This window comes from Microbacterium sp. M28 (assembly GCF_025836995.1).
Lineage (GTDB): Bacteria > Actinomycetota > Actinomycetes > Actinomycetales > Microbacteriaceae > Microbacterium.
This window is the reverse complement of record NZ_CP107546.1, coordinates 2,716,031-2,773,701: the sequence shown is the minus strand read 5'-3', so window position 1 is coordinate 2,773,701 and position 57,671 is coordinate 2,716,031. Positions and strand designations below refer to the sequence as shown.

The following is a 57,671-nucleotide window of genomic DNA, read 5'->3' as shown; positions in this document are numbered from 1 at the left end:
GCCGCCCTTGCCGTGCAGGCAGTAGTCGAATGCCGCGACCATCTCGTCCTCGCGGTCGAGGCCGGGGTAGACGTCGACGAGCGCGCGCATGCGGTCCAGGCGGAGAACCGCGAGGCCCGACTCCTTCAGCGTGCCCAGGTCGCCGCCCGACCCCTTCACCCACAGCAGCTCGACCGGCTGGCCGGTCACGGGATCGGTCTCGGTACCCTTGGCCGACGTGTTGCCACCGGCGTAGTTCGTGTTCTTCGGGTCGGCGCCCAGACGGTTCGAGCGGGCGATGAGGGCTGCAGCGGTGGGGTTGGTCATGAGGGTCCTTCTTTCAGGCGAGAAGTGCGGAGATCCGAGCGGCCATGCGCTCGATGGAACGGGAGGCCGGTGCTTCATCAGGGCGGTTGAGATGGCCGTGATGCGTGCCGGGTTCGGTGAGGACCTCGACGTCGCGCCCTGCGGCGGCGAGCGTGGAAGCGAAGTGCTCTCCCGAGACGCGCAGTTCGTCGGCGTCGCCGTTCAGGATGAGCGTCGGCGGGTAGTCGCCGAGGTCGGATGCGGTGGCGTTGCCGGGGATCGCGGCCAGCGGCGCATCGTCCACGGTGCCGCCGAGGTAGCGCTCGTACATCGCCAGCACGGATGCCGGCGGGAACCGGTCCGCACTCGGATCGGCATCCAGCGCGGCGCGAAGCTCGGCGTCCGGGGCGGGCTGGACCGCCATGAGCGTCGGGTACGCGAGGAGCACGAGGGCGGGGGCCTCATCCGTGCCGGCCAGCCGGAGCCCGGCACCCGCGGCGAGGTTCCCGCCGGCGCTCGTGCCGCCGATCGCCAGCAGACGCACGCCGAACGCTTCCGCGTTGGCACGCGCCCACTGCCAGGCCGTGAGCATGTCGTCCGATGCGGCCGGGAAGGGGTGCTCAGGCGCGAGCCGATAGTCGACCGAGACGACGGTCGTGCCCCGGGCGGCGAGCTGGCGCGCCACCCAGTCGGACTCCGGCATGTCCAGGTCGCCGTGGCTGAACCCGCCGCCATGCGCCCAGACGAGCCCGGTGCCGTTCGGCGTGGTCGCGGGGTAGACGCGGACGAGTCCGTCCAGCTCCTCGTACGGTGCGGTCATGTTCGCGATCCTCCTCGGATCAGAGGTTCCCAGGGATCTCGGTCGACATCGGCACCCGGCCGCCGTACCGCTCGGCCTCGATCTCGTCGAGCGACTTGCCCTCGGTCTTCGGCGCCCAGATCGTGCCGATCAGCAGCGCGGCGACGAGCAGACCGAGGATGATGACGCCCACGCCCGGCAGGCCGAGGTCGGTGAGCAGGAGCGGGAACACGAGGCTGAGCAGGCCGACCATGACGCGGGCGAGCATGAACAGGACGCCCTGCGCGCTGGCACGGTAGCGGGTGGCGAAGAGCTCAGCGGTCCACAGCCCGTAGAAGGCCTGGGCTCCGAGGCCGGCCGAGATACCCCAGGAGACCGCGAAGAACAGCAGGGAGAAAAGCCCTGGCGGAGCGTAGATGAGCACGGCCCATCCGACGATGCCGAGTGCGGCTCCGCCGAAGTAGAGCCAGCGGCGGCTGACGCGGTCGCCGTAGCGCATGAAGCCGAAGTAGGTGCCGAGGGCCGTGAGGGTCCACACGAGCACCTGCAGCAGGTTCTGCTGCATGGGGTCGTGCAGGCCGGCCGCGTCGTACACGCGCGGCTGGAAGATCCCGGCCTGACCGGCGACCGTGTTCCACAGGCCGTACACGCCCAGCAGGAAGGCGAGCGCACCCCAGTTCTTCGGCTCTTTGAGCAGGCCGGCGATTCCGGAGAAGAAGGACGGTCGATTGCCCGCGGCGATCTCCGCTGCGCGGTCGGCCTTCCACCGGGTGGATTCGGGCAGGCCGCGGCGGACCCACCACGTGATCGCCGCGATCACGAACAGGTGCAGGAAGATCAGGCGCGCCCCGAAGACGCCGAGCGGGGCGACGAGGACGGCGAGGAGGAAGCCGACGGCCGGGCCGATCGACCAGGCGAGCTGGGCCGTGCCGACGTGGGCGGCGCGGTGCTCACTGGGGGCCTCCTCGGCGATGTAGGTCCAGGATGCCGGCACGCCGGCGCCGACCGCGATGCCCATGAGGATGACGCCGGCCAGCAGCATGATGAGGCCGGACGAGAACGTCACGAGCAGCGCGCCGACCATGAACACGATGAGGTCGTACGTGTAGATGAACTTGCGGCCGAGACGGTCGCAGAGCGGACCACCGATCGCCGCGCCGATGGCAGCCCCGAAGGCGTTGGCCGACAGCGCGGCGATCACCCCCACCATGCCGTCCTCGAAGCCGAACGCCCCCTGCCAGAGCGTCAGACTGGTGGCGAGGGCGATGATGGCGCCCGCCTCGATGTAGTTCGACATCGCCACGGCGATCGTGGCCTTCCATGCCGTGAGGGTCCGCTTCTGCGCGGTCATATCTTCTGGTCCTTCGTGGGGATGTGATGGGTGCTGCGGTGGAGCGGGGGGATCGGCATCCCGCGCTCCACCGGGTCGGAGGAGGGGCGCTCAGGCGCCCCAGCCGGCCTGGACGCCGCCGACGCGGTCGGCCGCGATGGTGGCCAGGTAGCCGGACTCGGCGAACGCCTTCATCGGGTCGGCGGCCAGACCGCGGCTCTCGCGCCATTCGGCCAGGGCCGGGCGCACGTCCGTGTAGAACGCGTCCATGAAGATCGCGTTCGCGGCCAGCACGTCGCCGGAGCGCTGTGCGGCGGTCAGCGCGTCGCGGTCGACGAGCAGTGCCCTGGCCGTCATCTCCTGCACGTTGAGCACGCTGCGGATCTGGCCGGGGATCTTGTCCTCGACGTTGTGGCACTGGTCGAGCATGAACGCGACGTCCGGGTTGTTCAGGCCGCCGCCGCGGATGACCTCGAACAGGATGCGGAACAGCTGGAACGGGTCCGCCGCGCCGACGATGAGATCGTCATCCGCGTAGAAACGCGAGTTGAAGTCGAACGAACCGAGCTTGCCCAGGCGCAGCAGCTGCATGACGATGAACTCGATGTTCGTGCCCGGTGCGTGGTGGCCGGTGTCCAGGCACACCATCGCCTTATCGCCGAGGGCGCTCACCTGGGCGTAGGACGTGCCCCAGTCCGGAACGTCGGTGTGGTAGAACGCCGGCTCGAAGAACTTGTACTCCAGCACGAGGCGCTGCTCGTCGCCGAGGCGCGCGTAGATCTGCTCGAGCGAGTCGTGCAGTCGGTCCTGGCGTCCGCGCATGTCCGCCTGGCCGGGGTAGTTCGAGCCCTCGGCGAGCCAGATCTTGAGGTCGCGCGAACCGGTCTCGTGCATGACGTCGATGCACGCCAGGTGGTGGTCGATCGCCTTGCGGCGCACTGCGGCATCCTCATGCGTGAGCGCGCCGAACTTGTAGTCGTCGTCCTGGAACGTGTTGGAGTTGATCGTGCCGAGCCTCACGCCGAGATCCTCGGCATGCTTGCGCAGATCGGCGAAGTCGCACATGTCCCACGGGATGTGCAGGGCGACCGAGGGGGCGAGGGCGGTGTAGGCGTTCACCTGCGCGGCATCCGCGATCTTCTCGAAGGGATCCCTCGGAGTGCCCGGCGTGCCGAACACCTTGAAACGGGTGCCGGAGTTGCCGAAGGCCCAGCTGGGGAGTTCGATCGCCTGCTGCTCGAGCGAGGAGAGGTTCTCGGCGGAGAGGACGGACATGGTCACTCGCTTTCTGCGGTTTCGGTTGATGCGGCGGAAAGCTGATCCGCCAGGTTGAAGACTTCGGTCAGCGGCGTCGCCGCCTGGTCGGGGCGGCCGTCGAGGCCGACGAAGAAGCGTGCCATCTCGGATTCCCAGCGGCCGGCGACTTCGGACGCGGCCAGGTACGCCTGCGCCGCTTCGTCGTCGTCGGTCTCGTAGTAGCCGACGAGTGTGCCCCCGTCGCCGAGGAACAGCGAATAGTTGCGTCGGCCGGATGCCGCGATCTCGGCGAGCATCTCCGGCCAGACCGGCGAGTGCCTGGCGAGATACTCGTCCAGCATTTCGGGACGGACCTGCAGCTGAAAGCAGACCCTGGTGGGCGAGGTCATCGTCGACGTGCTCCTCGATTAATGGATGAATCGTTTCAAGGGTAAGGCGTGAATGCGGTTCCTGCAACATCGGCGACTTCACCGCGGCGCCACCTCCGGTTCATCCGTCGTTCGCTGCCGAGGCCTGATCGGTTCAGGCGCTCGCGATTCGCTGATCCCTCGTGACCCACCCCGCTTTCGCCCGCTTCCGTGTCGCCCTCGCCGGAGCCGCCGCACTCGCCGTCACCGTGACCGGAATCGGTGTCGCGGCGCCCGCAGCAGCCGCCGCCGAGGCGCTCCCCGAGCTCGTGATCACCGAGATCATGCCCGACAACGCGGGCACGCCTTCTGACCAGGACCACTTCGAGTTCTTCGAGGTCACCAACACCACCGACGCGCCGATCGACTTCGCGGACCACATGCTGCGCTACAACGCGTCGTCGTGGCTTTCCGTCGTCGACCCCGGGACGGAGAACGCGCTCGCCGACGTCACGATCCCCGCTCAGGGCTCCGCCGTGTTCTGGCTGCGATATGCGGTCGGCACCGGGGACGCCGCCGTCGAGCAGTGGAAGCTCACCCAGGCGGACTTCCGTGCGCACTACGGGGACGCCTCGTCGACGTATCCGCTGTTCCACGTGATCGGTCAGGGCGGGTTCGCCAACACGGGTGCGCGTGAGTTCCGACTGTTCCAGGGCGACCGGTCGACGCTCGTCTCGGGTGTCGACTACGACCGCGTCTCCGGCAAGGGGATGTCCGAGCAGTACACGGTTCCCGCGTCCGGTGCCGTGTCCGTCGATCGCGTGATGAGCACGCCGACTCCGGGCGTCGTCGACCCGTCGCAGCTGGTCCGCCCTGGTGGATCGGAGGAGCCGGACCCCACGGATCCGGTGGGTCCCGACCCGGATCGACCGACCGACCCCGAACTTGCGGCGCCGCTGCTGCAGATCACCGAACTGGCTCCTGATACGGCGAACGTCGAGGGGGCGGATGCCTACGAGTTCGTCGAGGTGTTCAACGCCTCGGACGCGCCCGTCGATTTCAGCGACTACACGCTCAGCTACCTCTACACCGACAACGCGCTCACGTCGCCCGTCACGCTCAACGCGACCCTGTGGCCTGCCACCCCGGACGACGTCGTGATCCCGGCAGGGGGCACGCTCGTCGCCTGGATCGTGAACCCCGTCGGGGTCACGAACGGACTCACCGCGGCGGACTTCAACGAGGCGTTCGGCACCGATCTCGTGCTGGGCGAAGACCTCGTGCAGCTGTTCAACGGCGGCATGGCCAACGCCGGCTCCCGCGGCATCCAGGTCGCCACCGACACCGGCCACGATGTGAGCCGCGCGTACTATTTCGACGACGATCAGACCACCGCCGACACGGCGATCCAGTACGGCTGGAACCCGGGCGATGGTGCACACCTGTGGACGCCCGAGGCGCCGGCCGGGACGACGCAGACCATGATGGCGCTCGCGGCTCCCACTCCCGGCTTCGTCAGTGCCGGTCAGGTCCCGGCGTCCTTCGTCGCGGCCCCGACGGCAGGCACCGCACCCGCCATCGAAGACCTCACCGGTGGCTCGGATGTGCCCGACACGTCGGCGCTCGACCTCGGATTCGCGATCACGGACGACGTGCTCGTCCGCTCCGTCACCCTCGAGCTGGCCGACAACCTCGGAGCGACCCAGGCCCGCAACCTCACCGTCGAGGCGGCGAACCGCTTCCACTACTCCGTTCCGGCCGCCGACCTGTTCGGGAAGCGCTGGATCGAGTACACGGTCACGGCGAGCGACGGGCTGCAGCAGAGCACGCTCGGGCCGGTGCGGGTGGATCTCGTCGACGGCGAACCGGACCCTGTGCGGCTGAACCTGACGGACGGGCAGTTCGTGTCGGCGCAGACCCGCGTCTCGGCGACGGGTGTCGACGTCGCGCTCGAGATCGACGGTGCGGCCATCGAGGACGCGGTGCCGTCTCTCGAGACCGGGCCGGTGTTCGCCTTCGAGGCGACGAACACCGACGCGTTCTTCCGCAACGGTGTCAAGCTCGGCGACGAGGTGCTGCGCGTCTTCGACGAGGGTTACTACGCCCGCATCGTCACGGTGGATGCGACCGTCCCCGTCGAGCGCGTCGCGCCCGGGGAGCAGGTCACCCTGTCGATCACCGCGGGGACCAAAGCGTGGCCGAACGCCGACGTCAACGAGAACAACGACGACTTCGCCGCCCAGAACCCGCGACTCGCGCTCCCAGACGGACGTGTGCTGTACGCGGACCACTGCGCGACGACCAGGGAGGAGAACGGACAGGTCACCGCGCCCGCGTTCGTCGACTGCCCGGATCCGGCCGAGCGGATCGCCTTCAGCGATGCCTCCCTCGTCTCCTTCCTCGCGACGTTCACGATTCCGGAGGATGCCTTCACGTCCGTGTCGACCGTCTGGGACACGACGGCCGCGGAGGACGGCGAGCACGCCGTGACCGCACGCTCCGGCGCGGACGCTGTGACCAGGACCGTCGTCGTCGACAACACGGCGCCCGCCATCGAGCCGACGGTCGTCGAAGGCGAGCGGTACCGCGGGCACCTCGTCGTGGACGCCGCGGCGACCGACGGTGGAGCGGGAGTCGCGGAGATCACCGGTGTGCTCGACGGCAAGCCGATCGCGCTCCCGCTCGCGACGTCGTCCCTCGCGCTCGCGCCGGGTGCGCACGTCGCCGAGTTCACCGCGACGGATGCCGTCGGCAACGCCGCCACGACGACGGTGTCCTTCGAGACGGCCGACGAGCAGCCGGCGATCCAGCTCGACGGTCCGACCGACGGGGAGATCATCGAGGGCGACACGGCCGAGCTCGCCGCCACCCCGACATCCGCCGAGGGCGACGCGCTCGATGTGAGCTTCCGTGCCGGGTACGGGTACGCGCCGGGCGACGAAGGCCTCGTCGCCCTGCGAGGCACCGTCGCCGACTCGCAGGCAGCGGATCGCAGTGCCGGCGAAGTGCTCGGCGAGGCGGACCTGGCGGCGCTGCTCGGTACGGACGGCGTGAACGTCGAGACGACGAGCGCGACCGGCCTGCCCTACCAGCTCTACACGATCGCGGTCGACGCCGAGGTCGGTGCCGGCGCGCTGGCGCGGGTGGATTGGCGCGGCAGCGCGAACGCCGGGGCGAAGGTCATCCTGTACGTGCGGACGGTCGATGGCGCGTGGGAGCAGGTCGTCGAGCACCTGACGACGGCTGAGGAGACCGCCTTCACGCTCGAGGCGCTCGTTCCGGTCGACGGGCACGTCGTCGACGGGGCACTCACCGTCCTGGTGCAGCACTCGGACGGGTTCTCCGCGGACGACCTGTCCAGCAGGACGAGCGAGGTGGCGCCGTATCACCCCGAGGCGACAGCCCGCAGCGCGTACGACTTCACGATCGCGATCGAGAGTGACACGCAGTACTACAACGAGACCGATGACTACTACCCGCACCAGCTCGCGATCCACGAGTTCCTGCTGGAGCAGCGCGAGAACCTCAATCTGCAGTACATGATCCACAACGGCGACATCGTGAACGTCCACACCGACGCGCACCAGTGGGAGAACGCGGACGCGGCGTACACGATGCTCGACCAGGCCGGACTGCCGTACGGAGTCCTCGCGGGCAACCACGACGTCGGCGGCCACGCGGCGGATTACACGCAGTACTCCGAGCACTTCGGTGAAGAGCGCTACGCCGGCAACCCCTGGTACGGCGAGTCGTACAAGGACAACCGCGGACACTACGACCTCGTCTCGGCCGGCGGCATCGACTTCCTCATGATCTACATGGGGTGGCCGACCCCGAACGACGTGACCGCCAACAGCGAGGACATCGCCTGGTTGAACGAGGTGATCCAGCGCTATCCGGAGCGGAAGGTGTGGATCAACCTGCACGAGTACATGCTCACGACCGGCGGTCTCGGGCCGTTCCCGCAGCGCGTGTTCGACGAGGTCGTCACGCCCAACCCGAACGTGTTCGCGGTGAGCTCGGGTCACTATCACGACGCGTACACGCGCACGGACGAGATCGACGACGACGGCGACGGCGTCGCGGACCGCACGGTGTACTCGATGCTGTTCGACTATCAGGGACTGCCGGAGGGCGGCCAGGGCTACCTGCGGCTCGCGCACTTCGACAACGAGGGCGGCCGGATCATCATCCGCACGTACTCGCCCTCGCTCGACGACTTCGACTCCGACGAGCCCTCGTTGAACGACCCGGCCGGCATGCAGGAGTTCGAGATCCCGTACGCGGCGGTCGGCATCGTTCCAGGCCCGAAGACGCTGGCGGCCGACTCGTTCCGTGCCGAGATCCTCACGGCGCACGAGATCGACGCGCAGGCCGGCGTCGCCTCAGGCACGCAGGTGACAGCGACCTGGAGCGATCTGGCCGCGGGAGATCACGGCTGGTACGTCGTCGCCACCGGGCCGCACGGCGGCACCGAGTACTCCGAGGTGCGGACCTTCCGCACGGCCGCGGCCGGTGGTGGACAGCCGGGCGGGCCCGGCGACGGCGGCGGCGGACCGGGCGGACCCGGCGACGGCGGCGGCGGGAACCCCGGTGGACCCGGTGACGGCGGTGAAGGCCCGGACGGCCCGGCTGCGCAGCCGCACGGCACCGTGACAGCGGCGCCAGGATCGGCGCTCGTCCCCGGGGGGCGGATGCAGGTCGAGTTCATCGGGTTCCAGCCGGGGGAGCAGGTCCGCTTCGTCCTGCACTCCACTCCGATGGCTCTCGACGACACGTTGACCGTCGGCGAGGACGGCGCTCTCACCGGGATCCTCGACATCCCCGAGGATGCCGCGGTCGGCACGCACGAACTCGAAGCGATCGGCGCCTCGGGAACATCGGTGCGGTCCGAGCCGTTCACGCTCGCGAAGGCGTCGGCGGCCGGCATCCTGCCGACGACAGGAGCCGACGTGACGGTCGGCGTCGCGGCCGGCGCGGTCCTCCTCCTGGTCGGCGGTGCGCTGTTCATCGGGATGCGGCGGCGACGCACGCCGTGATCGGCGCGACCGCCCGCTACGGTGTCTCGTTATGGAGCATCAGCAACGGGCGCTGGACGCCTACGTCGCGCAGGTCGCTGCGAACCCTGACACCGTCGGCGTCGTGGTCATCGGGTCGGTCGCGCGCGGAACCGAGCGGGACGACTCGGACGTCGACGTCTATCTCGTCGTCACGGCTGAGGCGTTCGCCGCAGCCACCGCCGAGGACCGGTGGGCGTGGATCGACCGGCACGGGCTGGACTACCCGGGGTCGTACATCGACGTGAAGCTCGCCGACCTCGCCTATCTGCGCACGGCTGTGCGGCGGGCCGACGATCCGACGCGTGCCTCGTTCGCGGGGGCGCGTGCGGTCTTCAGCCGCTCGGAGGAGCTCCCGGCCCTGGTCGAGCGGATCAGCTCGCTCGGCGACGAGGTGTGGGCCGAGCGCATCCGCTCGCACGTCGCGCAGGCGCACCTGCACGGCGGCTACTTCCTGCGTCAGGCCGAGGAGCACGGCGACCCGTTCCTGCTGCAACATGCCGCCGTGCACCTGACGCTCGCGGCCGCGCGCGCCGCACTCGCGAGTGCACACCGGCTGATGCCCGGCCCGAAGTACATCCATCGGCTCGTGCGCGAGATCCCGAGCCCCGATGGCTTCGTCGAGGCGTGGGATGCCGTGGTGGCCGCGCCGGGAACGACGACGGCGAACGCGCTCATCGCGATCATCGACGACTGGCTCGGCCGGGATCAGACCCGCGACGAGTCGTTGTCGGTGTTCATCCGTGACAACGAGCTCGCCTGGCTGCGGGGCACGATCCCGGCCGAGTACTTCTAGCCCTTGACGGCTCCGCTGGTCATGCCGGCGACGATCTGGCGCTGGAAGAAGATGTACATGATCAGCGGCGGCACCGTGATGAGCAGGATGTTCATGAACAGCAGGTTCCACTGGCTGAGGCTCTGACTCTGGAAGTTGTACAGCGTCAGCTGGACGGTCGCGTTCGCGTCGCCCGGAAGGAAGTACAGCGGGCCGGTGAAGTCGTTGAACACCGCGACCGACTGGACCACGATCACCGTCACTGCGACCGGCTTGAGCAGCGGCATGACCACCTGGAAGAACAGCCGCAGGGGTCCTGCGCCGTCGATCACGGCCGCCTCGTCCAGCTCACGCGGGATCGTCGAAACGAACGCGCGGAAGAGCAGGATGCAGAAGCTCAGACCGAACGTCGCCTCGATGAGGATCATTCCGGGCATGGTCTTGAACAGGCCGATGCCCTGGAGGACCCAGATCGTCGGAACCACAGCAGGCGGCACGATGAGTCCGGCCAGCACGAAGATGTTGATGACGGCGTTCCACTTCGACCTGCGCCGCTGCAGGATGTACCCGACCATCGCGGCGAATACGACCATGATCGCCACGCTCGCGACGGTGAGGACGGTGGAGTTGATGAACGCGGTGACCAGCATCCAGTCGCGTGCCTGCATGACCGTGACGATGTTCTCCCACAGGTACCAGCCCTGAGCCGGCAACGAGAACTCGAAGAGCGAGGCCTCCTGCGGGTTCTTGACCGCCGTGAGGAAGATGAACGCGAACGGCACGATGAACACCACGATCGAGGCGAGGATCGCGACGATGCCGACCACGTAGCGGGTCAGGAACAGGCGAGGCGTCATCGGTCGACGATCAGCCTTGGCGATCCGCGCCCGCGACGATCCGGCCGTGGTGATGGTGCGGGTGAGGGTCATGACTCCACCTGCCTCTTGTTGAGGATGTACTGGATGGGCACGATGATCGCCGTCACCACGATGAACAGCACCACGTTGCCGGCGGTCGACAGGCCGTAGAAGCCCGCCTGGTACTGCTTGTAGATGACCGACGCGATCACGTCGCTGGTGAAGCCCGGTCCGCCTCTGGTCATCGACCAGATGAGCTCGAACGAGCGGAGACCGCCGATGAGCGACAGCAGGATGACCGTCGCCGTGGCCGGCTGCACCAGCGGAAGGGTGATGTTCCTGAACCGCTGCCAGGCGCTCGCGCCGTCGACCTTGGCGGCCTCGAAGTACTCCTGGGGGATCGCGACGAGGCCGGCGATGAAGATCAGCGTGGCGATGCCCACGCCCTTCCAGACGTCCACGAGGGCGACCGAGATCAGCGCCCACGCGGGGTCGGTGAGCCATCCGGGGCCCTGGACGCCGATGAGGGCCAGCGTCTGATTGATGAGTCCGTCGAACGGATCCATCAGCACCTTGAACGTGATGCCGATGCCGACCGTCGACACCAGCACGGGGAAGAAGATCGTCGAACGCAGATACCCGCGGCCGAGGATCGAGCCGGTCAGCAGCAGGGCGAGGGCCAGGCCGAACACGACCTTCAGGGCGCTCGTGATGAAACCGTAGATGAATGTGTTGACGAAGCCCTGCACGAGCATGGGCTCGGTGAAGAACTGGACGTAATTGTCGAAGCCGATGAACTCGATGTCGAAGAGTGACCATCGGGTGAGGCTGAAGTAGAACGAGGCGAAGGTGGGGATGGCGAACAGAACGATGTAGAGCACCGCGGACGGGATGTAGAACCACGTCGGGTACGAGCTCTTGATGCCTTTTCGCTTCCCAGGGGGTGCTGAAACAGCAGCGGTCATGATGTCTCCGTCGAAGTCGAGGGGTGCGGGCCCCGCGACGGGGCCCGCACCGGGGTCAGGCGGGGATCACCAGCCGTCGAGGCCGAGCTGCTGAGCCTGCTTCTTCACGTCTTCGTCGTAGAGCGCCGCGCCCTCGTCTGCCGGGCGGATGCCGCTGCCGACCTCCACGGTGATGTTCTCGAGGTTCGGTCCCTTGATGGGGGAGAGGAACTCGAGCGCCGGGTTCGTGTTGCCCTCGTCGAAGTAGGGCTGCATGTCGGTCAGCAGGCTGGGCACGTCGTCCGGGAGCGTGCAGGCGCTCGTGGCGAAGGGGCCGCTCGGCGCCATCACCGTGGTCTGGATCTCGCATCCGCCGGGGGAGTTGATGAAGGCGACGAGCTTCTTCGCCGCTTCCAGTTCGGCGCCTTCGGTGGTCTTCGGGATGTACACGGCGTTGGGCAGCCACACCGTCAGCTTGGTGTCCTCGGCGTTCTGCGCCGGCAGCGGGAAGACGCCGAGGTTCTCGAGCTCCTCGGGGAAGTTCTGCTGGAAGGTCGAGACGATCCCGGTGAGGATCGGGTAGTGCGCTCCCTCGCCGGTCGCGACCATGCGGGCGCCGTCGTCGTAGACGGCTGAGGCGAAGTCCTCGTTCCACCAGCCGGCCTCGAAGCCCTCCTGCTGGTTCGCGAAGCCCTGCAGGGCCGGTTCGTCGGCGTATTTCCGCTGACCGGCGGTGTACTCATCGGCCCACTCCTCGTCCTGCGCGAGCACGTTCCCGAAGTCGCCGAGGATGAACAGCTGGCTCGTCCAGGTGTCGCCGTAGGTCTGGATGACGGGGGTGATGCCCGCGGCCTTGATCGCCTCGTTGTTCGCGGCGAACTCGTCCCAGCTCTTCGGGATCTCCAGGCCCAGGTCGGCGTAGACCTTCTTGTTGTAGACGACGGCGCCGGCCTGCGTCGCACCGAACGGGGCGCCGTAGACACCGTTCTCGGTCGACACGACGGCCTTCATCGTGTCGTCGAGGTCGTCCACCCAGTCCTGATCGTCCAGCGGGACGAGGTTCTGGTCCGGGTTCAGGGCCTGGAAGAGCGAACCGGAATTGTAATAGAAGACGTCGTCCATCTCGCCGGTGGACAGCTTCGTCTTCATGAGGTTGTCGCCCTCGGTGCCTGCCGGCTGCGATTCCAGTTTGACGGTGATGTCGGGGTTCTCCGCCTCGAACGCCTCGATGAGCGCTTCGGCGACCTCGATGTTGGTGCCGGTGTTCCCCGTGAGGAAACTGATCTCGACCTTGCCGTCGGCGCTTTCGCCGCCGCCGGTGCTGCAGGCGGCGAGCGGGACTGCGAGGGCTGCGACGCCGACTGCGGCGAGGAGAGCCCTTCGGGTACGGGTGCTGTCCATCCTTCTACCTCCATGTAAAAGCTGACTCGTGGTTGCGGTCTCGACGTCGAGACCGTCATGCTGTTGAATGGGACGCGTTGAAACCATTCAACTCCCCGTAAGGTACGACGATCCGAGACGAGAGTCAACGATCGTTTCCGAAATGAGTCGTGCGCGAGGACGCGCACAGTGGAAGGAACGACGCCATGACGGCCACCCCACCCCTCACCCGGTTCGACGCGGCGACGCACATCGTGTCACTGAGCTCGCAGCACGGCGCGGGGCTGCTCGGCATCCCGTCCCGTGGGCTGCGTCTGACCTGGCGCAGCGAAAGCTCCACGCCGGGTGCCGACCAGATCGCGTATCAGCTCGCGACAGGCCCTGCGGACGGCGAGTGCACGCCGGGCGAGGTCGTCGCCGGCCCCGATTCGGTCGCGATCCCGGTGGGCGATCTCGCGTCCGGAGAGCGTCGACGATTCGCGGTGCGGATCGCGACGCCGTCGGGGTGGACGGAGTGGAGCGACGAGCTCGTCGTCGAGGCGGGGCGGGACGCCGGTGACCTCAGCGCCGCCGTGATCGGCATCCCGAGCGAGGTCGAAGGGCCGGTGGCGCTGCTGCGCACCACCTTCCAGGTCGACCGCATTCCGCAACAGGCTCGTCTGCGGCTCAGCGCGCTCGGACTCGTGGATGCCTGGATCAACGGCGTACGCGCCGGCGACGCCAGGCTCACGCCGGGGTGGACTTCGTACGGCACCCGCGTGCTGATGGACACCCTCGACGTGACAGGACTCCTGCGCGAAGGGGCGAACACGATCGTGCTGGAAGTCGGCGACGGCTGGTACCGCGGGCGGATGGGCTTCGCCGATCGCACGGAGATCTACGGCGACCGCTCAGGGGCCATCGCCCAGATCGACACCGAGGACGGGGTGCTCGTCGCCACCGACGAGACGTGGCGCGGTGGGTTCGGCGCCGTACGGTCGGCGAGCATCTACGACGGCACTGTCACTGATCTGCGTCTGCGCGCCGAGGGCGTCCACGAGGCATCCTTCGACGACTCCGGGTGGACTCCGGCATCCGTCATCCCTACCGACCTGGCCCGCTTCGAGCCGCGTTCCGCTCCGCCGATCCGCGTCGTGGAGGAGCTCGGGATGACGCGGACGGACCGCGACGGAGCCGTGCAGTTCGACGCGGGGCAGAACATCTCCGGCTGGGTCCGGCTGGTGGTCCGCGGCCGCGCCGGCGACGTCGTCACCGTCCGTCATGCCGAGATCCTCGAGCCGTCCGGTGCGCTGCACACGGCAGCGCTGCGCAGCGCCAAGGCGACCGATTCGTACACGCTCGACCGCGACGGCGAGCACGTGCTCGAGCCGCAGTTCACCTTCCACGGCTTCCAGCACGCGGAGGTCGAAGGTCCCGTCGAGGTGCTCTCCGCCACGGCCGTCGCGATCTCGAGCGACCTGCCCGCGCGGTCGACCTTCCGCTCGGCATCCGAGGCGCTGAACCGGTTCCACTCGAACGTGTTCTGGTCGCAGCGCGACAACTTCGTGTCGGTGCCGACGGACTGCCCGCAGCGCGACGAACGACTGGGGTGGACCGGCGACGCCCAGGCGTTCGCCGCGACGGCGAGCACGCTGATGGATGCCGAGGCCTTCTGGCGCAACTGGCTGCGCGATCTCGAAGCCGACCAGACCGATGAGGGCGGCGTCGCGTCGGTGGTGCCGGACATCATCCGTTTCGAAGACATGCGCATGGGCGCGGGGCCGGTCGACAACATGGGCCGCGCCGGCTGGGCGGATGCTGCGACGATCGTCCCCTGGGCGGTGTACGAGGCATCCGGCAGCGACGAGGTGCTCCGTCAGCAACTGGGCAGCATGCGCCGCTGGGTGGAGCACCTGCGCCGCCGCGCGGGCGACGGCGTCGTCCTGCCCACGGAGCCGTTCCAGTACGGCGACTGGCTCGATCCGGATGCCCCAGGCGAGCGGCCGTGGGAGGCGAAGGTCTCCAGCGACTATGTCGCGAACGCGTTCTACGTGCACTCCGCCCGGCTTCTCGCCCGTGCCGAACGCCTCGTCGGCGACCCGACACGGGGCGCCGGGTACGACGCGCTCGCTGACCGAGTCGCGGCCACGACCTGGGAACGCTGGGGAGCCGAGGCCGCGGCCACGCAGACCGGTGCGGCGCTCGCACTCGAGTTCGCGATCGCGCCGGCCGCCGAGCGCGCCGCGATCGCCGACGATCTCGCCGCTGACGTCCGCGCCGAGAACGGCCGCATCTCGACGGGCTTCCTCGGCACACCCCTCGTCCTGTTCGCGCTGTCGAACAACGGCCACCTCGACGAGGCGTACCTCATGCTGCTCCGCCGGGACGCGCCCAGCTGGCTCTATCAGGTCGACCGCGGAGCGACGACGGTCTGGGAGCGCTGGGATGCGATCCGTCCGGACGGCAGCATCCACTCGGGAGACATGGATGCCGGGTCGCACGATTCCGGCGGCAGCATGCTCTCGTTCAACCACTACGCGTACGGAGCGATGATCAACTGGGTCTACCGGACGGTGGCGGGTCTCGCGCCGGCCGAGGCGGGTTACCGCCGGACACGGATCGCCCCGCGGCCCGCCGCGCAACTCGATCACGCCGCGGCATCCATCGACACCGCGTACGGGCGGCTCGCGATCGACTGGCGGATCGACGCCGACGGACTCCGGGCGACAGTGGAGGTGCCGTTCGGCGTCACGGCGGAACTGGACCTGCCGGTGACCGACGCGTCGGTCGTCACGGTCGACGGCTCTGCGGCATCCGGCCCCCTGTCCAGCGGAACTCACGAGATCACGGTGACGGCCCCGGCCGTCGCAGGAAGCGAGAGGCGAGCATGAACACCAGGATCACCCGCGTCGAGGTAGACGCGCCGTACGGAAGCGACGTCGTCGCGACAGCCCACCCCGCCATCGGGTGGACCACCGAGACGGACGTCACGGGCTGGCGTCAGGCCCGGGCCGAGCTCGAACTGACCACGGCGGATGGCACGCAGCAGCACGTCGTGGACGGACGCCGGTCCGTGCGAGTGCCCTGGCCGTTCCGGACGCTTTCCCCTCGTGAGGAGGTGTCGCTGCGCGTGCGCGTCACGGGCGTCGACGGCGCGGCATCCGAGTGGAGTGCGCCTCGGCGAATCGTCGCAGGGTTCCTTGCCGACGGGGAATGGCAGGCGCAGACCGTCGCCGTCGCGAAGCCGTCCGGGGCGGCCGAACCCGCCGTGCTGCGGCGGGCATTCGCGGTCGACGGCGACGTCCGCAGTGCCACTCTGTACGCGACTGCGGTCGGTGTGTATCAAGCGGCCGTGAACGGCGCCGATGTCGACGATCAGGTGCTCAAGCCGGGGTGGACGCCGTTCCACACCAGGACCGTGCACGAGACCACCGATGTCACGGCGCTGGTGACGGCCGGGCCGAACGAGATCTCGGTGCGCCTGGCCGGGGCATGGGCCACCGAGCGATACGGCTTCCGCGACAACGCGCAGCCCGTCTACGAGGAACAGCCCCGGTTCGCCGCTCAGCTGCTGATCGAATACGTCGACGGCCGGTCCGAGCGCATCCTCACCGACGCCACCTGGGAGAGCGCGCCAGGCCCGATCACGGCCAGCGGGCTCTACGCCGGAGAGGATCACGACGCCCGTCGGACTCCGGAGACCTGGGCGCCCGTCGCCGTCGTCGACGACGTGCCGATTCCCGAAGCCCGGGTCTCGCCCTTCGTCCGGCGCATCGAGGAGCGCGCCGTCGCCGAGGTGATCACGACGCCCAGCGGCAGGACCGTGCTCGACTTCGGTCAGAACCTCGTCGGGCGGCTGCGCATCCGGGTCGCCGGCCCCGCCGGCACTGTCGTGACGCTGCGGCATGCCGAGGTCCTCGAGCACGGTGAGCTCGGGACGAGACCCTTGCGGGCCGCTGAGGCGACCGACCGGTACACGCTCGCCGGCACCGGAGTCGAAGAGTGGGAGCCGGAGTTCACCTTCCACGGATTCCGATACGCCGAGATCGACGGATGGCCTGGCGCGTTCGATCCGGCCGACGTCACTGCCGTGGTGATCCACAGCGACATGGAGCGCACCGGATGGTTCGACACCTCCCACGCGCTCGTGCGCCGACTGCACGAGAACGTCGTGTGGGGTCTGCGCGGCAACTTCCTCTCGGTGCCCACCGACTGCCCTCAGCGGGACGAGCGGTTGGGCTGGACCGGTGACATCCAGGTGTTCGCCCCCACAGCGAGCTTCCTGTACGACGTCCGAGGGTTCCTGGACTCGTGGCTGCGCGACCTCGCGATCGACCAGATCGACGGCGTCGTGCCGTTCGTCGTACCGAACGTCCTGGGTCCTGCGCGTCCGGCTGCCGCGTGGGGCGACGCGGCGACCGTCGTGCCGTGGGTGCTGCACGAGCGCTTCGCCGACCTCGACACGCTCGAGCGCCAGTACGACAGCATGGCGGCCTGGACCGATGCCATCGTCGCCCTCGCCGGCGAACGGCGGCTGTGGGAGGGCATGTTCCAGTTCGGCGACTGGCTGGACCCCGATGCGCCGCCGAACCAGCCGGCCAGGGCGAAGACCTCGGCGGACATCGTCGCGACGGCCTACGTCTTCCGCTCCGTCGATCTGACGGCCCGCTCGGCGGCGCTGCTCGGTCGGACAGCGGATGCCGAGGCATACGCCCGCATCGCCGAAGAGGTGCGGCAGGCGTTCGTCTCCGAATACGTCACCCCGGCCGGACGCATGATGTCGGACGCGCAGACGGCGTACTCGCTGGCGATCGTGTTCGACATCATCGAGCCGGAGCGCCGCGCGGCGCTCGGCGCCCGCCTCGCCGAGCTCACCAGGATCGGCGGCTACCGCATCGGCACGGGCTTCGTCGGCACGCCGATCATCCAGGACGCTCTCACGCGCACCGGTCATCTTGACGTGGCTCGGCGCCTGCTGATCACGACCGAGAACCCGTCCTGGCTGTACCCGGTGACGATGGGAGCGACGACCATCTGGGAGCGCTGGGATTCGATGCTCCCCGACGGCACGATCAATCCGGGGGAGATGACCTCGTTCAACCACTACGCGCTCGGAGCGATCGCGGACTGGTTGCATCGCTCGCTCGCCGGTCTCGCGCCGGCGGAGCCGGGGTACGCGCGCCTGCACATCGAGCCGCAGCCGCTGCAGGGCTTCGACTTCGCAGAGGCGACGCACCTGACGCCGTACGGGCAGGCGCGGGTGCGCTGGGATCGCGACGGCGACGAGATCGTGGTGCAGCTCGTCGTGCCGGCGAACACCGATGCGGATGTGGTGCTGCCGGACGGGCAACGGCACACGGTCGGATCCGGCGCCCATCGTTTCTCGTGCACCGCCCCTTCGGTGACCGATGCACCGTCCGCCGTCGGACTCGCTTCGAGCCTCGCCGCGATCGTCGATGACGCCGAGGCGTACGACGAGATCGTCGACGCGCTGAGCCGGTGGCGTCCGTCCGCCGCAGAGGACTTCCGCCTCGGGACGCAGTGGGGAGAAGGGCTGCAGCTGGAAGAGCGTCTCGCGCACCTGGCCGGACCGGAGGTCCGCACCGAGATCGAACAGCGTCTCACCGCACTCACGGCACGGCGGGCCTCCGGCGCGTAGCCGGTGGGACGGATGCCGTACACTCGCGGACAGCGCGCGACAGGAAGAGGCGGACAGTGGCAGTGAGTGTACGCGACGTCGCGGCGACGGCCGGAGTGTCGGTGGGCACCGTCTCGAACGTGCTCAACCGCCCGGACAAGGTCGCCGCCGCCACCGTGGAGCGGGTGCAGGCAGCCATCGAGGAGCTCGGTTTCGTGCGCAACGACGCCGCCCGCCAGTTGCGGGCCGGGCGCAGTCGCAGCATCGGCCTCGTGGTGCTCGACGCCGGCAACCCCTTCTTCGCCGACGTGGCACGCGGCGCCGAAGCGCGTGCCGAGGAGGATCGTCTCTCGGTCCTGCTCGGCAACAGCGACGAGGACGCCTCCCGCGAAGACGGCTATCTCGACCTGTTCCGGGAGCAGCGCGTCAACGGGGTCCTGATCACCCCGGCATCCGACGACGAAGCCAAGCTGCGACGTCTGCAGGATGCCGGGACGCCGGTCGTCCTGGTCGACCACGAGTCCCCTGGCGGCGAGTTCTGCTCCGTGTCGGTCGACGACGTCGAGGGCGGATACCTGGCGGCCAAGCATCTGCTGGACGTCGGTCGTCGCCGACTGGTCTTCGTCGGCGGGCCGGCGTCCATCGCGCAGGTCGCGAATCGTCTGACCGGCGCTCGACGCGCGGTCGCGGAGGTCGCCGGCGCGGCCGTGGAGGTCATCGAGATGCCGGCGCTGACGGTGCTGCACGGACGGGACGCGGGGGAGGATCTCGTCCGTCGCAGCGCCGGCGATCGCCCCGATGCGATCTTCGCCGCGAACGATCTGCTTGCGGTGGGCATCCTGCAGGCACTGACGATGTTCAGCGACGTGCGGGTGCCGGAGGACATCGCGCTGATCGGCTACGACGACATCGACTTCGCAGCGGCGACCGTCGTGCCGTTGAGCTCGATCCGTCAGCCGTCGCAGCTCATCGGACACACCGCCGTCGATCTGCTGCTGCGCTCGATCGATGATCCGGACGGCGATTACGAGCGCAACGTGCGCTTCCGTCCCGAGCTCGTCGTCCGCGCTTCGACCGCCGGCTGAGGTCGACCGGGGGTCCTGCGGCGCGGCACGTCAGACGGCACGGCGCCGGGTCGCGATCAGGACGATCCCCGCGGTGACGAGCATCAGCGCGGCGAGGGTCACCCACGGCGCCACGCCTTCACCACCGGTCTTCGGGAGATCTCCGCCGCCGTCCGGCGCATCCGCATGGTTCACGAGCGAGAACTCGATCGACTGACCTTCGACGAGCGCCACGCTCGCCCAGCCGTCGGCATCCGTGCTCACAGCCCGGCCGTCGACCGTCCAGGTCGCCGCCTCCCAGGTCACGTCGTCGACGGCCGGCGGTGCGACCTCCCGGATCCGCAGCTCGGCACCGGACGGAATGCCCGAGACGCCGACGGTCTCTCCCGCGCGGACGGTCGTGGTCTGCACCTCGCCGCCGTCGATCGTGTACTCGAGCGCATAGGTCGTGTCGGTCGGGACTTCGGGAGCTCCATCGCCGGTCACCGTCTTGGCGATGGAGAATGCGGACGTCGGTGCGCTGTCGGCCGTGTTCGTCATGGTGAGGGCGATCGGATCCGGAGCGTCGCCGCCGTCGAGATGGAGCGCGACGACGCCGCCGGGTTCGGTGACGAGGTCGGCGCCGTCGGCGCTCCAGGTCACCGGGCCCCACTGCACTCCGTCGATCACCGGACGTTGGCCCTCGCGCAGTTCGACGATCGTGCCGACCGGCAGATACGGGGAGACCGCGGGCGCGTCGATGCCGGCGTTCAACGGCTCTTGCGGTTCGAGATCGGCCGCCCAAAGCACGGGGAAGACCGTATCGGACGGCACGAGCGACGAGGCATCGCCGGTGACCTCCTTCACGACCGAGAAGCGCGTCTGCTCGACCGCGGTGTTGGTGACCTCGAGCTGCGCGGTTCCGCCGCGAACGAGGAACGAACTGGAGGGCGTCCAGGTGGTCTCGCCCCAGACGTACGAGGGCGGCAGTGCCGACGCATCCGGCTCGATCTCGTTCAGGCTCACGACGGTGCCGATCGGGAAGGTCACGGGGTTTCCGTTGCCGTCGACAGGTCCGGCCGCAGTGCCGTCCGCGGGGAGCTCGATGCTTCCCGTCTCGATGTCGCCGAGGGGAAGGCGCGCCTCGTAGTCGACGGTGAAGGAGTCGACGAGCAGATCGTCCGGGTCGATGCCGACGACATCCTTGACCACCGTGAAGGTGCCGGTCCGCACGGAGTGCACGTTCGTGATGGTCGCGCTCACTGTGGCCTGATCGTTCTCGCCGATGACGAGCTCCCCGGAGGATGCCTCCACGGGCGTCATCCACACGATCCAGGCAACAGCGGGCGGTTGCAGTTCGCCGTACGTGATCTGCGTACCGTACGGGAACTGCAGCGGGTCGCCAGCGGCATCCGCGGGGCCGACGGGCGTTCCGTCTCCCGGGAGGCGCAGGACGCCCTCGGTCACTTCGCCGCCCGGCGTGGTCGCGGTCCACGAGACGCTGAACTCGAGCCCTGGCGGAAGATGGATGCCGGAGGCGAACGCCTTGTTGAGCTCGAACGTGCCGGCCTTGCGTTCGTTGGCCACCTCGATGACGACGTCGCCCGTCGCGGGCAGCGGGATGTCGACGATCGCGTCCTCCAGCGGGACGTCGTCTTCGAAGCCTGTTGCCGGGTACTCCGTCGTCATGCCGTCGGCCGTGACGCGGAAGACCGGCGGCTGCCAGCCGGCGGGGTCGGTTGGCGCGCCGTCGAGCGTCGGGACGTGCTCGGCGATCTGGAGCGTCTCGGCATCCGTCTCGACGTCGCCGAGCAGCTGCGGGTCGCCGAGCGGCAGTACGCGGTCGGTGCGGGACGGCGCGGGGTCGGTGTTGTAGCTGACCGTGTACTCGTAATCGGCATCCGCGCCGGTGGCGGACTTCACGATCGAGATGGTCCGTGTCGCGTCGTCCGGTGCGATCGTGTTCGTGAGCGCCACGGCGACCGTGGTGTCGTCGTCGATCAGGAAGGTGCGGCCCGGATCCCAGCCTGAGCCGACCCAGTGGTAGCCGTCCGGAGGCGTCACGCCCGACCGGTCCTCGACGAGCACGATGCGTGTGCCGACCGGGAACTCCTCCCCGACCGGCACGGACGTGCCGTCGAGGGGGACCTCGAGCGTGCCGGAGCCGATCTGCTCGCCGGCGTAGAACGCCGTCCAGTTCACCGGCACCGTCCCCTCCGGTTGGAGTGGAGCTCCTTCGGAGTCGAGGACTTCGATCACTTTCGACACGCTGAACGTTCCGGTCTGCGCGGTCGCGGTGTTCGTGACGATGACGTCGGCTGTGCCTGTGCCGATCGTGATCTGCGACGGAGTGATCGTGGCGTCGCCCCACTCATAGCCGGGGACGGATTCGGGAGAGATCTCGTCGAAGGCGATCACGGTGCCGGTGGGGAATGATCCGGGCGGTGCCACCCACGAGCCGTCGGCAGGGAGCTCGAGCGCCCCGGTCGTCTCGGTTCCGTCCGGCTCGGTCGCGGTGAAATTGACGGTGAACGTCGTGCCGGCCGGGAGCTGCTCGGGGTCGATCCCCTCGAGGGCCTTGCGGATGCGGAAGGTGCCATCCGAGGCATTGCACGCGATCGAGCCTGCGAACAGGAAGGAGTGGACCTCGCCGCCCTCGAGGATCACGTTCTGAGCCAGGACCTGGCCGTCCAGGGGTGCGGCGTTGACGGTGACGGTCGCGTTCGGGGCGTAGATCGAGCCGTCCATGCGGACACCGGCCGCGTCGATCGTGACGTCGCCCGTGACCTGGGACAGATCCCACAGCATGTACGGCGAATACATGCCCTGCGGATCGATACGTGCCCCGCTGACGGAGGTGGTGCCAGCGGGCACCTGAATCACCAGCGGGTTCTGCACGCCGGGCGTCGGACCAGCCGAGAACTGGATGAGCGAGGCGCCAGCGATGTCGGCGTAGTCGACGAGGTTCACCTGATCAGGGCTGAGAGGGGCGAGCACCACCCGGTCGCCGTCGTCCTCGGCGACAGCGACCTGATGGGCGGAGTCCGGCAACTGCGCGAGGCATGCTGTGGCGTCGTCATATGTGGCCTCGGCGTTGGCCTCGACATAGTCGGCGACGGCGGCGCTCGACGTGTCGGCGGTGTAAATGCTGCCGTTTCCGGCAGAGGATCCCGGAGGTGCAGCGTCTCCGGGATACGCCTGTGCCGTGGCATCGATGAGGGGTGTCCGGTCAGGCGAGGACGCGTCGAGATTGAGTCGCAGCCAGTCCCCACGCGCGGAGGCCTCCCACGGTCCGTCGCGCTCGACCATCTTGAGGTCGCCCTGCAGTGCGGGATCGGATGTTCCCGCGCTCGTGATGGCGGTGATCCCGCCGCTGTCCGGTGAGAATGCGCCGACCAGGAGTCGGGTCGGATCGCCGTCGACCGAGGGGATCGAGTAGTCACCGGTTCCGGCGGCGACGTGGATGATGGTGTACTGCGAATCTCCCGGCTTGGTCGCCGTGCCGCCGGCCGCGATGCTGCCCTCGGTCTCCTGGTTACCCAGCCTGATGTCCTCACGCGCGTAGACCGTGAAGCCGCCGTTCATCGCGAGCGGGTTGAACGTGTCCGGGTACGCCGCCTCGGCGGGTTCCGCTTCGGTGAGCGGCGCGACGATCGCACCGGTGAGGGCGATCGCGCCGGCCGTGAGCGCCGAGATGAGGCGACGGGCGCGTCGAGCAGGGGTGTGCGGCATCAGTCAGCTCTCCACGGGCTTCGTGTTGCGCCGATTCCGGGCGTCGGCACTGATCTCGAGGCTACCCGACCGCTCGGATTGGGACCGATTCCACGCGTGACCTGCACGCATGACAGCGACACGCGGGTGCGGGGCTGCGCGGCGCTCGGACCCATAACGATCCGATCAAGGGCTTCCCCGTCTCCGCGTTCCCTGATACATTTTGGTCAACCGGTTGATGGATCTGCGGCGCTGGAGTCGCGGACCCGGATCACTGACCTGCGAAGGAGCAGCCTATGAACGCGACGGCGCGTCGACCGAGGATCAAGGCCTGGGTCCCGATCACCGTTGCCCTTCTGGCCGTGGTCGGCATCGGCCTCGCCACGACGACGTACGTCTCGATCGAGGATGCCGAGGCGAGCGCGAACGCCGGCAGCTTCGATCCCGTCTCCTACGCGGACGAGCGCTTCGACAGCGAGATCGTCCCGCAGATCGAGGACGACGCCGTCGACCTGGCCACGCTGCTCGCCGACCTCGAGGCCGGTGCGGATGAAGGCGACTTCGGATACGCGCCCGGTGCAGGCAGCTCCTACAGCTTCCCCGTGACCTTCACAGCGACGGCCGGTGCGCAGAACGGTTCGGTGCTGCCCGTCACGGTCGCCGACGTTCCCGCCGAGACGACCGTGCACATCCAGGTCGGACCTGCGCTGAACGGCACCGCGCTGCGCGACGTCACCGGCACCGTCTCTTTCAACGACTTCACCAACCAGCTCGAGTTCCAGGAGGTCGCGACCGAGTTCAACAACCGCGTCCGCGACGGGATGCTCGCCGAAGTCGGTCCGATCTCGGAGGGGCAGACGATCACGGTGACCGGAGCCTTCACGCGCGTGAACCCCGCGCTCGTCTCGGTCGTCGCCGTCGCTATCGAGGTCGAATGATGGCTGCTCTGGTCGATGCGGTCGCCGACGACACGGTCGTCATGCGCGCCAGAGGGATCTCAAAGGTCTACGGAGCGACGCACGCGCTCAAGGGCGTGGACTTCGACATCCGCTCCGGTGCCGTCACTGTGCTGTTCGGAGAGAACGGTGCCGGCAAGTCCACGCTCATGAAGATCCTTTCCGGCGTCGAGACGCCGACCGCCGGCATCCTCGAGCTGCGTGGCGAGGAGATCGTCCTTGACAACACCGTGGATGCCGCGCATCGCGGCATCGCGATCATCCACCAGGAGCTGAGCCTGGCGCCGAACCTCAGCATCAAGGACAACATCTTCATGGGCCGCGAGTACACGCGTGCCGGCATCCTCGTCGACGACAGGGCTGAGACGGCGAAGACGCGCGATCTCATGCGGCGCCTGGCCGAGGACCTGGATCCCAGGACGCTCGTCGGCGACCTCCGCCTCGGGCAGCAGCAGGTCGTCGAGATCGCTCGTGCCCTGGCAGGCGAGGCGCGCGTCCTCATCATGGATGAGCCGACGTCGGCGCTCAGCGGCAGCGAAGTCGAGGTGCTGTTCTCGCTGATCCGTGAGCTGACGGACGAGGGCGTCGCGATCGTCTACATCTCGCACCACCTCGAAGAAGCCCTGGAGATCGCCGACCACGCGGTGGTCTTCCGCGACGGGGCGCTCGTCGCCACCGGTGATCGCGCCGAGATCGATCTGAACTGGGTCATCTCGCACATGGTCGGCCGTGCAGCGGACGACCTCGCGCCCGACCTGCTCGACGAGTTCGGCGACGTGGCGCTGTCACTGAAGGGCGTCACGGTCGCCGACCCGTCGAACCCGAGCCGGCTGGCCGTCGACAGCCTCGACCTCGAGGTGCGCGAAGGCGAGATCGTCTGCCTGTACGGGCTCATGGGCGCCGGGCGCACCGAACTGCTCGAGGCGCTCGCCGGACGCTCTCCGATCCAGCGCGGCGAGGTCCTGATCCACGGCGAGCCGCTCGCGTCGCAGACCATCGGCGACCGCATCGCTTCGGGTCTCGCGCTCGTCCCCGAGGATCGGCAGCGCGACGGTCTGGTGCAGACGATGTCGGTCGGTGAGAACACTGCGCTGTCCAGCCTGCTGTCCTTTGCGCCGATGGGCTGGATCCGTGCGCGACGCGAACGCGATGCGGTCGCCCGCAGCATGGCCGACGTGCATGTGAAGGCCGCCGGCCCGAACGCGTCGATCACGTCGCTGTCCGGAGGTAACCAGCAGAAGGTCGTGATCGGCAAGACCCTCATGACCGAACCGCGCGTGATCCTGCTCGACGAACCGTCGCGCGGCATCGACGTCGGTGCGAAGGCAGAGATCTTCGCACTGATGGCGCGCGAGGCCCGCCGAGGACTCGCCGTGCTCTTCGCGACGAGCGAAGTGGGCGAGGCACTCGGCGTATCCAACCGCGTCATCGTGATGTCGAAGGGCCGCATCGTCGGTGAATTCGACCCCAGGAATTCCACCCGTGAGGACCTCATGGTCGCCTCAGGGGAATCGCACACCGACGAAGCCGCAGGGAGCGCGCAATGACCACCCAGAACACCGCGGTTCGGCGGAACCGCCTGCAGAACATCGACATCGGATCGCTGCTGCTCGAGGGCCGCGCGTTCATCGCGCTGATCGTCCTCATCATCATCTTCGCGTTGCTGTCGGACTCGTTCCTCACCTTCAGCAACCTCGTCACCATGACCAAGCACGTCGCGTACAACGGCATCCTGGCGCTGGGGATGCTGTTCGTGATCCTCAAGGGCGGCATCGACCTGTCCGTCGGGTCCACGGTCGGCCTGTCGGGTGTGGTCGCCGGAACTCTCCTGCAGGGCTGGCAGCTCACGGTGTTCGACATCGTCGCCTACCCGCAGGTGTGGTTCGTCGTCGTGGTCGCGCTCGCCGTCGGCACGTTCGTCGGCTTCATCAACGGCATCCTGGTGACCAAGTTCAACGTCGCCCCTTTCATCGCCACCCTCGGCATGCTCTACGTCGCCCGGGGGGCGGCGCTGCTCATCTCCAACGGGACGACGTATCCGAAGCTGGCCGGAACCGAGGAACTCGGCAACCAGGGATTCCTCCTGATCGGAGGCGGGCGCATCCTCGGCATCCCGACCGCGATCTGGATCATGGTCGTGTTCGCGCTGATCGCCTCGCTCGTGCTGCGCAAGACGCCGTTCGGACGCTGGGTGTACGCGACAGGCGGCAACGAGCGGGCCGCGGAGCTGTCGGGCGTCCCGGTCAAGAAGGTCAAGCTGCGCGTCTACATGATCAGTGGGTTCTGCGCCGCGACCACGGGTCTGATCATCTCGTCCGAGCTGACAAGCGCGGCGCCGCAGCTCGGCGAGACGTTCGAGCTCAACGCGATCGCGGCGGTCGTGATCGGCGGGGCTGCGCTGACCGGCGGCCGGGGCAACGTCCGCGGCGTCCTGATCGGAGCGTTCGTCATCGGCTTCCTCAGCGACGGTCTCGTGCTGGTCGGGGTCTCGACGTTCTGGCAGATCGCGATCAAGGGCGCTGTCATCATCCTCGCGGTCATGCTCGATCAGGCGCAGCAGCGCATCACCCGCTCGAAGAACGCAGCGCTCGCCGCGGCGAACAAGCAGTCCTCACCCCCTCAGGCAACGCCGGCGACGGCGTGAACCCCGCTGCGACGTCAGCAGCACCACAGCACGATCGAAGGAGAATCATGCGACGCAGTATCCTCGCCGCAGCAGCGGCACTCACCCTCGTCTTCGGGCTCGCCGCGTGCAGCCCCGGCGGCGACGACGCCGGTTCGGGCGACGGCGGCGGTGGCGACGGGGGCGGCGACGCCGGCGGTCTCATCGCGATCATCACGCCATCGCACGACAACCCGTTCTTCAAGGCCGAAGCGGATGCCGCGGCGGCGGAGGCCGAGAAGCTCGGCTACGAGACGTCCGTCGCCTCCCACGACGACGACCCGAACAAGCAGAGCGAGCTGATCGACGCGGCCATCAGCAAGGATGCCGTCGCGATCGTCCTCGACAACGCCGGCGCCGATGCGTCGATCGGCCCGGTGCAGAAGGCCAAGGATGCCGGCATCCCGGTCTTCCTCATCGACCGTGAGATCAATGAGACCGGCGTCGCGGCAGCGCAGATCGTCGCCAACAACGCGCAGGGCGCTGCAGCGGTCGCGGAGGAGTGGGTCGCTGCTCTTCCGGACGGCGGGAAGTACATCGAGCTGACCGGCAAGGAGTCCGACACCAACGCCGGCGTGCGTTCGGAGGCGTACGCGAGCGTCATCTCGCAGTACCCGAACCTCGTCTCCGTCGCGAAGGAGACCGCGAACTGGAGCCAGGACGAGGCCTTCACGAAGATCGAGACTCTGCTGCAGCGTGACCCGGACATCCAGGGCATCATCGCGGGCAACGACACGATGGCGCTCGGTGCGGTGGCGGCGGTGGAGGCGGCTGGCCTCACCGGCAAGGTCGTCATCGCCGGGTTCGACGGCAGCCCCGACGCCGTCGAGGCCATCAAGGCCGGCACGCTGCTGGCGACCGGCCTGCAGCCGGCCGTGCTGATCTCGCAGCTCGCGGTGCAGCAGGCCGACACGTTCGTGAAGACGGGGGAGACGGGTGAGGACGAGAAGCAGTCGATCGACTGCATCGTCATCAACGCCGAGAACGCGGAGAGCTACACGCTCTTCTCGTTGGAGTGATCGGTCGGGGGACCGGAGAGAACGAGGGGCCGTCCTGCGGGGCGGCCCCTCGTGGTGGCGGTCCATCACGCCGATGAAGGAGAGTAGGAGCCATGACTGATCCTTTCCTCGCGCTCGATGCGCTGCCGCCGCTGTCCTGGGTTCCCGTCGAGGGTGAAGCATCGGTCGAGCAGTCGACGCAGACGCTCACCCTGCGGAGCGCGGCCGGAGTGGATTGGACCAATGACGCGACCGGTGGCGAGCAGCAGCATCAGGCGGCCAGTCTGGCGTTCGTGGCCCCATCCGCGCCGTTCATGCTCTCGGCCGACGTGTCCGTCATCGGTGACCGCACGACGTTCGATGCCGGTGCGCTGTCGATCTGGGCGGATGAGGACCACTGGGCGAAGCTCTGCTTCGAGAACTCGCCGGACGGCGAACCGATGGTCGTCAGCGTCGTGACGAACATGTACTCCGATGACGTCAACTCGCGCCTTGTGCTGGAGGCGAGTGTCTATCTGCGCCTCGCGTTCCTCGGCGGCAATGCCTGGGCCTTCCACTCCTCGGCGGACGGCGAGCGCTGGGATTTCGTGCGCCTGTTCCATCTCCCGGTGCCGGCCGGGACGTCGACATACGTCGGCTTCCTCAGTCAGGCACCCTGTGGTGAACGGTGCGATGTCGTCTTCAGCGACATCCGCTTCAGCCATTCGCTGCTCAGCGACATCCGGGACGGCAGCTGACCGCCTCTTCTCTCCCTCCTTCCGTACGTCACAAAGTCTTGCCTGTTTCGAACATAGGTACTAAACTGGGGTGATGGATGCGGCGGCGCGGGTGCCCTCTTCTTCTCCGGTTCTGGAGCCGGTGGAGGAGATCGGTGTGCTGCTGGCGGATGCGAGTGCTCGCAGGTCGATGCGAATCGTCAGGTGGCGTTGCAGGCGGGCCGGATGCTGCGGGTGGTGCGGTACGCGCGTCGGCATCCGGAGTTGTTCGTCGACGGGATCGAGGATGCTGAGGCGATCGATCACGCGGAGCGGGCCGCGGTCCTGGATCTCGCGTTGCGGATGAACATGTCCGAGGAGCATGTGCGGGGGCAGGTGTTCCTGGCTGAGCGTGCCCTGGTGCATCTGCCGGGGTTGTGGGAGCGGGCGGTGACGGGGTTCGCGTCGTTGTATCTGGTGGGTCGGGCTGTGCATGCGCTCGGTCTGGTCGCCGCTCCCGCGGATGCGACCGCCGAGGAGCGGGCGGCGGAGCGGGCCGCGTTCGCGGCGATCGACGCCGCCACCGCGGAATGGGCGGGGTCGTGTTCGCCGGCGTCGTTCAATCGGCGGCTGAAGCGGCTCACGGACCGGTTGTGTCCGGTGCCGGCCGAGGCGCAGCATGCCAGGGCGATGCGGGACCGGCGGGTGTATGTCGAAGACACCGGTGGGGGCATGGCGTGGTTTCATGCGCTGATCCCCACCCTGACGCGCGGGCCGCGTTCCGGAGGGCGACGAGTACCGCGAAGCACCTGTCGAAGGACGCCCGTGAGGGCCGCACCCGCGACCAGCTCCGCGCCGACCTGTCCAGCGCGTGGCTGCGCGGGATCGGCACCGACACCGCGGTGAAGACGAAAGTGTTCGTCACCATCCCCGTGCAGTTGCTCGCCGCCGCCCGCGACGGCACCCCGATCGACGCCGATATCGTCCGGGTTCTCGCGTCCGAGCAGGCCGAGGTCGTCGGCCGCGACAGCATCGACCCGGTCACCGCCGCGCAGATCTTCTCCGACGCCACCGCGTTTCACCGGGTGATCACCGACCCCGTCCACGGAGTGATCCTGGACATGGACCGCCGCACCTACCGGCCCACCACCGCCCAACGCGACTGGCTCATCCTGAAACACCGCACCTGCTCCTGCGACGGCTGCGAACGCCTCGCCGCCGACGCCGAGATCGACCACCGCCGCCCCTGAGCCACCGGAGGCACAACCAACGCCGACTCCCTCGCACCCCTCTGCCCCCACCACCACAAACACCGCCACCGCACCCGAACCCACTACCGAACCCGCCCCAACGGCACCATCCAACTCACCACACCCACCGGCCACACCACCCGAGAACAACCACCACCGTTCTGACAGCCGCGCTCACGCCGTGGTGTGCCGTCGGCGCGACGAGCCGTACCGGAGCGACTGCTCCGTCAGGAGGGGCGAGATCGGTCAGTGCTGAACCCGCACCCACGCGCCAGTGTCGACCGTCACCTCGCCGATGCCATCGACCTCCACACGACGTTCCTCGCGGTCCAGATTCGCGACGAGCACGGTGACGCCGGCATCCGTCCTCGAACTGATCGCCCACACCAGGCCATCCGCAGTCATGCCCGAAAGCAGCGTCCCGCCGGCCAGGGACACGAGCGCGTCGACGGCATCCGCTGCGGGCGTGCGGCCGTCCGCCGAGGCGAGTCCACGCGGACCCCAGGTCTCGAACCACGAAACCGAAGCGACGCCGGGAACAGCGAACGCGGCGGCGCTCGCGATCACCCAGGCTCCCAGCTCGGGAGCACCCTGCCGTGCGTCGACGGCGCCGGTGAACTCGGCGCCGTACCCCTCGGACAGATCCGTCCGCCTCGGTGCAGGCTCCGGCGTCGTCGCCACGTTGTTGAAACGCGGGCGCAGCGACACCGGTCCGATGTGCACCGGCAGACCGCCCGCGATCGACACTGCCTGCTCGGCGATCAGCCGCTGCATCGCGAGCGCCTCCACGAGCTGCTCGGTGTCCAGCGTGTGGAACAGGGGAGTCGTGTTCACGACGATCCCGTCCACGTCCCGCGCGATGCGCGCCTGCTCCCGGTTCAACTCGGTGAAGTGCGAACGCGCGCCCGCCAGTACGGGCAGGGACAACCCGGATGCCGCCATCGCCGCGCGCAGCGCGGAGACGACGCGGGAGTCGCTGACATGCTCGGTCGCGTCGAACGCCGTCATCCGCAGCACGCCGGGGGCATCGGCATACTGCGCCACCTCACGAACACCCTCGGCCAGGACAGGCGCCGAGCCGTCGGTCACGATCCGCACGTCCAGGGGCACGCCGTCCCCCGCGGCACGTTCGAGCGCCGCCCTCCAGTTCGGAGTTGCGAGATTCAACTCGACGACGCGGAAGCTCCCGGCATCCGACACCGGCACCGGACCCGGTGCCGTCGACGCCTCGACGCCGAACGACGGCACGGTCCCGCCAGCGACGAGAGCGACGGCACCGCTGTCGCTCGACGGCACCGGCCCCGTCCCGAGCGCCCGGATCGTGATCGACTGCCGTACGCGCTCCCCGGCATCCAGCGGGTACGGAAAGGGCAGTTCCAGCGGGCGGCTGTACGTCTTGAACGACGCGTCCGTCCAGTTGCGCTGGTCCTCCATCTCGAAGACGCCACCGGCGAACTTCAGCGCGAAATCGTCGTCCACGCGCAGCTTGCGGATGCCGACGATCGGTTGATGCGGACTGATGACCGTCGGGAAGGCGACGGCCTCCGACGACCCGTCCGGATGCACGACAACCGCCGGCCGCCCCGCGTCCGTCGCGGGGTGCAGCACGACGAGTCCCGTCCGGTTGGTCTCGAAGGCGTCCGTGTTCACGGCATCCCATTCGATGCGCAGCGCATCCGCCTGAGCGGCGACCCGCAGCGTCGAATCGAGACGTGCTCCCAGGCCGTCGTGCTGCAGGTGCATCGTCAGCGAGGACGCGTCCGAAGCCACCGACAGCACCGTCACCGGAACCGTCAGCCAGCCGCTGTCGCGCACCGCAGCGCGGACCGCACGCAGCAGCATCCTCCCGCCGTATCGGATCTCGGCGAGCTCGTCGCCGCGCACCTCGATGCTCCAGTCATGCGCTCGCCATGTCATGGCATCCGTCCGCCACCAGTAATCTCTCTTCGACACCACGTCACAACCATAACCGGTTGACCAATTGGCCGATAGTCTCAGCGAGGAACATCAACGGAAAGGGCCGCGATGGCAGGCAACTGGGCAGGAACGTACGAGTATCGGGCACCGCGACACATCGTCGTCGCTGACGAGGATGAACTGCGCGCTGCGCTCGCCGGCAACGGCCCTGTCCATGCCCTCGGCACCCGCCACTCGTTCACCGACCTCCCCGACACCGCAGGCACCCTCATCGAGATGGCCGCGTTCGACCGTCCGATCACGATCGATGAGGACGCCCGCACCGTGCGCGTCACCGCCGGCACCCGCTACGGAGTGCTCGCCGCCCAGCTCCACGCCGCCGGCTGGGCACTGCACAACACCGGCTCCCTGCCGCACATCAGCGTCGGTGGCGCCACCTCCACCGGAACGCACGGCTCCGGCGACGGCAACGGCGTGCTCTCCAGCGCGGTCGCGGGCATCCGATTCCTGGACGCCGCAGGCGAAGCGCACGAGGTCAGCCGCGGTGACGCGGACTTCGAGGCGCTCGTCGTCGGCGTTGGCGCGTTCGGCATCCTCACCGAGCTCACCCTCGACATCCAGCCGACCTACCTCGTCCGGCAGGACCTCTACGCCGACGTCACCTGGGAGACGCTCCTCGGCGACATCGACGCCGTGACCTCCGCAGGCGACAGCGTCTCGGTGTTCACCCGCTGGGGCGAGGACCTCGGCTGGGTCTGGGTCAAGCGCCGTGCGACGGATGCCGAGGCGACCGCCCCAGAAGAGCTGCTCGGCGGACGGCTGTCCGCGACGCTCGAGCCCCTCGGGCTCGGCGACAACGTCACGGTCATCGGCACGGCAGGCCCCTGGTACGAGCGCCTGCCGCACTTCCGAGCGGATGCCGAGCCGTCCCGCGGAGACGAGATCCAGACCGAGTACTTCATCGACCGCGCCGACGCGGCGGCCGCCCTCCGAGCGGTCCGCGAGGTCGTGGCGCCCTACACCGAGCACCTCATCTGGACCGAGCTGCGCACCGCGGCATCCGACGAGCTGTGGCTCAGCGGTGCCTACCAGCGCGACGCGTTCATCATCCACTTCACCTGGGAGAACCACCCGGCCGAGGTCACCGAGGCGCTGACCCTCATCGAGCCGGTCCTCGCGCCCTTCAACGCGCGCCCGCACTGGGGCAAGCGTCACCTGATGGAGCGCGCCGATATCGAGCGCGTCGTCCCGCGCCTCGCCGACGCGCGCGCCGTGTTCGAACGCCTCGACCCGACCGGTCGATTCGTCAACGAGCACCTTGTCCGCGTGGGGCTGCGCGAGGCGCGTTGACCCGCGTCAGGCTCCGACGGTGCTGCCGCGGGGAATGAGCGGCACCGGGATCACGACGCGCTCGTGCACATGGCCCGGCTCGGCCTCGGCGTTCAGGAGACGGATCGCCTCCGCACCCATCGCCTGACCAGGCAGCTCGATCGAGGTCAGCGTGATCCAGTCGAGTCCGTTGTCGTGATGGTCCCCGTCGAGACCCAGCACGGCGACATCGTCAGGGGCCGTCAGCTCCATGCGCGCGCGCAGATGGTGCAGGACGCCGGCGGCGAGGTCGTCCGACAGCCCGAGGATCGCCACGCGCTCGCCACCCGCATGCAGAGGCAGAGCGGCCGCGGCGGCCTCTCCGGCAGCCGAGTCCAGACCGTGCGAGGTGACGTCGATCAGTTCCACGCCGCGCGCTGCCGCCGCGTCGTGGGCACCTCGCCGCCGCTCGACGACGGGCTGGACGAGATCCGGGATCGAGACGAAGTACGCGCGACGGATGCCGAGGTCTGCGACGTGCTCGATCGCCGACCGACCGACCTGCTCGTTGTCCATGAGGACCGTGCACCAGTCGGCATCCGGAACGTCGTAGTTGATCACCACGATCGGGCGGACGTGGCTGCGGATGCGCGCGATCCCCGCGGTGGGGTCGCGCATGGAAGCGACCAGCACGCCGTCGGTGCGCGCTTCCGCGAAGTACTCCAGGTAGGAGTCCTGAAGATCGTTCTGCTCGTGGCCCGCCGCGAGGTCATGCGCGTTGAAGAGGCTGTTCGCCATGACGAGGCGCTGGCCCTGCGCGGAGGCCGTCGCCTGCGCGCCCCGTGCGATCCGCACGAACAGTTCGTTGACCAGGTCGGGTGTGATCAGACCCAGGCTGTCCGATCGGTTGCGGATCAGCGTGCGGCCGGCCGAACTGCGGATGTAGCCGATGCGCTCGATTGCGGCCTGCACGCGCTGCAGGGTCTCCTCGGCCAGCCGCTCGGGGTTGTTCAGCGCGTTCGAGACCGTCCCCACTGAGACGCCGGCCTCGCGCGCGACGGCGTTGATGTTCGGATGCGCCCGCCGGGTCGTCCTCGACACCTGCACCCCCTCCGCGGCATACGTTTTCACGCCATCGTACGGGAGTGCAGGTGCTCCGGATCACAGTGACGTCATGCCGCCGTCGACCTGGAAGATCGCGCCCGTCGCGAAGGCCCCGTCGTCGCTGGCGAGGTAGACCATGATGCCCGCGACATCGTCCGGAGTGCCCGCTCTGCCGACCGGGATACGGTTGATGATCGCCGCCCGCGACTCCGGATCCTCGCTGATCGCGGCGACCAGCGGCGTCTCGGTGTAGGCGGGCTGGACGGTGTTGACCCGGATGCCGCGGTCGGCGTACGCCGCGGCGACCGTGCGGCCCAGACCGTGGATGCCGGCCTTCGTCGCGCTGTACGCGGTGAAGTCCTTGCCCTCGCCGTTCACGCCGGTCGGGCTTCCGGTCAGGATGATCGATCCGCCGCCGCGCGGCAGCATCGACCGGACCGCGTGCTTGACGGTCAGGAACGTCCCCGTGAGGTTGATGTCGACCGTCCTGCGCCACACGTCGAGATCGAGGTCGGCGGCCTGCGCATCCTGTCCGAACAGCTGCACACCCGCGTTCGCGACCACGACGTCCGGAGCCCAGCCGTCGGCCTCGACCGCCGCGAAGCCGGCGGCGACGGCATCCTCGTCCGAGATGTCCATCGTCACGGCCCGCGCGTTCTCGCCCAGTGCCGCGGCGGCCGCAGCAGCCCCCTCGCCGTTGCGGTCCGCGAGGATCACGCGGGCGCCCTCACGCACGAAGCGTGTGGCGACGGCGAGGCCGATTCCCAGTGCCGCTCCCGTGACCAGGGCGGTCTTGCCCTCGAGCTGTCCCATCTCAGCGCTCGATGTGGTCGAGGTGCAGCATGCGGGCGAGGTTGCGGTCGAGCTCGTCGTCGCGGAAGATCTTCTTCCAGTCGTCCTTGATGATGCTCTCGCGGCCGTAGTCCATCGCGATCAGGCACGCGTCCGAGAAGGGGTTGTCGCCGCGAAGCCCGTTGGCCAGAGCGACCTGCGTGTGTCCGTACAGGATGCTGCGGGCAGCCGCCTCCGGGACCCCCATCGTGTGGATGGTCTCCTGAAGGGCCTCGTTGAGGAGGTCGCCGATCATGCACGCGACCGTCTCGACAAGGGTCGGCTCGAGCTGGGCGAGCTGCTTGATCGTGACCCAGTGCACGTCGATGACCGGCGCGTAGATGGCGCGGACGGTCTCCTCGACGATCGCCTTCTTCGCCGGGTCGTCGCTCTCGACGGCGGCGATGGCGTCCTGCGGTGCGGCGATGCCGCCGAACGTGTCCGCCCACTGCTCGGGGGTCTCGCGCTGCAGGAAGATCGACGGGTGGCATGGGTGCGCGACGGCCTGGATGACGTCTTCGCGCGTGGTCAGCAGACCCGCGTAGGCGGCGGCGGGGTCGAGCGTCAGCACGATCGCGCCGTCACGGAGTTGCGGGACCAGGTCGGCGGTGACCGGGCCGAGCGCCAGATCCGGCACGGCGAGCACGACGATATCGGCATCGGCGACCGCGACGGACGCCTCGGTCAGCTCGCGTCCTGCGTCGATCGTGCGCTGCTGGCCGGCCGGCGAGTTCTCGACGTACCAGACGGTGTGGTCGGTCTTCGCGAGGTTGTCGGACACGCGCATGCCCATCTTCCCGCCCGCTCCGATGACGGCGATCTTGTGGCTCATGATGTGCTCCTCAGGTGTTCCAGGGTGATGCGGGTCCATTCCCGCTCGGTTCGGATGGTGGTCTGTGCGTCGTCCTGCCAGGGCAGCCAGTGCTCGACGATCTCGTTGATGCCCCGTTCGCGCGGCCGCACGGTCTCGAGCAGATGCGCGTAGTCGTGGAGCCCTGCGCCCATCGCGGCACCGGAATAGGTGAACCCCACCCAGCCCGGTTGACGGGCGAAGGCGAAGTCCTTGACGTGCACGTTCGCGGTGAGGGCTGCGGTCTGCTCGACGCACGACTTCGGGTTCTCCAGCTGCGCGACCACGTTCGCCGGGTCCAGGCAGATGCCCAGATGCGCGCTGCCGACGCTCTCGACGACGCCTATGAGATCGGCGGTCGGCACCTGCTCGTAGGTCTCCAGCGCGAGGGTCACGTCTGCGGCCTGGAAATCGCGGATGCTGCTGCGCAGCCACACCTGCGCCTCGGCGAGACTCGGGCGGGAGTCCGGGCCGTGGATCATGCTGCGGATCAGTCGAGCGTCGAAGACCGACGCGATACGGAGGAAGCGCGTCAGGTGCTCGGGGACGATCCCCTTGGTGCCCAGCTCGATCCGGATGCCGAGCTCGCGGGCTGCTCGGGCGGCATCGTGCAGCTCGGCGTCGGACATCCGCTCGAGTGGCGCGTAGTCGCAGATCTGGAACAGGTCGACGCCCTGAGCCCTGGTGTCCTCCAGGGCACCGATCAGGTCGAGCGGCTCGTCGACGCGGTCGGAGTGCTGCCAGAAGTAGGCGTAGGTGCCGAGGCCGATCATCGGGCGCTCGCGATCCGCTTCGGCATCAGCAGCTCCCGGTGGTCTCGTACTCGTCGATGACCGCGACCTTCTCGGCGGACGCGCTGGTCGCATCGAACCGGTAGGTCAGCCACTCGCGCACGTTGCGGCGGGCGAGCTCGATCCCGACGACGCGCTGACCCATGCAGAGCACCTGCGCGTTGTTCGACAGTACGGCCCGCTCGACCGAGAAGGAGTCGTGCGCCGTGACCGCACGGATGCCGGGGACCTTGTTCGCCGCGATCGCGACGCCCAGGCCCGTGCCGCAGATCAGCAGCGCTCGGTCGGCTTCGCCGCGCGCGACGCGCTCGGCGGCCTCGATCGCGATGCGCGGGTACACGGTGTGGCCATCGGCATCCACACCCACGTCGACGACGGACGCGACGCCGGGGTTGTTCTCGAGGTCCTTCTTCAGGATCTCCTTGTAGTCGAAACCGGCGTCGTCGCAGCCGATGACGATGCGGAGGGAATCGGTCACGAGGCGGTGTCCTTTCGGGAGGCGAGAAGCTCGCCGATGGCGGTGGCGATCAGCGCGAGCGAGATCGCGCCGGGATCCGGGGTGCCGATGGCGTGCTCGCCGTGGCTGCGGGCGCGCCCCATGCGGGGGAGCAGGTCGGCGGTGGCCGCGGCCGCCCTGGTCGCGGCATCCGCGGCCGTCGTCCAGGCATCGGCGAGGAAAGCGCCGCCGTCCGCTGCCGTGGTCAGCTCGCTCGCGAACGGCACGAGGGCATCGACCATGGTCTTGTCGCCGACCTCGGCCCTACCGTGGCTCTGCACACCTCGTGCGCCGTCGGCGATGCCGGACGCCACCGCCTGCGCGTCTGGACGACCGGCGTCGCCCAGACGATCGGCGACGGCGTTGAGGATGACGCCCCACAGCACGCCAGAGGTTCCGCCGGCCCTGTCGGACCAGGCGTCGGCGGCACGGGCGAGCGTCGTCCTGGCGCCTGCGCCGGCTTCGGCCGCCTGGATGCCGGCGGCGAGAGCAGCGTGCGACCCTCGGCGCATGCCGATGCCGTGGTCGCCGTCGCCGGCGATCGCGTCGATCCGGCCCAGTTCGTCGGCGTGCTCGTCGATCGTGTCGACGATCGTCTGCAGGGCGGCGCGCACGACCTGTGCGACCTCCTGCGAGTCGGCGTCGCCGGGGGCGATGGCGTCCTCGACGGCCGCGACGTCGATCGCATCCGCCTGGGCTGTGGTCGCGACTGAGCCTCGGCGATACGCCGGGGCGTCGACGGGAGCCTCCCAGAGCCGCTCGAGCTCGTCGTCCAGCCAGAACAGCGTGAGTGAGGTACCCGCCATGTCGAACGAGGTGCAGTACTCGCCGACGTGCGGGTCGACGATCACGATCCCGGCATCCGTGAGCAACTGCGCGATGCGCCGGTAGACGACGAACATCTCCTCGTACTTGAGGGATCCGAGGCCGTTGAGGATCGGGATGACCCTGGCGCCGGCGACCTCGATGCCGTCGGGCACCTCGGCCAGGAGCCTGTCGACGAGGAGCGCGGCCAGCTCGTCCGCTGTCGGGACGTCGGTCTCGTCGATCCCCTGCTCGCCGTGGATGCCGAGACCGACCGCCATGCGGCCTGCGGGCACCGTGAACAGCGGCGACGGTGCGCCGGGCAGCGTGCAGCCGGTGAACGCGACGCCGAACGAACGCGTGCGCTCGTTGGCCTTCGCAGCGATCGCCGTCACGGTGGCGAGATCGTCGCCGCGTTCGGCAGACGCAGCCGCGACACGGAAGACGGTGAGGTCGCCGGCGATGCCACGGCGCTTGTGCTTCTCCGCAGTGGACGCACTCGAGATGTCGTCGGTCACGGCGACCGTCGACACCTCGATGCCCTCGGCGCGCAGGCGCTCCTGCGCCGCGTCGAAGTTCAGCACGTCGCCCGCGTAGTTGCCGTACGAGAAGAACACTCCGGCGCCGCGCTCCGCCGCCTTCGCGACGGCATGGATCTGCTGCGCCGACGGTGAGGCGAACAGGTTGCCCATGGCTGCACCGTGCGCCAGTCCCTGACCGACCATTCCACCGAAGGCGGGGTAGTGTCCGGAGCCGCCGCCGATCACGACCGCCACCTGTCCGTCGGGAACGACGGTCGAACGGACCACACCGCCGGTCACGCGGCGCACGGAGCGCGCGTTCGCGGCGACGAAGCCGTCGATCATCTCGTCGGCGAAATCCTCAGGGTCGTTCCACAGCCGGGTCATCGGGTGGTCTCCGCGGTGATCGCGGCATCCGGTGCGTCCGCCGTGCGGATGCGGCCGCTGCGGGCGAGCACGATCATCAGGATCGCCGAGACGAGCATGAAGCCTCCGACGATGAACATCGGCACTTCGTAGCCTCCGGTCCAGTCGTGCACGGCGCCGGTGAGGTACGGCGCGCTGAAGCCGGCGAGGTTGCCGATCGTGTTGATCAGTGCGACGCCAGCAGCGGCGGCGACGCCGGTGAGGAACTGCGTCGGCAGCGTCCAGAAGTTCGGCAGAGCGGCGAAGATTGCGCACGCCGTGACCGTGATCACTGCCATCGTCGCGACGGGCGAGCCGGCGAACAGCGCGAGCGGGATCGAGATCGCACCCGCGATCGCCGGGGCGGCGATGTGCCAGGTCTTCAGACCGCGCTTGCCGGCGTCGCGCGACCAGAAGTACATCACGATCGCGGCCGGCAGATACGGGACCGCGGTGATCAGACCCTTCTGGAAGACGTCGTATGTCACGCCGGACTGCTCCTGGAAGCCTTCGATGATGGTCGGCAGGAAGAATGCCAGCGCGTAGAGGCCGTAGATGAAGCCGAAGTAGATGAAGGACAGCATCCAGACCCGGCCGCTGCCGAAGGCGAAACGGACCGAGACGTGCTTCTCGGTGGACTCGGTCTTCTTGCGCTCGGTCTCGAGGGCATCCGTGAGCCAGATCTGCTCGTCGCGGGTCAGCCACTTCGCGTCGGCCGGCTTGTCCTTGAGGTAGAACCAGGCGATGATCCCGACCACGATCGCGGGGATGGCGACACCCAGGAACATGAAGCGCCAGCCCTCGAGGCCGAAGAAGATGCCGTGCTGCTGGATGAGCGCGCCTGCCAGCGGGGCGCCGATCACCGTCGTCAGGGGCTGTGCCAGGTAGAACAGCATCAGGATGCGTCCGCGGTACTGCGCGGGCACCCAGAGGCTGAGGAAGAGGATCGCGCCGGGGAAGAACCCGGCCTCGGCGACACCGAGCAGGAATCGGAGGACGACGAGCTGTTCGAAGTTCTGCACCCAGGTGAACAGCAGGGCGACGATGCCCCAGCTCACCATGATGCGGGCGAGCCAGCGACGGGCGCCGAACTTGTGCAGCGCGATGTTCGAGGGCACCTCGAGGATGATGTAGCCGATGAAGAAGACGCCGGAGGCGAAGCCGAACTGAGCCGCGCTGAGCGCGAGATCGTCGTTCATGCCGTTCGGGGCGGCGAAGCCGATGGCCGTGCGGTCGAGGTAGTTGATGAAGAACATCAACGCGACGAAGGGAACGAGCCGTACGGAAACCTTCCGGATGGCGGATTTCGCGACCGAGCTCTCGGTCTGGGTGTTGTCCACGATGACTCCTGGAATCGACGATGATGCGCGGGACTGGTTTCCTTATTTTGGCAAACCGGTTGACCAATTGCAAGCCGTTTCCAGAATCGATCCTGTTTCGGGGAGGCTCAGCCGCGCGTGAGCGTCGGGATCCGGTACAAGCTCGTCGTCGCGGTGATGTACAGATCGGTGCCGTCCCGGCCGCCGAAGCAGAGGTTCGCGACGGTCTCCGGCACGGGGATCCGGCCGACCTCGACGCCGTCGGGGTCGAACACGATGACCCCCGTCGCGCTGGACGAGAAGAGCCTGTCGTGCACATCGATGCGGATGCCGTCGGGGTGGCCGTCCTCGGCATCCAGGACCGCGAAGACGCGGCCGTTCTTGCAACGCGTGCCGTCCTGGACGTCGTACGCCCGGATGTCGCGGAGATCGGAGGAGTCGGCGACGAACAAGGTCCGGCCGTCGCGGGAGAACGCCAGCCCGTTCGGCTGCTCGATGTCGGTGATGACCGGGCTGGTGCGTCCGGTGGCCGGGTCGTGGCGGAAGACGAAATGGTCGCCGTACTCGCGGACGCCCGGGTGCCCCTCGCGCGGCTGGGTGATCCCGTACGCGGGGTCGGTGAACCAGATCGTCCCGGTCGCGTCGACGACGATGTCGTTGGGGGAGTTCAGACGAACGCCGTTCCACGAATCGACGATGTTCTCGACGACGCCGTCGGTGTCGCGCTCGACCCGACGACGGCCGTGCGAGCACTGCAGCACACTGCCGTCGTGATCGAGCGTCCGTCCGTTCGTGAACTCCACTCCCTGCGCGTAGACGGTCGTCTCGCCGGTCGCCGGATCGTATTCGCGGATGCAGTCGTTCGGGATGTCGCTCCAGCGCAGACGGGCGCGACCCGGGACCCAGAGCGGCCCTTCGGCCCAGACCGATCCGGTGTGCACGCGCTCGAGTGCGGCGTCCGGAGCGAGGATGCCGGCATCCTCGAGAGGGGTCGTCATCGGTGCTTCTCCTTGTCTCACGCCCGAACCGGTTGACCGGAATGGTGACCGATCGGGCATCTGCCCGGTAGGTTACTGCCATGCCCGCCTTTCCCGGAGATCCCGTCGACGACATCGCCGCCGCGCTCGGCGCGCTCCCGTCCGGGACACCGGTGTCCGAAGTCGCTCGCCGTCTGCTCGATCTGTTCACGGGCGGATCGATCGCGCCCGGCACGCGCCTGCCCCCCGAGCGGCAGCTTGCGACGACGCTCGGCGTCGGACGCTCGGCGGTGCGTGAGGCGCTCGCCGCGCTCGAGATCCTGGGCATCGTCGACGTGCGCCCGGGCTCCGGCACCTACCTCCGCGGCGCGGCCAGCGAGCTTCTGCCGCAGACCTTGCGCTGGGGGCTGCTGATCGGAGAGCGCAACACCGCGCAGCTGCTGGAGCTGCGCGAAGGGCTGGAGATCTTCGTGGCACGACTGGCCGCGACCAGAGCGGATGCCGCGATGATCGCGCGTCTCGAGAAGGACGTCGCCCGCATGCACGCCACGATCGACGACCTCGGCGCGTTCGCCAAAGCCGACCTCGACTTCCATCACGCGCTCGCCGAGGCCGCGCGCAACGCGACGCTCACCGACCACCTGCACGTGATCCGCTCCCTGCTGCAGGTCTACGCCGACCGTGCCGTCCATGACCGCGCGCACGCCGAGCGGGCCACGGCCGAGCACGAGGCGGTGCTGGCCGGTGTGAAGGCCGGAGACGGGGATGCCGCAGCATCCGCCATGGCCGTGCACATGGCCACCGCGACCCAGCGACTGCTGGCCGAACGAGCGGGCTGACGGGAGAGAAGCATGATCAACGACGATCACCGGACGCGCCGCGTCATCATCGATTCCGACGTGAAGAACGAGGCGGACGACCAGTTCGCGCTGGTTCATGCGCTGCTGTCGCCGACGCTGGACATCCGCGGCATCATCCCCGCGCACTTCGGAACGCACCGCACGACCGAATCGCTCGCGGAGTCCCGCGAGGAGCTCGAGCTGCTGCTGCGTCTGCTGGCACTCGATCACCCGGTGCCGACCGCAGACGGTGCACCGCACGCGCTCCCGGATGAGCGCACTCCGGTCGACAGCCCCGGCGCGCGCCTCATCATCGAGGAGGCTCGGAGGACCGACGCCGGGCCGTTGTACATCGCGTTCCTGGGGCCGCTGACGGACATGGCCACTGCGCTGCTGCTCGCGCCGGACATCGCGGGCACCGACACCACGGTGATCTGGATCGGCGGACCGCCGTACGGAGACATCGTCTCCGTCGGCTCCTGGCCCGAGTTCAACCTCAAGAACGACATCGCCTCGGCGAACGTGGTGCTCGACTCCGGCATCCGGGTGTGGCAGGTGCCCTCGAACATCTATCGCCAGGTCAACGTCTCCTACGCGGAGCTGGAGGCGCGCGTCGAACCCCACGGCGAGCTGGGACGCTACCTGGCGCAGCAGGTCGTCGATTTCAACAGCGCGCACCACCGCACCGCGATCGAGTCCCGCTCGCTCGGGGACTCACCGGCCATCGCACTCATGCTCGAACCCGGTTGCGCGGCGATGCGCCGACAGCCGCGAGTGCGGTTCACCGCCGATGGGCACTATGAGCTCGGGGATCCGGCGACCGAGATCCTCGTGGTCGAGAGCGTCGACGTCCGGTTCCTCCTGGAGGACATGTTCCACAAGATCGCGCGCCACGCCGGCTGACAGTACAGGCATGTCCGGGTTCGCGCGGGTGCGGCCGCGGTGGACCCGCACGAACCAGGACATCCTCGGACCACATGTCCGACTTACGGAGGGTCGCTGTGCTGAAGACCCGCATGAACCCGGACATCGACGAGGTCGGCCGTGCTGACGGTCAGAGCCGGAACACGCTCCGCGGGATGGCATCGACGAGGTCGTGCGCGATCGTGTGCGCCTCCTCCTCGTCGAGACGGCCGGTGACGACGAGCGTCGCCAGCCATCCGGCATCCATGCGGCGCGAGACGTCGTGGCGCGCAGGGATCGACAGATACGCGCGCGTGTCGTCGATGAAGCCGCTGGTCTTGTAGAACCCGGCCGAATCGGTGACGCCCTCCCGGAAGCGGCGGATGCCGTCCGGGCTGTCCAGGAACCACCACGGCGCCCCGGCGAACACCGAGGGGTAGAAGCCGGCCAGGGGGGCGATCTCCCTGGTGAACGACGTCTCATCGACGGTGAACAGCACCATCCGGAACGTCTCGTTCGTCCCGAAATCGCCGAGCAGCTCACGCAACGGCTCGGTGTACCGGGTGAACAGCGGCAGGTCGTGCCCGGTGTCGGGCCCGTACCGTTCGGTCGTCGGGCGGTGATGGCCGCGGAGCACCCCGGGGTGCAGTTGCATGACGAGGCCGTCCTCGCTGGACATCCGGGCCATCTCCCACAGCATGTGACGGCGGTACGCGGTGGCGTCATCCGGCGTCGCCGCACCGACGAGGCCCGCGCGGTGGATGCGCTCCAGCCCTCCGGGGGTGAGACGCGTCGCCCAGGCATCCACGACTCCGGTATCGGTCGCCGTGGCGCCCAGCGCGCGGAAGTGCGCACGCCGGTTCTCGAGCGCGGCGATGAGGCCCGACGCCGTGCCGGTGTCGATGCCGCTGGCGGCATGGAGCTGCTCGAGCGCGCCCGGCCACCCCGCCGCTGAGGGATCGAAGTAGCGATCCGGGCGGAACGTCGGCAGCACGCGGCCGGTGAACGTCGCATCGTCGCGCAGGGCGGCGTGGGCTTCCAGAGCGTCGGCGGGGTCGTCCGTCGTGGCCAGCACCTCGATCCCGAAGCGGTCGAAGAGCGCGCGGGGGCGGGATGCGGCATCCGCGATCCAGGCCGAGATCGCGTCGAACTGGGCGTCCGCGTTCGTCGCCGACGGATGCTCGTCCAATCCGATCACGGAGTGCAGCGTGTCCTCGAACCACGCACGCACCGGTGTGCCGGCGAACACGTGCCAGTGCGACGCGAAGCGGCGCCAGATCTCGCGCGGCTCGACACCCGCGGAGCCGCGCCCCAGAGCGTCCAGGCCGATGCCGTGCGCATGCAGCAGGCGCAGCACGTAGTGGTCGGGGACGATGAGCAGATCCGCCGGGTCCGTGAACGACAGGTCGTCCCTGAGCAGCGCCGCGTCGACGTGTCCGTGCGGCGACAGGATGGGCGCGTCGCTGACGCTCTCGTACAGCGTGCGGGCGATCGCACGCGTCGTGGGATCCGCCGGCAGGAGCCGATCAGGGGAGGGGGCGAGTCTCACAGGGCATCCTCTTCGTTCGACGGCGCAGGACCGCTGCTCTCGCGGGTGCGCAGATAGGTGGGCAGGACGGTTCGCAGCCGTGGAGTGCCGCCCTGCGACAGTCGGCTCAGCAGCATGGTCACCGCGACCCGGCCGGCCTCCTCGATCGGCGCCGAGACGGTCGTCAGCGGAGGGTGGCAGAAGTCCGATCCGAAGATGTCGTCCGTGCCGACGATCGACAGATCCTCGGGAACGCGGATGCCGCGCTGCGCGAGCCGTTTGAGCATCCCGATCGCGAGCAGGTCGTTGAACACGATGCAGGCCGTCACATCGCGCGAGGCGACGCTGTCGGCCGCCGTCGCGCCGGCGGCGGCGTTGGGGGCCCACGGTCCGAGGAACGTCAGGTCCACCTCGAGCTCAGCCGCGGCATCCTGCAGCGCCTCCCAGCGCCGGGCGCTCGACCAGGATCCGGCGGGACCGGCCACGTACGCGATGCGCCGGTGACCGAGTGAATGCAGGTGGGTGAGCGCCTGCCGGACGCCGGTCGGGGTGTCGATGAGCACGCTGGGCACGTCGGGGAGGTCGCGGTTGACGGTGACCAGCGGCTGCCGGGCGGCTGCCGCGATGAGCTGCTCCTCGTCCAGACGGGATGCCGCGAGGATCACGCCGTCCGCCGACTTGCGCATGATCTCGAGCGTGTCGGCCTCGACCTCGCGGGACTCCTCGGTGTCCACGAGCAGCTGAGTGTAGCCGGCTGCGCGCAGTTGACGCTGCGAGCCGCGGATCAGGTCGAAATAGAACGGGTTCGCGATGTCGGGGACCAGCAGCGCCACCGTGCCGGTGCGTCCGGACGCCAACGATCGGGCCTGCGAGCTGGGGACGTAGGCGAGCTCTGCCGCCGCCTCCTCGATGCGCTGGCGGGTGACCGCGTTGACGCGGTCCGGATTGCTCAGAGCGCGTGACACGGTCGACGCCGCGACCCCGGCGAGGCGGGCGACGTCCGTGATCGTCGCGGCACGACCGGCAGGGCGCGCCGCGGGTCCGGCGGTGGCGTCGGTGTCGGTCATGCGGTGAGCATATCCATTCGAACGGGTCTGTGGCAAAATTTTGGCAAACGCTTGTCAAAGGGTTGCCGCATCGCTACCGTGGTGATCGCCGACCTGAACCCGACGAAGGAATGCGATGTCACCGACGACCGCCCAGCCCACCTGGACGCTCTCCGGATTCGGAGATGAGATCCACCCCGAACCGAGGATCCAGTGCGCTGTTCTGCTCGCGCTCGGCGCCCGTCACATCGAGGTGCGATCGGCATGGGACACCAACATCGTCGACCTCGACCGGGAACGGTTGGGCGAGCTCGCCGCGGCGATCAGGGCCGAGGGGATGGGCGTCTCCGCCATCGCCTCGCCCATCGGCAAGAGCGACCTCGCAGGTCCGATCGACGTCGAGCTCACGCGCCTCGACAACGCCCTGCGCGCCGCCGACGTCCTCGAGTCGCGCTACATCCGGATGTTCTCGTTCTGGCAGCCGGAGGGCGAGCCGGTCGAGCGCATGCGCGACGAGGTGATGGATCGGCTCGGCCGCTTCGCCGAACGGGCGGCGTCCGCCGGCGTGACCCTCGTGCACGAGAACGAGAAGCACATCTACGGCGACACCCCGGAGCGCGTGCTCGACATCGTCCGCACCGTCGACTCGCCGGCGCTGCGACTGGCATGGGACAACGCGAACTTCGTGCAGGTCGGCGTCCGACCCGTCACCGACGGGTTCGCCCAGCTCGCCGAGTACATCGAGTACCTGCAGGTCAAGGACGCGCGTCTCGACACCGGCGAGGTCGTGCCGGCCGGAGAGGGCGACGGCGAACTCGTCGAGACGATCGAGGCACTGCGCGATCGCGGCTTCACCGGCTTCGCCTCCCTCGAACCCCACCTCGCCGACCAGAACGCCCTCGGCGGATTCAGCGGTGCGCACCCGTTCGGTCGCGCCGCCCGCGCCTTCCGCACCCTCACCGACAACGCTGGAGTGAAACTCGCATGAGCACCCTGTCCACCGCCATCATCGGCTGCGGCGTCATCGGACGCACGCACGTCGACGCCGTCCTGCAGCTCGCCGACCGCCTCGCCCTCACAGCACTCGTCGACGTCTCCCTCGAACGGGCCGACGCGCTCGCCGACGTCGTCGAGGAGCGCACCGGCGTCCGCCCCGCGGTCCACGCGACCGTGCAGGAGCTCGTCGCCGCCGAGCCTCCCCAGCTCGTCGTCGTCGCGACGCCTTCCGGCCTCCACGTCGAGCAGGCCGTCGTCGCACTGGAGGCCGGCGCGCACGTCCTGATCGAGAAGCCGCTCGACGTCGACCTCATCCGTGCCCGCCGTCTGGCGGACGCCGCCGCAGCGGCAGCGGCGCGCGGCCAGGTGTGCAGCGTCATCAGTCAGCACCGCTTCGACCCGTCGAGTCAGATCGTGCACTCCGCGATCGCCGACGGCGCCTTCGGCCGCGTGACCTCCGGCGTCGCGACCGTCCCGTGGTGGCGGTCGCAGGACTACTACGACTCGGGCGACTGGCGCGGCACGTGGGCGCTCGACGGGGGCGGCGCCCTCATGAACCAGGGCGTGCACACCGTCGACCTGCTGCTGTGGTTCCTCGGTCGCCCGGTGACGGTGTCGGCCGACATCGCCCTGCTCGCCCATGAGGGTGTCGAGGTCGAGGACACCGCCGTCGCCACGCTGACGTTCGACAGCGGTGCACTGGCCGTGCTGCATGCGACGACCGCGGGGTACCCGGGCCTGCCGGTGCGCCTCCAGGTGCTCGGATCCGACGGCTCGGCCGTCATCGACGGCGACGCCCTGCAGTACATCCACCTCTCGAAGGACGCCGATGGCGCCACCGGCGCATACGGCGGCGGGGGCAACCAGGCGGATCGCTACTCCGTCGAGCCGCCGGCCGGCGTCGACGCCACTCAGTTCAGCTACGGCCACGTCCGGCAGTACTTCGACCTGCTGGACGCGATCGACGGCGGCCGCGAACCGCTGCTGACCGTCGAGCAGGCGCTGCTCGCGCTCGCCGCTGTCCGGGCCGTCTACGTCTCGGCCGTGCTCGGCCGCAAGGTGCGCATCGACGACGTCATCGCGGGAGAGTACGACGACCTGGTGCTCGAAGTCCCCGTCATCGAGGTCCCCGCGGTATGACCGCACCCGACCGCGCGCCCGTCCGGATCGCCCACCTGGGCCTCGGGGCGTTCCACCGTGCGCACCAGGCCTGGTACACGGAGGTCGTGAACCGGTCCGGCGGCGAGCAGTGGGGGATCGCGGCCTTCACCGGCCGGACGCCGGACGCCGCGGTCGCGCTCGCGGCGCAGGGCTGCGCGTACGATCTGGTCGTCCGCGGCCCGGAGTCCGACGCGGTCGAGCGCATCTCGTCGATCGTCGCCGCCCACGACGGAGCGGATGCCGGAGCCTGGCGCCAGGCGATGGCGACGGTCGCGGTGCTCACCGTGACGATCACCGAAGCGGGGTACCACGCCGACGGCACGGCGATCGCGCGCATCGTCGACGGTCTGCGCGCGCGGCGGGACGCGGGGGCCGGGCCCGTCGCGATCGTCAGCTGCGACAACCTGGACGGCAACGGTGCGCTCCTCGGCGCACTCGTCACCCGGACCGCCGACGCAGATCTCGCGGCATGGATCGACGACAACGTTTCTTTCGTGTCATCCGTCGTCGACCGCATCACACCGGCGGCCGCCGACGCGCTGCCGATCGCGGTCACGGATGACCCGTGTGCGATCGTCACGGAACCGGCGGCATCCTGGATCCTGTGCGGCGACTTCCCCGCCGGGCGGCCTGCATGGGAACTCGCCGGCGCCGAGTTCGTCGACGACATCGAACCCTACGAGCGGCGCAAGCTGTGGCTGCTCAACGCCGGGCACACGCTGCTCGCGAGCCTGGGTCGACTGCGCGGCCATGCGACCGTCGCCGATGCCATGACCGATGCGCACTGCCGGACGGCGCTCGCCGACCTCTGGGACGATGCCGCGGAGGTGCTGCCGTTCGACTCGGCCGACCTCGACGGACAGCGAACGGTCATCACCGCGCGGTTCGAGAACGCCCGCATCCGGCACGCGCTGCGCCAGATCGCGACGGATGCCGAGATCAAGCTCGCACTCCGGGTCGTGCCCGTCATCCGGGCGCGCCTGGCCGTGGGCCTGGACGCCGGACACGGCGAGCTCCGCGCGCTCGCCGCCTGGGCCGCGGTGGAGGGCCACGACGCTGATGCGGTCGTCGACCGCTTCGACCTGGACGACGACGTCCGCCACGAGCTGATCGGCGCGATCGCCGAGCTGAAGGGAGTGCACGCATGATCATCGACAGGGCAGAGGTGATCGTCACGAGCCCCGATCGGAACTTCGTGACGCTCAAGCTCACGACGGACGACGGCCTGACCGGTCTGGGCGATGCGACCCTGAACGGCCGCGAGCTCGCCGTCGTCGCGTACCTGACCGAGCACGTCGTGCCGCTGCTGGTCGGACGGGACGCGCACCGCATCGAGGACACTTGGCAGTTCCTGTACCGCTCGGCGTACTGGCGCCGCGGCCCGGTCACGATGGCGGCGATCGCCGCCGTGGACATGGCACTGTGGGATATCAAGGCGAAGGCCGCGGGCATGCCGCTGTACCAGCTGCTCGGCGGTGCGTCCCGGCGGGGGCTGCTCGCGTACGGGCACGCCTCTGGCAAGGAGCTGCCTGAGCTGTTCGACTCCGTGCGCTCGCATCTGGAGCAGGGATACCGCGCCATCCGCATCCAGACCGGTGTCCCGGGGCTCAAGGCGATCTACGGCATCGCCTCGCAGGCGGCCGACACGTTCGGCGGTGAGGCCAGGTACGACCACGAACCGGCGCGACGAGGGGCGAAGCCCGTCGAGGAGGACTGGGACACGCGGGCGTACCTGCGGCACCTGCCCGGGGTCTTCGAAGCGGTGCGCAACGAGTTCGGACCCGAGATCCCGCTGCTGCACGACGGTCACCACCGGATGACCCCGATCCAGGCCGCGCGCCTGGGCAAGGACCTGGAGCCATACGACCTGTTCTGGCTCGAGGACTGCACACCGGCGGAGAACCAGGAGGCGCTGCGCCTGGTGCGTCAGCACACCACGACGCCGCTCGCGATCGGCGAGATCTTCAACACGGTCTGGGACTTCAAGGACCTGATCCGCGAGCAGCTGATCGACTACGTCCGCGGCGCCGTCACGCACATGGGCGGCATCACGGCGCTCAAGAAGACGCTCGAGTACGCGGCGCAGTACCAGATCAAGTCCGGCATGCACGGTCCGACCGACATCTCTCCGGTCGGCATGGCAGCCGCGATGCATCTCGGGCTCAGCATCCACAACTTCGGCATCCAGGAGTACATGCGGCACGGCGCGCGCACGGATCAGGTGTTCCGGCAGTCGTTCTCCTGGCAGGACGGGCTGCTGCACCCGGGTGACGCACCGGGCCTCGGCGTCGAACTCGACGTCGACGAAGCAGGAAAGTACCCCTACGAGCAGGCCTACCTGCCTTACAACCGACTGGCTGATGGCACCGTCCACGACTGGTGACCGGCACTTCACCCGAAAGGAAACCTCATGGCACGCATCGGCGTCCAGGCGATGATGCTCAAGAGCGCCGTCGCAGAGCTCGGCGCGTTTGAAACGTTTCGTCGCACGACGGAGATCGGCTACCGTGTCGCCGAGCTGTCGCAGATCCCGCTCACGACGGAGACGGTCGCCGAACTGCAGCGAGCCGGCGGCGAGCTCGGCGTCGAGTACTGCGCCCTGTCGGCGGCACTGACCGCCGGCGGGATCAACGACTCCCTCGAGGACGATTTCGGCAAGATCGTCGCGGACTGCCGCGCGCTCGGTGCGGACATGGTCCGCATCGGAATGCTGCCGATCCCCGCGCTGCGCTCGACCGACGCCGTGCTCGACTTCTGCCGAAGGGCGGATGCCGCGGCCGAGCGCCTGTCCGACGAGGGCATCGCGCTGTATTACCACAACCACCACGTCGAGTTCGCGAAGGTCGACGGTCGCTACCTGCTTGAGATCATCGCCGAGAACTCCCCGCACGTGGGGATCGAGCTCGACGCCCACTGGATCGCCCGCGGCGGGCTCGACCCCGCTCGCGTGATCGGGCAGTACGCCGGCCGGGTGCGGATGGTGCACCTGAAGGACTACCGGATCGCGATGCCGGATGCCGCGGACATCGACGCGTTCGAGAGCGGCGATCACGCGGCCTGGGGCGCGGCCTGGAACGGACTCGTGCAGTTCGCCGAGGTCGGCGAGGGCAACCTCGACTGGCCGGCGATCATCGACCAGTCGGTCCGATCCGGCGCCGACTACCTGCTCGTCGAGCAGGACGACCTCTACGGGCGCACGGTCTGGGAAGCGCTCGAGATCTCGCATCGCAACCTCACGAGGCTCGGCTTCGCCGACCTCTTCTGACCCACCCTCGCAACACACCACGTATCAAGGAGGATCACATGGCACACCGCAGGACACTCACCGCCATCGCCGGATTCGTCGTCGCCGGACTGGCTCTGGCAGGCTGCGCCTCCGGCGACTCGAGCGGCTCAGCCGATTCGGGCTCGGAGAAGGAGAACGACGGTCCGGTCACGCTCGAGTTCTGGGCGTGGGGATCGAACGTCGACAAGCGCGTCGCCGAATGGAACGAGCAGAACCCCGACATCCAGGTCAACATCTCCGCCCCGGCCGGCGGTGCGGACTTCCCGGTCAAGGTGCTGTCGGCCGTCCGAGCCGGCGAAGGACCCGACATCGCGCAGGCCGAGTACACCCAGCTGCCCACCTACGTCTCGGCCGGAGTCGTGGCGGATGTCGAGTCCGTACGCGACGAGCTGGAGGAAGCCTTCTCCGAGACCACACTGGACACCGTCACCTTCGACGACACGATCTTCGGCATCCCGCAGGATCTCGGACCGGCGCTGTTCGTCTATCGCACCGACCTGTTCGGTCAGCTGGGCATCGAGCCCGCCGAGACGTGGGACGAGTTCCGTGCGCTCGCCGAGCAGGTGCGGTCGTTGCCCGGCGACCACTACCTGGCCAACTTCAGCGCGCTGGACGCCGACCTGTTCATGGGGCTCGCCCTGCAGAACGGCGCGCAGTGGTGGGAGTTCGCCGACGACGAGTGGAAGGTCGACATCGACGACGAGGCCAGTGCCGAAGTGCTCGAGTACTGGCAGGGTCTGATCGAGGACGACCTCATCAGCACGTACCCGTCGGGCAGCCCCGAGTTCATCGAGGCGACGGCATCCGGCAAGGTGCTCGGCCAGATCGCCGGCGCGTGGGCGCCGGGGCCGCTGCTGAACCAGTACCCCGACACGGTCGGGCTCTGGGGTGCGGCGCAGATCCCGCAGTGGGAAGCGGGAGAGCTCAAGACCTTCGCGCGCGGAGGGTCGGCCGACATCATCCTCGCCGACAGCGAGCACTACGACGAGTCCGTCGAGTTCCTCACGTGGTTGAACGCATCGGATGAAGGCGCGGAAGGCCTCGTCGGCATCAACAAGTTCACCGCCGCACTGCACGGCCAGGAGATCGACCGGCCGGCGCCCGACCTCATCCCCGAGGACGACGCGTACTGGCCGTCCGCGGCCGAGTCCGCATCGGGGCTGGTCTCCGTGCAGTGGGGACCGAACACGCAGGTCGCGTTCACCGCACTGAACGACGCGCTCGGCGCGGCGATCGAGACGGGAGACTGGTCGAAGGTGCTGTCCACCGTGCAGACCACCGTCGAAGGCGATCTGGACTGACATCATGACTGCACTCCTCCAGGAGAGTGCGCCCGCGGGCGGGGAGGCGACGCGAACCGTCGTCCTCCCGCCCCGGCGGGCGCGCCGCCCGCATCTGCAGCGGCACACGGGCTTCGCCTACGCCCTGATGGCACCGGCGCTCGTGATGTTCGCCCTCGTGTTCGTCATCCCGATCGTCTACTCCGGGTGGTTGAGCGTGCGCGGCCGCGGCGAATCCAGCGGCGGGGCATTCGGTCCGCGCGAGGAGACGTTCGTCGGACTGGGCAACTACGTCTCCGTGCTCGAGGACCCCACGTTCTGGACGAGCCTCGCGCACCTGGGCATCTATGCCGCGATCATGGTGCCGCTGCTGATGGGCACCTCGATCCTGCTGGCCCTGCTGCTGGATCTGCCTCGAGCCCGCGCGAAGTCCTTCAGCCGGACCTCGATCTTCCTGCCGTACGGTGTGCCCAGCGTCATCGCAGCCCTGATGTGGGGATTCCTCTACGTCCCCGACATCAGCCCGGTCTACCAGTTCGCGAGCACCTTCGGCATCCAGCTGCCGAACCTGCTCTCCGGGGACTGGATCTACGTGGGCATCGTCAACGTCGTGCTGTGGGGAGGCATCGGGTTCAACACCGTCATCATCTACACGGCGCTGCAGTCGCTCGACCGCTCGCAGATCGACGCCGCCCGCATCGACGGCTGCGGCGAGGGGCGCATCGCGTGGTACATCAAGCTGCCGCACGTCGTGCCGGCCACCGTGGTCACCGGGCTGTTCTCGGTGATCGGCGCCCTGCAGATCTACAGCGAGCCCGCCATGCTCGCGACCCTCACGAACGCGATCGACTCGACGTTCTTCCCGCTCATGCGCGTGTATCGCGATGCCTTCGCGCACGACGATCTCAACTCCGCCGCCGCGGCATCCATCCTCCTGGCGCTGGGGACGGTGCTGCTGTCCCTGCTCGTGCTCGGCGGACGCCGACTGGCCACACGGAAGGCCGACCGATGACCCTGCTCTCCTCGCGCGAGAAGCGCGCCTCCGCCGCGCAGCGACCGCCGGCCTACGATCGTCCGGCAGGCTCACGTCGGCGGGGCGTTCCCCTCACGGCGATCCTGCCGACGACGGTGCTGATCGTGTCGGCGGTGTACTTCCTGCTGCCGGTCGTGTGGGTGTTCTTCTCGGCCACGAAGTCGTCGGCCGAGCTGTTCACGACCCCCGCCTTCAGCTTCGGGACTGCCCTGTGGGACAACCTCGTCGCGCTGTTCGCCTACGAGAACGGCGGCTTCGCGAAGTGGCTCGGCAACAGCTTCCTCTACAGCATCGTCGGTGCTCTCGCCTCGACGCTGTTCTCGGCAGGTGCCGGCTACGCGCTCGCGATGTACGAGTTCCGCGGCAAGCACGCGATCATGGTCGGACTGCTCGGCGGCGTCCTGCTGCCGACGATCACGCTCGCGATCCCGCAGTACCTGCTCTTCGCGGAGATCGGTCTGGCCAACACCTACTGGTCGGTTCTCATCCCGACCATGATCACCCCCTTCGGCATCTACCTCGCGTACGTGTTCGCCCGGGCTTCCGTGCCGGTCGAGCTGCTGGAAGCCGCGCGCGTCGACGGATCGAGCGAATGGCGCACGTTCCGCTCGATCGGTCTTCCGATGCTGATGCCGGGACTCGTCACCATCTTCCTGCTGCAGTTCATCGGGGCGTGGAACAACTTCCTGCTGCCGTACATCATGCTCACCGACCCCGACCTGTTCCCCATCACGGTCTCGATGTACATGATGCTCAACCGCGGCGGCAGCGAGCCCATCCTCTACACCCTCGCGATCGCCGGTGCTGCGGTCGCGATCATCCCGGTCGTCGCGTTCGTGCTGATCCTCCAGCGCTACTGGCGCCTCGACCTCGTCTCAGGGAGTCTCAAGTGACCACTGTCGGCCTCATCGGACCTCGGGCCAACGGCCTCATCGCGCAGCGACTCGGCGCGGACTACGTCGAGCCGACGATCGTCGGCAACGTGATCCTCTTCGCGGACGACGGCACGCCGAGCCTCAACCCGGAGTTCGCGGGAGAGCGGCATCCGTCGTTCGCGATCCTGCTGCCCGGCGACGTCCGGGTGGCCGACCCCGCCTTCGACCTCGAGAAGGTCCGGTCGTACTTCGCGTCGATCTTCCCGGTGCTCGCGCAGGTCGCCGAACCCGGCGCGAAGATCGTCTTCGGCTCAGGGGCCGCCCGCCGCATCCCCGAGGGCGCCGACCGCTCCGCTGCCGAGGTGCGCTTCGCCGAGTCGCTCGCGATCGCGCGGGATGCCGCAGCGGCGCACGGCCTTCGTGTGATGCTCGAGCCGTTGCATCAGGGGGAGACGAACCTCATCCACACGATCGGCGAGGCCGTCGACTTCCTCGACGCGCACGGCATCGATGGTGTTCCGGTCGTGGCGGATCTCTTCCACATCGAGCAGGAGGGCGAGCCGCTCTCGACGGTGAGCGACCACATCGATCGGATCGGCCACGCGCACATCGCTGATGCCGGTCGACGCTGGCTCGGCGCGGGTGACGGGCAGTGGCGTGAGTTCGTCGCGACGCTGCGGGATGCCGGATTCGACGGCCCCGTGTCGCTGGAGTGCAACTGGGGCGACGACCTCGAGACCGAGATCGCCGCCTCGATCGCGGCGCTGCGCGCGCTGCCGTAGCGGGTGCCCGCTCGCTCCGTCGTTCGTTGAGCGAGCCGAGCGTCACCCCCTCGTTCGTTGAGCGAGCGGAGCGAGTCGAAACGCGATCACAGCTGAACAGCCGTCACGGCGTTTCGACTCCCCGCTGCGCTCGTCGCTCAACCAACGGGGTGGGGCGCTGCGGGGGTGCGGAGGACTCCGTTGCGACGGTGCGGGAGCGATGCGAGGGAGGCGTCGCGCAGCTCGGGCGGGAGCAGGCGCTCCGGGGCATCCTGGAACACGACAGGGCGCAGGAATCGGCGGATCGCCGTCGCACCGACCGAGGTGTGCAGCGATGTGGTCGCCGGCCACGGGCCGCCGTGCTGCTGGGACCACGTCACGGCGACACCCGTCGGCCAGCCGGCGAACAGGACACGACCGGCGCGTTCCTGCAGCAGCACGAGCGTCCGGGCCACGTCATCGGACGGCTCGGAGTGCAGCGTCGCCGTGAGGCTACCAGGCACGACGCTCAGGGCAGCGTGCAGTTCGGCCTCGTCCGTGTAGCGCACGAGCAGCGTGAGGGGACCGAAGACCTCTTCCAGCAGCGCCTCGGGGCGCGCGGCCACGGCAGCGGCATCCGTCGTCACGACGACCGGACGCGCACCGTCCGGGGTCTCGGCGCCGTGCGCGATGAGCGCGGTCGACTCATCCGCCAGCAGGGACTGGATGCCGTCGGGGAACGCCGCCGTGATCCGGTCCGTCAGGAGCGGGCCGCCGGTCACCGAGGCGACGGCGGCGGAGACGCGGTCTTCGAACCCCGTGCCCGCGGGGATGAACACGACGCCCGGCTTGGTGCAGAACTGACCGATGCCGAGCGTGAACGAGCCGACGAGTCCGGTGGCGAGCTCGACGCCTCGAGCCTCGAGCGCGGCCGGGGTGATGACGACGGGGTTGACGCTGCCCAGCTCGCCGTAGAACGGGATCGGGGCCGGTCGCCCTGAGGCGAGGTCGAACAGTGCGCGCCCGCCCGAGACGGAACCGGTGAACCCGGCCGCCTGGATTGCAGGATGCTGTACGAGCGCATTGCCCGCTTCGCGCCCCTCGATGAGTGCGAACGAGCCATCCGGAGCGCCTGCAGCGTGCAGCGCCCCCGCGACGATCTCGGCGGTGCGGCGGGACAGCTCCAGGTGGCCGGAGTGGGCCTTCACGATCACCGGGTTCCCCGCGGCCAGCGCCGAGGCGGTGTCGCCGCCGGCCACCGAGAACGCGAACGGGAAGTTCGACGCCGAGAACACCGCGACGGGCCCGACGCCGACGAGGAATCGGCGCAGTTCGGGTCGGGGCGGCGCAGCCGAGGCATCCGCGTCGTCGACGATGATCTCGCGGAACGAGCCCTCCTCGACGACCGAGGCGAACAACCGCAGCTGTCCCGTCGTCCGGGCGACCTCCCCCGTGAGTCGTGGGGTGCCGAGGCGGGTCTCACGATCGGCGATCTCGACGAGCTCCGCGACGTTCGCGTCGAGCGCGTCGGCGATCGCGCGCAGCCAGGCGGCACGTTCGGTGGCGGACGACGCCCGCCACACCGGGGCGGCCGCGGCCGCCGACTGGGCGATCGACTCGAGCTCTTCGGCGGTCGTGGTCATGATCAGGCCTTTCCGGTCAGAAGGGGGGAGAAGCGGATGCCGAGGCCGGCGTGCGGCGTCTCGGTGAGGTACCCGTCGGCGATGGCGACGGGGGAGGAGTCCTCCAGTGCGCCGAGTGCGCCGAATCCGGCGTCCTCCACGTCCTCGGCCCACGGCTCGGCGACGTCGCCGGGGAGCGTGAGGGCGAGCTGCCCGGACAGTTCGGGCAGCAGGTGCGGATGCAGCGCGGTGCCGTGGTCGGAGGCGATCTGCGCGATCCGCTGGAACGGGGAGATCCCGCCGACGCGGACGATGTTCGGCTGCACGATCTGGGCGGCACCGGCGCGGAGGAAGTCGGCGAAACGGTGCGCGGTGTGCAAGTTCTCCCCGACCGCGATCGGCAGGTCGATGCGTCGGGCGAGTTCGGTGTGGCCACCGAGGTCATCTGCCCGCAGCGGTTCCTCGATCCAGGCGAGGTCGAAACGGGCGAGAGCCTCGACGGATGTCGTCGCGCGGTCCAGATCCCAGCGCTGATTCGCGTCGATCATGAGCTCCCGATCCGGGCCGAGCAAGGCGCGCACGGCGCCGACGCGATCGACGTCCTCGGCGATGTCCGGCTTGCCGACCTTGATCTTCACCGCGGTGAAGCCGGCGTCGATCCAGCGCTGGACCTGCGCGAGCAGTTCGTCCTGCGTGTAGTGCAGGTTGACGCCGGAGCCGTAGACGCGGGCCCGCTCGCGACGGCGTCCGATCAGGGCGGAGGCCGGCAGGTCGCGGGCGCGGGCGGCGGCATCCCACAGCGCGAGATCCAGTCCGGCCAGTGCGATCGTCGTGACGCCCCCGCCTCCGGCCTCGTGCAGGTGCTCCCAAAGGCCCTGCCATGCCTCGCCCGGCTCGGCCGACCGCCCGATCGCGGCCCGCACGATGTCGTCGGAGAGGAGAGCATGCACGGCGGCGGCGCCGATCTGCGGGGTCCACGAGAAGCCCCAGCCCTCCGCGCCGTCCGACCGCACGACGTGCGTCGCGACGATGCCGACCGAGGTGACATCGGCCGCCCACGGCCGGGTGAGCGCGAT

General features: G+C 69.0%; 47 protein-coding genes (2 of these 47 running past the window's edge). 25 read left to right on the top strand and 22 right to left on the bottom strand.

Annotated features, from left to right (window positions below):
- From OED01_RS13475 to OED01_RS13455, 5 genes are all read right to left on the bottom strand, one after another.
- On the bottom strand, window positions 1–306 hold the beginning of the coding sequence (locus OED01_RS13475) for a bifunctional aldolase/short-chain dehydrogenase (protein WP_264155796.1). 1,731 nt of this gene lie to the left of the window's left edge; 306 of the gene's 2,037 nt are visible here — the first part of the coding sequence; it begins with the start codon at window positions 304–306; its stop codon lies off the left edge, out of view.
- A gap of 13 nt (window positions 307–319) precedes the next feature.
- Window positions 320–1,105, bottom strand: coding sequence for an alpha/beta hydrolase (locus OED01_RS13470; RefSeq protein ID WP_264155795.1), 786 nt, complete (start codon window positions 1,103–1,105; stop codon window positions 320–322).
- A gap of 19 nt (window positions 1,106–1,124) precedes the next feature.
- Window positions 1,125–2,435 (bottom strand): MFS transporter, encoded by a 1,311-nt coding sequence (locus OED01_RS13465; protein ID WP_264155794.1) that lies wholly within the window; start codon window positions 2,433–2,435, stop codon window positions 1,125–1,127.
- Window positions 2,436–2,525: 90 nt separating this feature from the next.
- Window positions 2,526–3,689 carry an L-rhamnose isomerase gene (rhaI, locus tag OED01_RS13460; RefSeq protein WP_264155793.1) on the bottom strand — a complete coding sequence of 388 codons (1,164 nt, stop codon included), beginning with the start codon at window positions 3,687–3,689 and terminating at the stop codon, window positions 2,526–2,528.
- 2 nt (window positions 3,690–3,691) lie between these two features.
- Window positions 3,692–4,060 carry an L-rhamnose mutarotase gene (locus OED01_RS13455; protein WP_264155792.1) on the bottom strand — a complete coding sequence of 123 codons (369 nt, stop codon included), beginning with the start codon at window positions 4,058–4,060 and terminating at the stop codon, window positions 3,692–3,694.
- A gap of 161 nt (window positions 4,061–4,221) precedes the next feature.
- Between OED01_RS13455 and OED01_RS13450 the strand changes: the two genes are divergently transcribed.
- Together OED01_RS13450 and OED01_RS13445 are read left to right on the top strand one after the other, a co-directional pair.
- Window positions 4,222–9,057 carry a metallophosphoesterase gene (locus OED01_RS13450; protein WP_264155791.1) on the top strand — a complete coding sequence of 1,612 codons (4,836 nt, stop codon included), beginning with the start codon at window positions 4,222–4,224 and terminating at the stop codon, window positions 9,055–9,057.
- A gap of 31 nt (window positions 9,058–9,088) precedes the next feature.
- Window positions 9,089–9,871, top strand: a complete 783-nt coding sequence (locus OED01_RS13445; protein WP_264155790.1) for a nucleotidyltransferase domain-containing protein — start codon at window positions 9,089–9,091, stop codon at window positions 9,869–9,871.
- Here the strand turns inward: OED01_RS13445 and OED01_RS13440 are convergent.
- The 3 genes from OED01_RS13440 to OED01_RS13430 all read right to left on the bottom strand — a co-directional run bounded on the left by OED01_RS13440 (window position 9,868) and on the right by OED01_RS13430 (window position 13,052).
- The gene (locus OED01_RS13440) at window positions 9,868–10,779 is read right to left on the bottom strand and encodes a carbohydrate ABC transporter permease (RefSeq protein ID WP_413231588.1); all 912 of its coding nucleotides are present in this window, start codon (window positions 10,777–10,779) and stop codon (window positions 9,868–9,870) included. The two genes, OED01_RS13445 and OED01_RS13440, sit on opposite strands and share 4 nt — an antisense overlap.
- Entirely contained in the window at window positions 10,776–11,672 is an 897-nt protein-coding gene (locus OED01_RS13435) for a carbohydrate ABC transporter permease (RefSeq protein WP_264155789.1), read from the bottom strand. The genes OED01_RS13440 and OED01_RS13435 overlap by 4 nt, the downstream gene beginning before the upstream one ends.
- Window positions 11,673–11,738: 66 nt before the next feature.
- Window positions 11,739–13,052, bottom strand: coding sequence for an ABC transporter substrate-binding protein (locus tag OED01_RS13430; protein ID WP_264155788.1), 1,314 nt, complete (start codon window positions 13,050–13,052; stop codon window positions 11,739–11,741).
- A gap of 185 nt (window positions 13,053–13,237) precedes the next feature.
- Here OED01_RS13430 and OED01_RS13425 point away from each other — a divergent pair, with 185 nt between their 5' ends.
- The 3 genes from OED01_RS13425 to OED01_RS13415 are packed head-to-tail and all read left to right on the top strand — an operon-like array spanning window position 13,238 to window position 19,733.
- Window positions 13,238–15,901 carry an alpha-L-rhamnosidase gene (locus OED01_RS13425; protein WP_264155787.1) on the top strand — a complete coding sequence of 888 codons (2,664 nt, stop codon included), beginning with the start codon at window positions 13,238–13,240 and terminating at the stop codon, window positions 15,899–15,901.
- Window positions 15,898–18,669, top strand: a complete 2,772-nt coding sequence (locus tag OED01_RS13420; protein ID WP_264155786.1) for an alpha-L-rhamnosidase — start codon at window positions 15,898–15,900, stop codon at window positions 18,667–18,669. Before OED01_RS13425 ends, OED01_RS13420 begins: the two co-directional genes overlap by 4 nt.
- 56 nt (window positions 18,670–18,725) lie before the next feature.
- On the top strand, window positions 18,726–19,733 hold the full coding sequence (locus tag OED01_RS13415) for a LacI family DNA-binding transcriptional regulator (protein ID WP_264155785.1): 1,008 nt from the start codon (window positions 18,726–18,728) through the stop codon (window positions 19,731–19,733).
- A gap of 30 nt (window positions 19,734–19,763) precedes the next feature.
- On the opposite strand, the gene OED01_RS13410 is transcribed toward OED01_RS13415, so the two are convergent.
- Window positions 19,764–23,423 carry a DUF5979 domain-containing protein gene (locus tag OED01_RS13410; protein WP_264155784.1) on the bottom strand — a complete coding sequence of 1,220 codons (3,660 nt, stop codon included), beginning with the start codon at window positions 23,421–23,423 and terminating at the stop codon, window positions 19,764–19,766.
- A 275-nt stretch (window positions 23,424–23,698) separates the two neighbouring features.
- On the opposite strand from OED01_RS13410, the gene OED01_RS13405 reads away from it, so the two are divergent.
- The 7 genes from OED01_RS13405 (at window position 23,699) to OED01_RS13375 (ending at window position 29,963) form a co-directional block, all read left to right on the top strand.
- Window positions 23,699–24,340 carry a DUF2291 family protein gene (locus tag OED01_RS13405; RefSeq protein ID WP_264155783.1) on the top strand — a complete coding sequence of 214 codons (642 nt, stop codon included), beginning with the start codon at window positions 23,699–23,701 and terminating at the stop codon, window positions 24,338–24,340.
- The gene (locus OED01_RS13400) at window positions 24,337–25,905 is read left to right on the top strand and encodes a sugar ABC transporter ATP-binding protein (RefSeq protein ID WP_264155782.1); all 1,569 of its coding nucleotides are present in this window, start codon (window positions 24,337–24,339) and stop codon (window positions 25,903–25,905) included. Before OED01_RS13405 ends, OED01_RS13400 begins: the two co-directional genes overlap by 4 nt.
- Window positions 25,902–27,002 carry an ABC transporter permease gene (locus tag OED01_RS13395; RefSeq protein WP_264155781.1) on the top strand — a complete coding sequence of 367 codons (1,101 nt, stop codon included), beginning with the start codon at window positions 25,902–25,904 and terminating at the stop codon, window positions 27,000–27,002. Before OED01_RS13400 ends, OED01_RS13395 begins: the two co-directional genes overlap by 4 nt.
- 47 nt (window positions 27,003–27,049) lie before the next feature.
- Window positions 27,050–28,039, top strand: a complete 990-nt coding sequence (locus tag OED01_RS13390) for a D-ribose ABC transporter substrate-binding protein (RefSeq protein WP_264155780.1) — start codon at window positions 27,050–27,052, stop codon at window positions 28,037–28,039.
- 92 nt (window positions 28,040–28,131) lie between these two features.
- A complete protein-coding gene (locus OED01_RS13385; RefSeq protein WP_264155779.1) occupies window positions 28,132–28,755 on the top strand; it encodes a DUF1349 domain-containing protein in 624 nt (207 codons plus the stop codon).
- A 183-nt stretch (window positions 28,756–28,938) separates the two neighbouring features.
- Window positions 28,939–29,619: a hypothetical protein gene (locus tag OED01_RS13380; protein WP_264155778.1), complete on the top strand. Its 681-nt coding sequence runs from the start codon at window positions 28,939–28,941 to the stop codon at window positions 29,617–29,619.
- Between the two features lie 8 nt (window positions 29,620–29,627).
- Window positions 29,628–29,963 (top strand): hypothetical protein, encoded by a 336-nt coding sequence (locus tag OED01_RS13375; protein WP_264155777.1) that lies wholly within the window; start codon window positions 29,628–29,630, stop codon window positions 29,961–29,963.
- 246 nt (window positions 29,964–30,209) lie between these two features.
- Here the strand turns inward: OED01_RS13375 and OED01_RS13370 are convergent, their stop codons facing one another.
- Complete coding sequence (locus tag OED01_RS13370) at window positions 30,210–31,919, bottom strand: hypothetical protein (protein WP_264155776.1); 1,710 nt, start codon at window positions 31,917–31,919, stop codon at window positions 30,210–30,212.
- Window positions 31,920–31,988: 69 nt separating this feature from the next.
- On the opposite strand from OED01_RS13370, the gene OED01_RS13365 reads away from it, so the two are divergent.
- Entirely contained in the window at window positions 31,989–33,230 is a 1,242-nt protein-coding gene (locus tag OED01_RS13365; RefSeq protein ID WP_264155775.1) for a D-arabinono-1,4-lactone oxidase, read from the top strand.
- A gap of 6 nt (window positions 33,231–33,236) precedes the next feature.
- On the opposite strand, the gene OED01_RS13360 is transcribed toward OED01_RS13365, so the two are convergent.
- Genes OED01_RS13360 through OED01_RS13330 form a run of 7 tightly spaced genes read right to left on the bottom strand, consistent with a single transcriptional unit; the run spans window position 33,237 to window position 40,246 of the window.
- Entirely contained in the window at window positions 33,237–34,289 is a 1,053-nt protein-coding gene (locus OED01_RS13360) for a LacI family DNA-binding transcriptional regulator (RefSeq protein ID WP_264155774.1), read from the bottom strand.
- Between the two features lie 60 nt (window positions 34,290–34,349).
- On the bottom strand, window positions 34,350–35,105 hold the full coding sequence (locus OED01_RS13355) for an SDR family NAD(P)-dependent oxidoreductase (RefSeq protein WP_264155773.1): 756 nt from the start codon (window positions 35,103–35,105) through the stop codon (window positions 34,350–34,352).
- Window position 35,106: 1 nt separating this feature from the next.
- Complete coding sequence (locus OED01_RS13350; protein WP_264155771.1) at window positions 35,107–35,955, bottom strand: phosphogluconate dehydrogenase C-terminal domain-containing protein; 849 nt, start codon at window positions 35,953–35,955, stop codon at window positions 35,107–35,109.
- A complete protein-coding gene (locus OED01_RS13345; protein ID WP_264155770.1) occupies window positions 35,952–36,746 on the bottom strand; it encodes a sugar phosphate isomerase/epimerase family protein in 795 nt (264 codons plus the stop codon). Before OED01_RS13345 ends, OED01_RS13350 begins: the two co-directional genes overlap by 4 nt.
- A 25-nt stretch (window positions 36,747–36,771) precedes the next feature.
- Window positions 36,772–37,242 carry a ribose-5-phosphate isomerase gene (locus OED01_RS13340; protein ID WP_264155769.1) on the bottom strand — a complete coding sequence of 157 codons (471 nt, stop codon included), beginning with the start codon at window positions 37,240–37,242 and terminating at the stop codon, window positions 36,772–36,774.
- On the bottom strand, window positions 37,239–38,972 hold the full coding sequence (locus tag OED01_RS13335) for a dihydroxyacetone kinase family protein (RefSeq protein ID WP_264155768.1): 1,734 nt from the start codon (window positions 38,970–38,972) through the stop codon (window positions 37,239–37,241). The genes OED01_RS13340 and OED01_RS13335 overlap by 4 nt, the downstream gene beginning before the upstream one ends.
- A complete protein-coding gene (locus OED01_RS13330; protein ID WP_413231587.1) occupies window positions 38,969–40,246 on the bottom strand; it encodes an MFS transporter in 1,278 nt (425 codons plus the stop codon). Before OED01_RS13330 ends, OED01_RS13335 begins: the two co-directional genes overlap by 4 nt.
- On the opposite strand from OED01_RS13330, the gene OED01_RS13325 reads away from it, so the two are divergent.
- Window positions 40,236–40,451: a hypothetical protein gene (locus OED01_RS13325; RefSeq protein WP_264158002.1), complete on the top strand. Its 216-nt coding sequence runs from the start codon at window positions 40,236–40,238 to the stop codon at window positions 40,449–40,451. The two genes, OED01_RS13330 and OED01_RS13325, sit on opposite strands and share 11 nt — an antisense overlap.
- Here the strand turns inward: OED01_RS13325 and OED01_RS13320 are convergent.
- Window positions 40,438–41,307 (bottom strand): SMP-30/gluconolactonase/LRE family protein, encoded by an 870-nt coding sequence (locus tag OED01_RS13320; RefSeq protein WP_264155766.1) that lies wholly within the window; start codon window positions 41,305–41,307, stop codon window positions 40,438–40,440. The genes OED01_RS13325 and OED01_RS13320 overlap by 14 nt on opposite strands.
- An 80-nt stretch (window positions 41,308–41,387) precedes the next feature.
- Between OED01_RS13320 and OED01_RS13315 the strand changes: the two genes are divergently transcribed.
- Both OED01_RS13315 and OED01_RS13310 read left to right on the top strand, forming a co-directional pair.
- The gene (locus OED01_RS13315) at window positions 41,388–42,125 is read left to right on the top strand and encodes a FadR/GntR family transcriptional regulator (RefSeq protein ID WP_264155765.1); all 738 of its coding nucleotides are present in this window, start codon (window positions 41,388–41,390) and stop codon (window positions 42,123–42,125) included.
- 12 nt (window positions 42,126–42,137) lie between these two features.
- The gene (locus OED01_RS13310; protein WP_264155764.1) at window positions 42,138–43,028 is read left to right on the top strand and encodes a nucleoside hydrolase; all 891 of its coding nucleotides are present in this window, start codon (window positions 42,138–42,140) and stop codon (window positions 43,026–43,028) included.
- A gap of 151 nt (window positions 43,029–43,179) precedes the next feature.
- Here OED01_RS13310 and uxaC read toward each other — a convergent pair whose 3' ends face one another.
- Both uxaC and OED01_RS13300 read right to left on the bottom strand, forming a co-directional pair.
- Window positions 43,180–44,577 carry a glucuronate isomerase gene (gene uxaC / locus OED01_RS13305; RefSeq protein ID WP_264155763.1) on the bottom strand — a complete coding sequence of 466 codons (1,398 nt, stop codon included), beginning with the start codon at window positions 44,575–44,577 and terminating at the stop codon, window positions 43,180–43,182.
- A complete protein-coding gene (locus tag OED01_RS13300; RefSeq protein WP_264155762.1) occupies window positions 44,574–45,623 on the bottom strand; it encodes a LacI family DNA-binding transcriptional regulator in 1,050 nt (349 codons plus the stop codon). Before OED01_RS13300 ends, uxaC begins: the two co-directional genes overlap by 4 nt.
- A 115-nt stretch (window positions 45,624–45,738) precedes the next feature.
- On the opposite strand from OED01_RS13300, the gene OED01_RS13295 reads away from it, so the two are divergent.
- The 9 genes from OED01_RS13295 to OED01_RS13255 are packed head-to-tail and all read left to right on the top strand — an operon-like array spanning window position 45,739 to window position 55,015.
- Window positions 45,739–46,590 carry a sugar phosphate isomerase/epimerase family protein gene (locus tag OED01_RS13295; protein WP_264155761.1) on the top strand — a complete coding sequence of 284 codons (852 nt, stop codon included), beginning with the start codon at window positions 45,739–45,741 and terminating at the stop codon, window positions 46,588–46,590.
- The gene (locus OED01_RS13290; protein WP_264155760.1) at window positions 46,587–47,738 is read left to right on the top strand and encodes a Gfo/Idh/MocA family protein; all 1,152 of its coding nucleotides are present in this window, start codon (window positions 46,587–46,589) and stop codon (window positions 47,736–47,738) included. Before OED01_RS13295 ends, OED01_RS13290 begins: the two co-directional genes overlap by 4 nt.
- On the top strand, window positions 47,735–48,907 hold the full coding sequence (locus OED01_RS13285; RefSeq protein WP_264155759.1) for a mannitol dehydrogenase family protein: 1,173 nt from the start codon (window positions 47,735–47,737) through the stop codon (window positions 48,905–48,907). The genes OED01_RS13290 and OED01_RS13285 overlap by 4 nt, the downstream gene beginning before the upstream one ends.
- Window positions 48,904–50,142 (top strand): D-mannonate dehydratase ManD, encoded by a 1,239-nt coding sequence (gene manD, locus OED01_RS13280; RefSeq protein WP_264155758.1) that lies wholly within the window; start codon window positions 48,904–48,906, stop codon window positions 50,140–50,142. The genes OED01_RS13285 and manD overlap by 4 nt, the downstream gene beginning before the upstream one ends.
- A gap of 27 nt (window positions 50,143–50,169) precedes the next feature.
- Complete coding sequence (locus OED01_RS13275) at window positions 50,170–51,024, top strand: sugar phosphate isomerase/epimerase family protein (RefSeq protein ID WP_264155757.1); 855 nt, start codon at window positions 50,170–50,172, stop codon at window positions 51,022–51,024.
- 38 nt (window positions 51,025–51,062) lie between these two features.
- Window positions 51,063–52,346, top strand: a complete 1,284-nt coding sequence (locus OED01_RS13270) for an ABC transporter substrate-binding protein (protein WP_264155756.1) — start codon at window positions 51,063–51,065, stop codon at window positions 52,344–52,346.
- 4 nt (window positions 52,347–52,350) lie between these two features.
- Window positions 52,351–53,337 carry a carbohydrate ABC transporter permease gene (locus OED01_RS13265; protein ID WP_264155755.1) on the top strand — a complete coding sequence of 329 codons (987 nt, stop codon included), beginning with the start codon at window positions 52,351–52,353 and terminating at the stop codon, window positions 53,335–53,337.
- Window positions 53,334–54,251 (top strand): carbohydrate ABC transporter permease, encoded by a 918-nt coding sequence (locus OED01_RS13260; RefSeq protein ID WP_264155754.1) that lies wholly within the window; start codon window positions 53,334–53,336, stop codon window positions 54,249–54,251. The genes OED01_RS13265 and OED01_RS13260 overlap by 4 nt, the downstream gene beginning before the upstream one ends.
- A complete protein-coding gene (locus OED01_RS13255) occupies window positions 54,248–55,015 on the top strand; it encodes a sugar phosphate isomerase/epimerase family protein (protein ID WP_264155753.1) in 768 nt (255 codons plus the stop codon). The genes OED01_RS13260 and OED01_RS13255 overlap by 4 nt, the downstream gene beginning before the upstream one ends.
- Window positions 55,016–55,152: 137 nt before the next feature.
- On the opposite strand, the gene OED01_RS13250 is transcribed toward OED01_RS13255, so the two are convergent.
- Window positions 55,153–56,616, bottom strand: coding sequence for an aldehyde dehydrogenase (NADP(+)) (locus OED01_RS13250; protein WP_264155752.1), 1,464 nt, complete (start codon window positions 56,614–56,616; stop codon window positions 55,153–55,155).
- A gap of 2 nt (window positions 56,617–56,618) precedes the next feature.
- Window positions 56,619–57,671: the 3' portion of a mandelate racemase/muconate lactonizing enzyme family protein gene (locus tag OED01_RS13245; RefSeq protein ID WP_264155751.1), read on the bottom strand. The gene runs 39 nt beyond the window's last position; only the last 1,053 of its 1,092 coding nucleotides appear in the window; its start codon lies off the right edge, out of view — the gene reads right to left on this strand; the stop codon is at window positions 56,619–56,621.

Excerpts from the sequence above, each read along its gene's own strand:
- OED01_RS13470 (WP_264155795.1), bottom strand. The coding sequence starts at position 1,105 with ATGACCGCACCGTACGAGGAGCTGGACGGACTCGTCCGCGTCTACCCC.
- OED01_RS13465 (WP_264155794.1), bottom strand. The coding sequence starts at position 2,435 with ATGACCGCGCAGAAGCGGACCCTCACGGCATGGAAGGCCACGATCGCC.
- rhaI (WP_264155793.1), bottom strand. The coding sequence starts at position 3,689 with ATGTCCGTCCTCTCCGCCGAGAACCTCTCCTCGCTCGAGCAGCAGGCG.
- OED01_RS13455 (WP_264155792.1), bottom strand. The coding sequence starts at position 4,060 with ATGACCTCGCCCACCAGGGTCTGCTTTCAGCTGCAGGTCCGTCCCGAA.
- OED01_RS13445 (WP_264155790.1), top strand. The coding sequence starts at position 9,089 with ATGGAGCATCAGCAACGGGCGCTGGACGCCTACGTCGCGCAGGTCGCT.
- OED01_RS13440 (WP_413231588.1), bottom strand. The coding sequence starts at position 10,779 with ATGACCCTCACCCGCACCATCACCACGGCCGGATCGTCGCGGGCGCGG.
- OED01_RS13435 (WP_264155789.1), bottom strand. The coding sequence starts at position 11,672 with ATGACCGCTGCTGTTTCAGCACCCCCTGGGAAGCGAAAAGGCATCAAG.
- OED01_RS13430 (WP_264155788.1), bottom strand. The coding sequence starts at position 13,052 with ATGGACAGCACCCGTACCCGAAGGGCTCTCCTCGCCGCAGTCGGCGTC.
- OED01_RS13425 (WP_264155787.1), top strand. The coding sequence starts at position 13,238 with ATGACGGCCACCCCACCCCTCACCCGGTTCGACGCGGCGACGCACATC.
- OED01_RS13420 (WP_264155786.1), top strand. The coding sequence starts at position 15,898 with ATGAACACCAGGATCACCCGCGTCGAGGTAGACGCGCCGTACGGAAGC.
- OED01_RS13410 (WP_264155784.1), bottom strand. The coding sequence starts at position 23,423 with ATGCCGCACACCCCTGCTCGACGCGCCCGTCGCCTCATCTCGGCGCTC.
- OED01_RS13405 (WP_264155783.1), top strand. The coding sequence starts at position 23,699 with ATGAACGCGACGGCGCGTCGACCGAGGATCAAGGCCTGGGTCCCGATC.
- OED01_RS13400 (WP_264155782.1), top strand. The coding sequence starts at position 24,337 with ATGATGGCTGCTCTGGTCGATGCGGTCGCCGACGACACGGTCGTCATG.
- OED01_RS13395 (WP_264155781.1), top strand. The coding sequence starts at position 25,902 with ATGACCACCCAGAACACCGCGGTTCGGCGGAACCGCCTGCAGAACATC.
- OED01_RS13390 (WP_264155780.1), top strand. The coding sequence starts at position 27,050 with ATGCGACGCAGTATCCTCGCCGCAGCAGCGGCACTCACCCTCGTCTTC.
- OED01_RS13385 (WP_264155779.1), top strand. The coding sequence starts at position 28,132 with ATGACTGATCCTTTCCTCGCGCTCGATGCGCTGCCGCCGCTGTCCTGG.
- OED01_RS13365 (WP_264155775.1), top strand. The coding sequence starts at position 31,989 with ATGGCAGGCAACTGGGCAGGAACGTACGAGTATCGGGCACCGCGACAC.
- OED01_RS13355 (WP_264155773.1), bottom strand. The coding sequence starts at position 35,105 with ATGGGACAGCTCGAGGGCAAGACCGCCCTGGTCACGGGAGCGGCACTG.
- OED01_RS13350 (WP_264155771.1), bottom strand. The coding sequence starts at position 35,955 with ATGAGCCACAAGATCGCCGTCATCGGAGCGGGCGGGAAGATGGGCATG.
- OED01_RS13345 (WP_264155770.1), bottom strand. The coding sequence starts at position 36,746 with ATGATCGGCCTCGGCACCTACGCCTACTTCTGGCAGCACTCCGACCGC.
- OED01_RS13335 (WP_264155768.1), bottom strand. The coding sequence starts at position 38,972 with ATGACCCGGCTGTGGAACGACCCTGAGGATTTCGCCGACGAGATGATC.
- OED01_RS13325 (WP_264158002.1), top strand. The coding sequence starts at position 40,236 with ATGAAGAACATCAACGCGACGAAGGGAACGAGCCGTACGGAAACCTTC.
- OED01_RS13330 (WP_413231587.1), bottom strand. The coding sequence starts at position 40,246 with ATGTTCTTCATCAACTACCTCGACCGCACGGCCATCGGCTTCGCCGCC.
- OED01_RS13320 (WP_264155766.1), bottom strand. The coding sequence starts at position 41,307 with ATGACGACCCCTCTCGAGGATGCCGGCATCCTCGCTCCGGACGCCGCA.
- OED01_RS13315 (WP_264155765.1), top strand. The coding sequence starts at position 41,388 with ATGCCCGCCTTTCCCGGAGATCCCGTCGACGACATCGCCGCCGCGCTC.
- OED01_RS13310 (WP_264155764.1), top strand. The coding sequence starts at position 42,138 with ATGATCAACGACGATCACCGGACGCGCCGCGTCATCATCGATTCCGAC.
- OED01_RS13300 (WP_264155762.1), bottom strand. The coding sequence starts at position 45,623 with ATGACCGACACCGACGCCACCGCCGGACCCGCGGCGCGCCCTGCCGGT.
- OED01_RS13295 (WP_264155761.1), top strand. The coding sequence starts at position 45,739 with ATGTCACCGACGACCGCCCAGCCCACCTGGACGCTCTCCGGATTCGGA.
- OED01_RS13290 (WP_264155760.1), top strand. The coding sequence starts at position 46,587 with ATGAGCACCCTGTCCACCGCCATCATCGGCTGCGGCGTCATCGGACGC.
- OED01_RS13285 (WP_264155759.1), top strand. The coding sequence starts at position 47,735 with ATGACCGCACCCGACCGCGCGCCCGTCCGGATCGCCCACCTGGGCCTC.
- manD (WP_264155758.1), top strand. The coding sequence starts at position 48,904 with ATGATCATCGACAGGGCAGAGGTGATCGTCACGAGCCCCGATCGGAAC.
- OED01_RS13275 (WP_264155757.1), top strand. The coding sequence starts at position 50,170 with ATGGCACGCATCGGCGTCCAGGCGATGATGCTCAAGAGCGCCGTCGCA.
- OED01_RS13270 (WP_264155756.1), top strand. The coding sequence starts at position 51,063 with ATGGCACACCGCAGGACACTCACCGCCATCGCCGGATTCGTCGTCGCC.
- OED01_RS13265 (WP_264155755.1), top strand. The coding sequence starts at position 52,351 with ATGACTGCACTCCTCCAGGAGAGTGCGCCCGCGGGCGGGGAGGCGACG.
- OED01_RS13260 (WP_264155754.1), top strand. The coding sequence starts at position 53,334 with ATGACCCTGCTCTCCTCGCGCGAGAAGCGCGCCTCCGCCGCGCAGCGA.
- OED01_RS13250 (WP_264155752.1), bottom strand. The coding sequence starts at position 56,616 with ATGACCACGACCGCCGAAGAGCTCGAGTCGATCGCCCAGTCGGCGGCC.